Annotated in this window: 44 protein-coding genes (1 of these 44 only partly in view); 29 read left to right on the top strand and 15 right to left on the bottom strand. The window is 68.0% G+C overall.

Going from position 1 to position 57,671, the window contains the following annotated elements; genetic code table 11:
- The 4 genes from WKW82_RS22080 to WKW82_RS22065 form a co-directional block, all read right to left on the bottom strand.
- Positions 1-338: the beginning of a hypothetical protein gene (locus WKW82_RS22080; RefSeq protein WP_340344487.1), read on the bottom strand. Its footprint begins 451 nt before the window's first position; only the first 338 of its 789 coding nucleotides appear in the window; the start codon lies at positions 336-338; its stop codon lies off the left edge, out of view.
- Between the two features lie 2 nt (positions 339-340).
- The gene (locus WKW82_RS22075) at positions 341-2,308 is read right to left on the bottom strand and encodes an ATP-binding protein (protein WP_340344486.1); all 1,968 of its coding nucleotides are present in this window, start codon (positions 2,306-2,308) and stop codon (positions 341-343) included.
- The gene (locus tag WKW82_RS22070) at positions 2,305-3,291 is read right to left on the bottom strand and encodes an ABC transporter substrate-binding protein (protein WP_340344485.1); all 987 of its coding nucleotides are present in this window, start codon (positions 3,289-3,291) and stop codon (positions 2,305-2,307) included. Before WKW82_RS22070 ends, WKW82_RS22075 begins: the two co-directional genes overlap by 4 nt.
- Before the next feature lie 230 nt (positions 3,292-3,521).
- Positions 3,522-5,435, bottom strand: a complete 1,914-nt coding sequence (locus WKW82_RS22065) for an ATP-binding response regulator (protein WP_340344484.1) — start codon at positions 5,433-5,435, stop codon at positions 3,522-3,524.
- A gap of 96 nt (positions 5,436-5,531) precedes the next feature.
- Here WKW82_RS22065 and phnD point away from each other — a divergent pair, with 96 nt between their 5' ends.
- Entirely contained in the window at positions 5,532-6,605 is a 1,074-nt protein-coding gene (gene phnD / locus WKW82_RS22060) for a phosphate/phosphite/phosphonate ABC transporter substrate-binding protein (RefSeq protein ID WP_340344483.1), read from the top strand.
- Positions 6,606-7,031: 426 nt separating this feature from the next.
- Positions 7,032-7,958: a restriction endonuclease gene (locus tag WKW82_RS22055; RefSeq protein WP_422823543.1), complete on the top strand. Its 927-nt coding sequence runs from the start codon at positions 7,032-7,034 to the stop codon at positions 7,956-7,958.
- Positions 7,959-7,976: 18 nt separating this feature from the next.
- Here WKW82_RS22055 and WKW82_RS22050 read toward each other — a convergent pair whose 3' ends face one another.
- The 5 genes from WKW82_RS22050 to WKW82_RS22030 all read right to left on the bottom strand — a co-directional run bounded on the left by WKW82_RS22050 (position 7,977) and on the right by WKW82_RS22030 (position 13,234).
- Entirely contained in the window at positions 7,977-8,234 is a 258-nt protein-coding gene (locus tag WKW82_RS22050) for a DUF3297 family protein (protein ID WP_340344481.1), read from the bottom strand.
- 85 nt (positions 8,235-8,319) lie between these two features.
- Positions 8,320-8,949, bottom strand: coding sequence for an SOS response-associated peptidase family protein (locus WKW82_RS22045; protein ID WP_340344480.1), 630 nt, complete (start codon positions 8,947-8,949; stop codon positions 8,320-8,322).
- A gap of 155 nt (positions 8,950-9,104) precedes the next feature.
- The gene (locus WKW82_RS22040) at positions 9,105-10,358 is read right to left on the bottom strand and encodes an NAD(P)/FAD-dependent oxidoreductase (protein WP_340344479.1); all 1,254 of its coding nucleotides are present in this window, start codon (positions 10,356-10,358) and stop codon (positions 9,105-9,107) included.
- Positions 10,359-10,448: 90 nt separating this feature from the next.
- On the bottom strand, positions 10,449-11,954 hold the full coding sequence (amaB, locus tag WKW82_RS22035) for an L-piperidine-6-carboxylate dehydrogenase (protein WP_340344478.1): 1,506 nt from the start codon (positions 11,952-11,954) through the stop codon (positions 10,449-10,451).
- Between the two features lie 119 nt (positions 11,955-12,073).
- A complete protein-coding gene (locus tag WKW82_RS22030; RefSeq protein WP_340344477.1) occupies positions 12,074-13,234 on the bottom strand; it encodes a saccharopine dehydrogenase family protein in 1,161 nt (386 codons plus the stop codon).
- 53 nt (positions 13,235-13,287) lie between these two features.
- On the opposite strand from WKW82_RS22030, the gene WKW82_RS22025 reads away from it, so the two are divergent.
- Both WKW82_RS22025 and WKW82_RS22020 read left to right on the top strand, forming a co-directional pair.
- A complete protein-coding gene (locus WKW82_RS22025) occupies positions 13,288-13,473 on the top strand; it encodes a hypothetical protein (RefSeq protein WP_340344476.1) in 186 nt (61 codons plus the stop codon).
- Positions 13,454-13,906 carry an Lrp/AsnC family transcriptional regulator gene (locus WKW82_RS22020; protein WP_340344475.1) on the top strand — a complete coding sequence of 151 codons (453 nt, stop codon included), beginning with the start codon at positions 13,454-13,456 and terminating at the stop codon, positions 13,904-13,906. The genes WKW82_RS22025 and WKW82_RS22020 overlap by 20 nt, the downstream gene beginning before the upstream one ends.
- A 21-nt stretch (positions 13,907-13,927) precedes the next feature.
- Here WKW82_RS22020 and WKW82_RS22015 read toward each other — a convergent pair whose 3' ends face one another.
- The 4 genes from WKW82_RS22015 to WKW82_RS22000 form a co-directional block, all read right to left on the bottom strand.
- Positions 13,928-15,307: an AMP-binding protein gene (locus tag WKW82_RS22015; protein WP_340344474.1), complete on the bottom strand. Its 1,380-nt coding sequence runs from the start codon at positions 15,305-15,307 to the stop codon at positions 13,928-13,930.
- Positions 15,308-15,618: 311 nt separating this feature from the next.
- A complete protein-coding gene (locus WKW82_RS22010) occupies positions 15,619-19,140 on the bottom strand; it encodes a pyruvate carboxylase (RefSeq protein WP_340344473.1) in 3,522 nt (1,173 codons plus the stop codon).
- Positions 19,141-19,198: 58 nt separating this feature from the next.
- Positions 19,199-22,015, bottom strand: coding sequence for a TIR domain-containing protein (locus WKW82_RS22005; protein WP_340344472.1), 2,817 nt, complete (start codon positions 22,013-22,015; stop codon positions 19,199-19,201).
- 113 nt (positions 22,016-22,128) lie between these two features.
- The gene (locus WKW82_RS22000; RefSeq protein ID WP_340344471.1) at positions 22,129-22,317 is read right to left on the bottom strand and encodes a DUF2970 domain-containing protein; all 189 of its coding nucleotides are present in this window, start codon (positions 22,315-22,317) and stop codon (positions 22,129-22,131) included.
- Between the two features lie 72 nt (positions 22,318-22,389).
- On the opposite strand from WKW82_RS22000, the gene WKW82_RS21995 reads away from it, so the two are divergent.
- From WKW82_RS21995 to WKW82_RS21960, 8 genes are all read left to right on the top strand, one after another.
- A complete protein-coding gene (locus WKW82_RS21995) occupies positions 22,390-22,539 on the top strand; it encodes a hypothetical protein (protein ID WP_340344470.1) in 150 nt (49 codons plus the stop codon).
- 130 nt (positions 22,540-22,669) lie between these two features.
- Positions 22,670-23,341: a Crp/Fnr family transcriptional regulator gene (locus WKW82_RS21990; RefSeq protein WP_340344469.1), complete on the top strand. Its 672-nt coding sequence runs from the start codon at positions 22,670-22,672 to the stop codon at positions 23,339-23,341.
- Between the two features lie 98 nt (positions 23,342-23,439).
- Positions 23,440-26,631, top strand: a complete 3,192-nt coding sequence (locus WKW82_RS21985) for a bifunctional cytochrome P450/NADPH--P450 reductase (protein ID WP_340344468.1) — start codon at positions 23,440-23,442, stop codon at positions 26,629-26,631.
- A gap of 77 nt (positions 26,632-26,708) precedes the next feature.
- Positions 26,709-27,227, top strand: a complete 519-nt coding sequence (locus WKW82_RS21980) for a hypothetical protein (RefSeq protein WP_340344467.1) — start codon at positions 26,709-26,711, stop codon at positions 27,225-27,227.
- 697 nt (positions 27,228-27,924) lie between these two features.
- On the top strand, positions 27,925-28,050 hold the full coding sequence (locus tag WKW82_RS21975) for a hypothetical protein (RefSeq protein ID WP_340344466.1): 126 nt from the start codon (positions 27,925-27,927) through the stop codon (positions 28,048-28,050).
- 19 nt (positions 28,051-28,069) lie between these two features.
- Positions 28,070-28,864 (top strand): alpha/beta fold hydrolase, encoded by a 795-nt coding sequence (locus tag WKW82_RS21970; protein ID WP_340344464.1) that lies wholly within the window; start codon positions 28,070-28,072, stop codon positions 28,862-28,864.
- 319 nt (positions 28,865-29,183) lie between these two features.
- On the top strand, positions 29,184-29,453 hold the full coding sequence (locus WKW82_RS21965) for a hypothetical protein (protein WP_340344463.1): 270 nt from the start codon (positions 29,184-29,186) through the stop codon (positions 29,451-29,453).
- 344 nt (positions 29,454-29,797) lie between these two features.
- On the top strand, positions 29,798-30,172 hold the full coding sequence (locus WKW82_RS21960; RefSeq protein ID WP_340344462.1) for a hypothetical protein: 375 nt from the start codon (positions 29,798-29,800) through the stop codon (positions 30,170-30,172).
- A gap of 438 nt (positions 30,173-30,610) precedes the next feature.
- Here WKW82_RS21960 and WKW82_RS21955 read toward each other — a convergent pair whose 3' ends face one another.
- Together WKW82_RS21955 and WKW82_RS21950 are read right to left on the bottom strand one after the other, a co-directional pair.
- Positions 30,611-31,246 carry a dioxygenase family protein gene (locus WKW82_RS21955; protein ID WP_340344461.1) on the bottom strand — a complete coding sequence of 212 codons (636 nt, stop codon included), beginning with the start codon at positions 31,244-31,246 and terminating at the stop codon, positions 30,611-30,613.
- Between the two features lie 232 nt (positions 31,247-31,478).
- A complete protein-coding gene (locus WKW82_RS21950) occupies positions 31,479-31,928 on the bottom strand; it encodes a hypothetical protein (RefSeq protein WP_340344460.1) in 450 nt (149 codons plus the stop codon).
- A 231-nt stretch (positions 31,929-32,159) separates the two neighbouring features.
- Here WKW82_RS21950 and tssK point away from each other — a divergent pair, with 231 nt between their 5' ends.
- The 17 genes from tssK to WKW82_RS21865 all read left to right on the top strand — a co-directional run bounded on the left by tssK (position 32,160) and on the right by WKW82_RS21865 (position 57,663).
- Complete coding sequence (gene tssK / locus WKW82_RS21945) at positions 32,160-33,491, top strand: type VI secretion system baseplate subunit TssK (RefSeq protein WP_340344459.1); 1,332 nt, start codon at positions 32,160-32,162, stop codon at positions 33,489-33,491.
- Positions 33,492-33,696: 205 nt separating this feature from the next.
- The gene (locus WKW82_RS21940; protein WP_340344458.1) at positions 33,697-35,025 is read left to right on the top strand and encodes a DotU family type VI secretion system protein; all 1,329 of its coding nucleotides are present in this window, start codon (positions 33,697-33,699) and stop codon (positions 35,023-35,025) included.
- Positions 35,022-38,624 carry a type VI secretion system membrane subunit TssM gene (tssM, locus tag WKW82_RS21935; RefSeq protein ID WP_340344457.1) on the top strand — a complete coding sequence of 1,201 codons (3,603 nt, stop codon included), beginning with the start codon at positions 35,022-35,024 and terminating at the stop codon, positions 38,622-38,624. The genes WKW82_RS21940 and tssM overlap by 4 nt, the downstream gene beginning before the upstream one ends.
- 124 nt (positions 38,625-38,748) lie before the next feature.
- The gene (gene tagF, locus WKW82_RS21930) at positions 38,749-39,363 is read left to right on the top strand and encodes a type VI secretion system-associated protein TagF (RefSeq protein ID WP_340344628.1); all 615 of its coding nucleotides are present in this window, start codon (positions 38,749-38,751) and stop codon (positions 39,361-39,363) included.
- Positions 39,364-39,517: 154 nt separating this feature from the next.
- Positions 39,518-41,464, top strand: a complete 1,947-nt coding sequence (locus WKW82_RS21925) for a protein kinase domain-containing protein (protein ID WP_340344456.1) — start codon at positions 39,518-39,520, stop codon at positions 41,462-41,464.
- Between the two features lie 69 nt (positions 41,465-41,533).
- Positions 41,534-43,300 (top strand): murein transglycosylase A, encoded by a 1,767-nt coding sequence (mltA, locus tag WKW82_RS21920; RefSeq protein ID WP_340344455.1) that lies wholly within the window; start codon positions 41,534-41,536, stop codon positions 43,298-43,300.
- Positions 43,301-43,309: 9 nt separating this feature from the next.
- Positions 43,310-44,071: a hypothetical protein gene (locus WKW82_RS21915; protein ID WP_340344454.1), complete on the top strand. Its 762-nt coding sequence runs from the start codon at positions 43,310-43,312 to the stop codon at positions 44,069-44,071.
- Positions 44,072-44,099: 28 nt separating this feature from the next.
- Positions 44,100-45,254 carry a hypothetical protein gene (locus WKW82_RS21910; RefSeq protein ID WP_340344453.1) on the top strand — a complete coding sequence of 385 codons (1,155 nt, stop codon included), beginning with the start codon at positions 44,100-44,102 and terminating at the stop codon, positions 45,252-45,254.
- Complete coding sequence (locus WKW82_RS21905; RefSeq protein WP_340344452.1) at positions 45,251-47,221, top strand: caspase family protein; 1,971 nt, start codon at positions 45,251-45,253, stop codon at positions 47,219-47,221. The genes WKW82_RS21910 and WKW82_RS21905 overlap by 4 nt, the downstream gene beginning before the upstream one ends.
- 38 nt (positions 47,222-47,259) lie before the next feature.
- The gene (locus tag WKW82_RS21900; protein WP_340344451.1) at positions 47,260-47,817 is read left to right on the top strand and encodes a hypothetical protein; all 558 of its coding nucleotides are present in this window, start codon (positions 47,260-47,262) and stop codon (positions 47,815-47,817) included.
- Between the two features lie 20 nt (positions 47,818-47,837).
- On the top strand, positions 47,838-48,701 hold the full coding sequence (locus WKW82_RS21895; protein WP_340344450.1) for a type VI secretion system accessory protein TagJ: 864 nt from the start codon (positions 47,838-47,840) through the stop codon (positions 48,699-48,701).
- The gene (gene tssE, locus WKW82_RS21890) at positions 48,691-49,206 is read left to right on the top strand and encodes a type VI secretion system baseplate subunit TssE (protein ID WP_340344449.1); all 516 of its coding nucleotides are present in this window, start codon (positions 48,691-48,693) and stop codon (positions 49,204-49,206) included. The genes WKW82_RS21895 and tssE overlap by 11 nt, the downstream gene beginning before the upstream one ends.
- A gap of 80 nt (positions 49,207-49,286) precedes the next feature.
- The gene (gene tssF / locus WKW82_RS21885; protein ID WP_340344448.1) at positions 49,287-51,188 is read left to right on the top strand and encodes a type VI secretion system baseplate subunit TssF; all 1,902 of its coding nucleotides are present in this window, start codon (positions 49,287-49,289) and stop codon (positions 51,186-51,188) included.
- 29 nt (positions 51,189-51,217) lie between these two features.
- Positions 51,218-52,282 carry a type VI secretion system baseplate subunit TssG gene (gene tssG, locus WKW82_RS21880; protein WP_340344447.1) on the top strand — a complete coding sequence of 355 codons (1,065 nt, stop codon included), beginning with the start codon at positions 51,218-51,220 and terminating at the stop codon, positions 52,280-52,282.
- Positions 52,283-52,326: 44 nt separating this feature from the next.
- Complete coding sequence (gene tssH / locus WKW82_RS21875) at positions 52,327-55,080, top strand: type VI secretion system ATPase TssH (protein ID WP_340344446.1); 2,754 nt, start codon at positions 52,327-52,329, stop codon at positions 55,078-55,080.
- 53 nt (positions 55,081-55,133) lie between these two features.
- The gene (locus WKW82_RS21870) at positions 55,134-56,183 is read left to right on the top strand and encodes a hypothetical protein (protein ID WP_340344445.1); all 1,050 of its coding nucleotides are present in this window, start codon (positions 55,134-55,136) and stop codon (positions 56,181-56,183) included.
- A 25-nt stretch (positions 56,184-56,208) separates the two neighbouring features.
- Complete coding sequence (locus WKW82_RS21865; protein ID WP_340344444.1) at positions 56,209-57,663, top strand: tetratricopeptide repeat protein; 1,455 nt, start codon at positions 56,209-56,211, stop codon at positions 57,661-57,663.
- The last annotated feature ends 8 nt before the right edge of the window (positions 57,664-57,671 follow it).

Below are 57,671 nucleotides of genomic sequence, written 5' to 3'. Positions count from 1 at the left end.
GGCCAGCCATCGGTCTTGAAGGGATAGATGCCGGCCGCGACCTCCCGCCCGGCGAGCAGCAGGCGCAACGCGGCCTCGGGCTCGAAGCCGATGTCGGCATCGATCCAGAACAGGTGCGTCCAGCGCGGGTCGGCCATGAACTCGGCCACCAGCCGGTTGCGCGCCCGCGTGACCAGGCTGTCCCCATCCAGAAAGCGCGTCTGCATCGAGAAGCCGTGCGTCCACGCCAGATTCACCAACCCCAGCAGGCTGCGCACGTAGATCGAGCTGAGCATGCCGCCGTAGTTGGGCGTGGCGATGAAGGGACGGATGTCTCGCAGTGCTCCGGGGTCGCGCATGGTCAGGCCGACACCGCCACCCGCCGCGTGGACAGCAAGGCCCGCAGCTTCGCCGGCGCCACCGGCTTGGTCAGCAGCAGCACGCCTTCCTGCCGCAGGCGCTGCAGCACGTCCGGTCCGGTCGCGCCGGAGATCAGCACGGCCAGGGCGTCGGGCTGCAGCGTGCGGGCGTTGCGGATCACGGTCAAGCCGTCGTCGTTGCCGGCCAGTTGCAGGTCGCACAGGATGGCATCGAAGGCGTTCTCCGGGTTGGCCAGCAAGGCATGCGCCTCGGCTGCGGTGGCCGCGCAGTCGACGCGGCAGCCCCATTGCGACAGCAGCGTGCGGCTGCCGTCCAGGATCACCGGGTCGTCGTCCAGCACCAGGCAGCGCAGGCCGGCGAGTTGCGTCAGCGGCTTGGCCTCGGGCGCCCGCACCGACGCGGGCACGCCCTCGGCACGCGGCAGTTTCAGCGAGAAGGTGCTGCCCGCCTGCAGGGCGGAGCGCAGCGCGATGCGGGTGCCCAGCAGTGCCGCGATGCGCGCGCAGATCGCCAGCCCCAGCCCGAAGCCCTGGCGCCGGTCGCGCTCGATGTTGGCCACCTGGTAGAACTCCTCGAAGATGCGCGCCTGGTGGATCGGCGCGATGCCCACGCCGTTGTCGCGCACCTCGATGCCGACGTCTTCGCCGCGGCGTCGCGCGACCACCATCACGGTCCGCTCCGGCGCATGCCGGATCGCGTTCGACACCAGGTTGCCCAGCACGCGCTGCAGCAAAGCGGGGTCGCTGCGCACGGCCAGGCCATGTGGCTTCCAGATCAGCCGCACATTGGCCTCGGCCGCCTGCGCGGCATGCTGTGCCGCCAGCTGGTCGAACAGGCCCGCCAGCGGCACGGTGGTCATGCTCGGCGTCAGCACCTGCGCGTCGAGCCGCGAGATCTCCAGCAGGTCGTCCAGCAGCACGCCCATGAAGCCGGTGCTTTCCTGCAGACGTTGCACCGCCGGGCGTTGTGCGGCGGTGGCCGTGGGCACCAGGCCGTCGATGAACAGGCCCATGGCATGCAGCGGCTGGCGCAGGTCGTGGCTGGCGGCGGCCAGGAAGCGGGCGCGCGACAGCGCGGCCTGCTCGGCCTCGGCCATGCGTTCCAGTGCCACCGAGGTGGCCTCGCGCACGCGCTCCTCGCTGATCTGCTGGTTGCGCTGCAATCGTTCGGCCAGGCGGTTGATGTCGTGCGCCAGCCAGGCCAGTTCATGACCGCGCTTGGGCGATTCCTTGCTGCCGACGACTTCGCAGCGCGCGTCGAACTGCCCCGCTTCCAGTTGCGCCACGGTGCGCGAGATGCGGCGCAAGGGGCGTGTCACGGTGCGCGCCATGTGGCGCACCGCAGCCCAGGCCAGCAGCAGCGTGAGCAACGCGATGCCGATGCCCATCATGAGCCAGACGGTGCGCTGGCGCGTGTAGGTCGTGGTGTCCCGGAAGGCCTGCACCAGTCCGATGGGGGCCTGCCCGGCCGTGCTCGTTCCCTCGGGCGAAAAAGCCGTGGCGCGCGAGGCTTCGCGCAGGGTGACGGGCGCGGTGTACACCCGCAGCCGGTCCACCGGCGCCGTGTTGCGCCCGGCGTTGACGTAGACGCCGGCGCTGTTGCTGATCTCGATGCGCGTGACCTGCCCGCCGCGCAGCGCGGCATTGGCGACGTTCTGCAGCGCCGGCAAGTCGCCCGCGTACAGGCTCAGGTCCGACATCGCGGCCACCTGCAGCGCCACGGCCTGCCCCTCCGCATTGAAGGACGCGTCCAGCGCGCTGAGCCGGCTCTGCGTGAACCAGGTGGTGAGCGCCAGCGCCGCCACGGCGCAGGGCACCAGGCCCAGCCGCAGCAGGTCGTGCTGCAGGTTGCCGCGTACCACCAGCGGCGTGCGCTGTGGTTGCACCGAGGCGGATTCGGTGCTGCGCACCCCGTTGCGGACGGTCTGGCCGTTGCTGCGGGCCTTCATCGCACCGCCGTGACGCGTTCCGTCAGCTCGCGCTCGTCCGGCAGGCGCAGGCCCAGCGCCCGCGCGACGGTGACGTTGACCCGCACCGTCGCCGGCGTGGCCGTCTCGACCAGCGCGCCGCCGCTGCCGCCTCCGGCCATCACCTTGCGGCCCAGCACGCGCGCCTGCCGGGCGAGCAAGGCGGGGGTGGATACGGCCGCGGCCAGGCCGCCGGAGCGCACCAGCCCGTCGTTCGCGCCGAACACCGGCACGCCCGCGGTCGCGGCGGCGCGCAGCACCGCCAGCGTGGCGGCCTGGTCGTCGCCGATCAGGTCGGGCAACACCAGCAGCGCATCGCTCCTGGGCAGCAGCGACCTGAGCGCGCGGGCGAGCGAGCGCGGATCGGGCGCGTATTCGACCTGCAAGTCCCAGCCCGGCGCGGCGCGGCGCACCTCCTGCAGCAGCGGTTCCGATTCATCGGTGACGACCATGCCGAGCCGGCGCTTGTGCGGCAATACCGCGTCCACCAGCTCGACCGCGTCGGCCATGGCCGGATCGCGCAGCAGCACGCCGACCCGGCGATCGACCCGGCGCAGCCCGGCGTTGCCCTTGAGGCGTTCGTAGTCGAGGCGGCTCAGCATCGCGAGCAGCAGCGGCTCGGTGCCGGGCCGATCCAGCGCGGCCCGGGCGGCGTCGATACCGACCGCGATGGTGATCGAGGCCGGGAGGGCGCCGCTGCCGTAGCCGGTGGCCCGTCCACCGCGGGTGCGCACGCCGGCGACACGATCATCCTCGACACCCGTCACGTCGGCGTTCGCATTGGCGGCAGGCCCGGTGCCCCGCGGACCCACGCGCACCAGCATGAAATTTCCGCTCGGGTCTTGTGAATCCTTCAATTGCCGCACGAACTCGACATGCGCAGGCAGGTCATCGGCCTGGATCACCGTGATCCCCATCGCTCGTGCCGGGATCGCCAGCAGCAAGGCCAGCGCCAGGAATGGCACGAGCCATACCTTGCGACTGGGTGCGACAAGAGACGTAGGGAACATGAACAGCATGGCAGGGGGTAACTGATCCAATGTAAGGAGCGCACGGCCGTTGCGCGATAAGGCAGACGAGTTATGTCTGCAAGCCCCTGCTTGAGGATGCTCCGGCGGCATCGCGACAAGTCAGCCGATGGGCCTATGCCGAATGGATGAGCGGGTGAAAACCCGTGTTGCGCGGCCAGCGCGCCTTAGTGCTCGGCCGTGGTGGCCAAGGCGGCGAGTTGCGCCGCGATGGCCTGCCGCAGCACCCGCGGCGACACCGGCTTGTAGAGCACCGCGACGCCCGCGCTGGCCACTTCGCGCAGGCGGTCCGGCTTGGTCTCGCCGGTCACCAGCAGGCGCGCCGTGGCCGCGCCGATGCCGCGCGGATGCCGTTCCAGCGCGGCCAGGACGTCGAGCCCGTTGTCGCCTTCGCGCAGCAGCAGGTCGCTCACCACCGCGTCCGGCGGGCGGTCCCATTGGTCCGCCAGCGCCAGCGCTTCCTCGCGGCTTTGCGCCGCCATCACGTCGGCGCCCCAGTTCGTCAGCACCACCTGCAGGCCTTCGAGGATGGTGCGTTCGTCGTCGATCACCAGCACCCGCACGCCGACCAGGCTGGCTTCGCCTTCGGGGCCGGCACTGCCGCTTTGCAGCACCGGCGCCGAATCGGCGGGAATGGCGGAGCGGATCATCACGCGCACGACGGTGCCCCGCCTGGGCACCGAGCTGAGCTCGACCCGCGTGTTGAGCAGGCTCGCCAGCCGCTGCACGGTGGACAGGCCCAGGCCCATGCCGCGCGCGCCGGTGCTGCGCGCCGGACCGATCTGGAAGAACTCCTCGAACACCCGCTTCTGGTGTTGCTGCGCAATGCCGATGCCGGTGTCGCACACGTCGATGCGCACCCCCTTGCCGCGCCGCCGCGCCCCGATCAGCACGCCGCCTTCATGGGTGTGGCGCAGCGAGTTCGACACCAGGTTGTTGAGGATGCGCGACAGCATCACATAGTCGCAGCGCACCCAGAGGTCGGTCTTGCGCACCACCAGGCGCAGGTTCTGCTGCTCGGCCACGGCGCGGAAGTTGCGGCTGATCTCGTCGAACAGGCGGTCCAGCGGAAAGTCGATCCATTGCGGCTGCAGCACGCCGGCATCGAGTTGCGACAGGTTCAGCAACTCCGAGAACAGCCGGTCCAGCGAGTCCACGCACTCGCGGATGTGGCCGATGCGCTGCAGCTTCAGCGGGTCGGTCTCGCCGTTGGAGAGGCCATCGGAAAACAGGGTCAGCGCATGCAGGGGCTGGCGCAGGTCATGGCTGGCGGCGGCCAGCAGCCGGGTCTTGGCCTGGCTCGCGACCTCGAGTTGCTCGTTCTTGCTTTCCAGCTCGGCCGTGGCCTGGGCGATGCGGCTCTGCAGCAGGCGCTGGCTTTCGCCGAGGGCGCGCGCGGCCTGGTTGAAGCCGTGCTGCAGCCGGCGCACCTCGGTGGTGCCGGTGACCTGCACGCTGGCTTCCTTGCCGGCGCCCAGGCGGTCCACCGCTTCGCCCAACTCGCGGATCGGCGCGCTGATGCGCCGCGCCGCCCACCAGGCCGCCAGACCCACGCCGATCAGGCTGGCCGCCAGCACCCCGGCCACGTTGAGCCAGACGTTGTTCTTGGCCTTCTGCACCGCGTCGAGGCTGATCTCCACCATCACCTTGCCGATCGGGCTACCTTCGTCGCTGACGACTGCGGCCACCACCTGCAGCCCTTCCGCCTTGCCGGGCGCGGGGCTCTCCGCGTCGGCCACGATCTCGCCGTCGCTGGTCCAGATCTGCACGCGCTGCACCTGCGGCTGCGTGCTGCCCGACTGCGCGGCACGCAGCAGCGCACGCCGGTCCATGCGCGCCAGCGGCGTCTGTGCCATGGCGGCCACCTGCAGCGCCACGGTCTGGCCGTTGGCCTGCATCAGGTGTGTGACACTGCCCAGGTGCTGCCGGGTCAGCACCGCGATGGCGCCCAGCGTGGCCACGATGGCCGGCAGCAGGGCGAGCAGCACCAGTTGCTGCGCCAGCGAGAACTGAGTGAGCGATCGCAGCGCACGGGCCGGGAGGGCCGGCGAAGGGGTGGGAGCCGCGGCGTCAGGTGTCACAGCGTTGGGTGTCAAGTAGTCAAAAACGTCACAAGTTGGTATTTAATTGTGGTCCCCGTGCTTCACATTTGACTACCGGACCCGACCCGAAGATAGATGCAGCTTTCATTCGTTCGCCCCATCGGCCCGGCTGCCGCGCATCGTCGGGTCGATTGGATGCGTGTCCTCGTCGTCCATGCCTTGCTCCTCTGCCTCGGGTTGTTCGTGGCGGCGCGGCCTGCGTCGGCACAGGGCAACAGCAACCCGACGGCGGCGGTGCGGTTCGGCATTCTGCCCCTCGGCGGCGCTTTCGAGTCGCGCAATGACTGGGAACCGTTGCTGGCAGACATGAGCCGCGTGCTGGGGCGGCCGGTGGCGGTGCTCTCGGTCAGCTCGTATGAAGCGCTGGAGCGCGCCATCGAGCGCGACGAGGTCGACATGGCCTTCCTGTCCGGCAAGATGGCGCTGGACACCGTCACCCAGCGGCGCATGGTGGTCGTCGCGCAGGTCACGCGCCACGACGGCCTGCCGGGCTACCGCGCCACGCTGCTGACGCGCAAGACCGGTGCGCCGACCACGCTGAAGGAGATCCTCGACAACCCCGGGCGCTGGCGGCTGGCGCGCGGCGAGAGCCGGTCGGTGTCGGGCTTCATCGTGCCGCAACTGCAGTTGTTCCTGCCCCACCAGATCGCGATGGAGACGCGTTTCCGCAGCGAACTGATCGGCACGCACCAGGCCACCGCACTCGCGGTCGCCAACGGCGAGGCCGACGTCGCGACCAACAACACCGCCGACTTCGAGCGATTCACCCAGCAGTTCCCGGCCGAGGCGCAGCGCCTGCAGGCCGTGTGGCAGTCCGACCTGATCCCGCACGCGCAGATCGTGGTGCGGCGCGCCTACCCGCCGGAATTCCAGCGCAAGGTCCAGGCCTTCCTCGTCAACTACGGCCGGAGCAAGGGGCAGGCGGGCGACAGCGAGCGCATCACGCTGAAGTCACTGCACGACCTGGCCGGCTTCGTGGCGGCGGACAACGCGTCGCTGCTGCCGGCGGCCCGGCTGGCCTACCAATTGGCGAGGCAGACCGCGCTGACGGCGCAGTGGGTGAACGAGGCGGCGAAGCAGGCGCGGCTGCAGCGCATCGAGAGCGGGTATGCGGAGCAGGTGGGGGTGTTGAGGGATGCGGCGCCTTGATTCACTGAAGGCCGTGGCGGACTGCTCTCGCGCTTGAGTCGATGTGGCTTTGCCATCTCGACTCAATCCCCCGCGGGGGGCCGGCTGGGCGCAGCCCGGCTCTGGGGGCTCTTGAGGCACGCCCGGCATGCGGTGCGGTGTGGTCGACCCTGCTCCGCCGGCCCCTGCGGGGCTGCCCTGCGCTGCTCACGTTTCGCGGGGTCTTGCAGAACTCGCCTTCGGCTCAGACAGCTGCAAGCCCTTGTCCGCGAAACGCTGCGCTGCTCGGCGGCGCAGAAGGGTCGACCACACCGCACCGCATGCCGGGCTTTGGGGTGATCGACTGGCGCGTCCCTTCCCCGTAGGGCAATACGTCCACCGAGCCGGCTGCGGGGCGTAGGGGTCAGCCGGGTACAGTCAGCGACAACTTCAACCGCTCCACTTTCCATGCCCCGTCGCAAGAAATCCAGCACCGCTGGAGACTTCATCGACTTCATCGCGCTCTTGCCTTGGTACGTCGGGCTGGCTGTTGCGGTGGTCTGTTATGTCCTGCTGCATGGCGCGGCAACGCCAACCACGTTGGCAGTGACAAAGCCCGGGGACATGGCCGGCGCCATGGTCGGCGCCCTCTGGCCCATGTTCGCGAACATCGGGCAGTACCTGATTCCAACGCTGTGCGTGATTGGCGCTGCGGCTTCCGCATGGCGCCGCCATGCCCGCCGCGCGCTCGTCGAAAACGTCACGCGGTCCGAGGCAGCAGACAGCCTGGATGACATGAGCTGGCGCGAGTTCGAAATGCTCGTGGGGGAAGTCTTTCGCTTGCAGGGTTACAGCGTGCTGGAGAACGACGGCCCCGGCCCTGACGGCGGCATCGACCTGACCCTGCGCAAGGATGGCGAGAAGTACCTCGTGCAATGCAAGCAATGGCGTGCTTTCAAGGTGTCGGTGCCTGTCGTGCGCGAACTCTATGGCGTGATGGCCGCCAGCGGCGCCTCAGGCGGATTCGTCGTGACCTCTGGGCGGTTCACGGCAGAAGCGGAGGAATTCGCCAAGGGGCGCAATATCCAACTGATCGATGGACCCAGACTGCAGCAGATGCTGCGTCAAGCCAAGGCGTCCGGGCCGTTGGCCTCGGCGCCAGTGGCGCCACCGCAGGTCAAGCCGCGTCCACAACCCGCACCGATTCAAGCTGTCGCGACGCAGGCTGCCCCGATTCAGGCTCAGCCCGTTGCGACGCAGGCTGCCCCGATGCAAGCCCCCGCGTGCCCGAGATGCAGCCAGCCGATGCTGCGCAGGACCGCGAAGAAGGGCGCCAACGCCGGGAATGATTTCTGGGGATGCTCGACATACCCGCGTTGCAGGGGCACGGCATAGGAACCGCCCCGCGCGAACCTACTTGTAATAAACCTCCACCCGCCCCTTCAACTTGATCAGCAGCGGCTTGCCCTTGCGGTCGAGTGCGCGGCCGGCGGGGACCTTGATCCAGCCTTCGCTGACGCAGTATTCCTCGACATCGAGCCGGTCCTTGTCGTTGAAGCGCACGCCGATGTCGTGCTCGAACACGGCGGCCACATGGTGCGGGCTGCGCGGGTCGATGGAGAGGTGGTCGGGCAGCGGTGGCTTGGGAGCCTGGGTGGTTTCTTCGGTCATGGGGTCGGATTCGTTGAACGCGCCATTTTCGTTGCAGCGCGTACTGCTCCCCGAATCGGCAACGCGCATGCCATCCGAGGAGTGGCTATGGCGCGTCGCGCGGTGGACCGCTGTCCACGGGCGTGCGCAGCAGCTTGCCAAGGTCGTAGGGCCGCAGGCATGCGGCCGCCTCTTCCACCGGGCAGTGCAGCCAGTCGTCGAGCCAGCCTTCGCGCAGGAACACGGCCCGGCGTTCGCCCGGAAGTTCCTCCGAAGGCAGCGTGAGCAGCGCAAAGCTCTCCACGCATTGGCCGTCGGGCGCGCGCCAGCCGTTCCAGAGCCCGGCCAGGGCGAGCGGTTGGCCGTCGGCGCGCGTGACGCGCACCATGCGGTGGTCGTTCTCGCCGCGGCGATAGAGCGCATCGGCGAGCACGATGCAGCGATGGCCGCGCTTCCAGGGTTGCAGGAAATCGCGCTCGCCGGCCGCTGTTTCGCCGCGTGCCTCGAAGGTGGCGGGGTAGTCGGGCGTGCTGGAGAAGAGCGGGATCAGTCCCCACCGGCCCAGCGCCGCCTCGTAGCGCGAATCCGGCGACGCACCGCCGCGGTCGCCGCGCGGGCGGCGCACGAACAGGCCCCGTTCACCCGGCCGTACGAAAGGCGCGGGCGCGACGCAGGCCAGCTGGAACCGCTCCTGGTAGTGGTGCGTATCTCGGGCGGACTCGTAGACGATCGTCATGGGATGCGTGGGACGTTCCGGCTCGCTTGGGTGTGACAGTGTCGCGGGGCCGATTGTGTACCGATCGAAGAGCCTTCCGTGCGCAGGTTGATACGCAATATCCCGCTCTTTTCGATGTGAATGCTGACCATTTGGCGACATTCGAGAACCAAAGTTCACAAATGGAAGCGCGATGCGCGAAATGGCGCCGGATCGAAGTCGCAAGGCGCGCCGGCCATCATGGCGCCCAGCAGCGCCGCCGTGCCCGGGCCGGTGCTGAAGCCGATGTGCTGGTGGCCGAACGCGAGCCACAGGCCAGGATGTCTCGTGCACTCGCCGATGATCGGCCGGCTGTCCGGCAGGGTCGGCCGGCTGCCCATCCAGGCATCCGCCTCCAGCCGCTGATCGAGTGGAAAGGCCTCCCTTGCCGCACGTTCGGCCAGCTCCAGTTGAACCAGATTGCGCGGCGCATCGCGTGCCGTCAGTTGCACGCCGGTAGTCAGCCGCAGCCCCTGCGCCATCGGCGACAGCACATAGCCGCCGCCGGTGTCGTAGATCGGCCGGCCCAGCGATGCGCCGCCCGCGGCACCGTAGTGCATGTGATAGCCGCGCTCGAAGGCCATCGGCACGTGCAGGCCCAGCGTCTTCTTCGCGAACTCGCGCGTCCACGGGCCGAGCGCGAGCACCACGCGTGCGGCTTCATGCGTTGCGCCCCCTTTCTCGACGATGCGCCAGGCATCGGCTTGCGATCGCTCCACCTTGTCGACGAGGGCCTGGCGGATGCGACCGCCGCGTGCGACGAACAGGCGCGCATAGGCCTCGACCACCTTGCCCGGGCTGTCCACCGACGCCGCATCCTTGATCCAAAGCGCGCGCGGGAAGATCGGCTTCAGATTGGGCTCCAGTGCCGCCAGTTCGCGTGCATCGAGTGCCTGCGTGGCGACGCCGAACCTGTCGTACGTCTCGCGGGACAGGCGGCCCGCGGCGAACGCCTCTTCCGAGCGGTAGAGGAACACCCAGCCGGTCTCCCGCAAGCGATGTGCGACACCGGCCTCCGCCAGCAGTCGCCGGTGCGCCTGCCCCGAAAGGCGGATCAACGCGTCGAGCGCCGTCGCGGTCTCCTCGAAGGCGCTCGTGCGTGCCCGCGACAGGAAGCCCAGCGCCCAGGGCAGGTTGCTGGCGATGAAGGCCGGGTCGTAGCGAAAGCTGGCCGATGTGTTCTTCAGCAGCTTGGGCAATGAGGCCCAGAGCCCCGGGTTGTTGAAGGGAACGAGCGAACTGCGGGCGAGCACGCCGGCATTGCCATAGGAGGTCTCGCGGCCCGGCGCGCTGCGGTCGAGGAGGGTGACGTCAAAGCCACGCCGCTGCAGTTCGAGCGCGCAGGAGACGCCGACGATGCCGGCACCCAGGATGGCCACTGTGTTCTTCATGAGGGCGCCATTCTGCGTTGCAGGGAACGCGGCTCCCACGAGGCGCGCGAGAAGGCGCGAAGATTTCGCAGCAGAAATATGCGTGCCTTCTCATGAGAAATTGATGCCTTGCGCGAGCGGCAGCTCTTTCGAGAAGTTGATGGTGTTGGTGGTGCGACGCATGTACTGCTTCCATGCGTCGGAGCCGCTCTCGCGGTCGCCGCCGGTCTCCTTCTCGCCGCCAAAGGCGCCGCCGATCTCCGCGCCGCTGGGGCCGATGTTGACGTTGGCCATGCCGCAGTCGGAGCCGGCCGCCGAGAGGAAGGTCTCGACCTCGCGCAGGTCGTTCGAGAAGATGCACGACGAGAGACCTTGCGGCACATCGTTGTGGATCGCGATGGCTTCGTCGAAGGCGTCATAGGCGAGCACGTAGAGCAGCGGCCCGAAGGTTTCCTCGCGCACGATCGCGGTCTGCGCCGGCATCTCGACGATGGCGGGGCGCACATACCACGCGTTCGGGAATTCCTCTGCCAGCATCCGCTGGCCGCCAGCGAGCACCTTGCCGCCTTGCTGCTGCGCGGTGGCGATCGCGTGCTGCAGGGCATCGAAGGCCCGCTGGTCGATCAGGGGACCCACCAGCGTACCTGCGACCAGCGGATTGCCGATGCGCAAATCCGCATACGCCTTCAGCAGCTTTGCCAGCAGCGCCGCCTTCACCGAGCGATGCACGATCAGCCGGCGCAACGAAGTGCAGCGCTGGCCGGCCGTGCCCACCGCGCTGAAAAGGATCGCGCGCACCGCCATGTCGAGGTCGGCCGCGGGCGTGACGACCATCGCGTTGTTGCCGCCCAGTTCGAGGATCCGCTTGCCGAAGCGGCTGGCCACCTTCGGCCCGACGATGCGGCCCATGCGCGTGGAGCCGGTCGCCGAGACCAGCGGAATCGACGGGCTCTCGACGAGCATTTCGGCCAGCGGCGCACTGCCGATCACGATCTGCGCCAGGCCGTCCGGCGCCCTGTCGCCGAAGCGGGCGATGGCGCGCTCCAGCGCCCTGAAGGTCGCCAGCCCCGACAGCACCGCTTTCTCCGACGGCTTGAAGATCACCGGATCGCCGCACACCAGCGCCAGCGCGGCATTCCATGCGAACACCGCGCTCGGGAAGTTGAACGCCGTGATGATCGCCACCGGACCGAGCGGATGGTACTGCTCCATGATCCGGTGGCCCGGCCGTTCGGACACGATGGTCTTGCCATGCAACTGGCGTGACAAGCCCAACGCGAACTCGCAGATGTCGACGCCTTCCTGCACCTCGCCCAGGCCTTCCTCGATGATCTTGCCGGCCTCGATGGAGACGATCCAGCCGATGTCGCGCCTGGCCTCGCGCAGTTCCTCGCCCCACAGGCGCACCAGCTCGCCGCGCACCGGTGCGGGCACCATGCGCCACTTGAGGAAGGCGGCCGCGGACTTGGCGATCGAACCGTTCACTTCGTCTGGCGAGGTCTCGCGCAGGCGGGCCAGTTCGGCGCCGTCGACCGGCGAGCGCACGGCCAGTGCGCCGCCCTGGATCTCGCCGACGGCAATGCCGCAGCGCTGCAATACGGACAACAGTTCACTCATTTGCTTTTCCTCGATGCGTTGGCGTTGGCGTTGGCGTTGGCGTTGGGCGTGGGCGTGGGCGTGGGCGTTGGGCGTGGGCGTGGGCGTGGGCGTTGGCGTTCTGTGTCGTTGTCGTCGGTTCAGGCGTGCGCAGGTTCGGCCCGCACCTCGGCGCTCAGAGGTGATGCGCCCACGCCCTTGCCGCCCAGCCCCGCGTAATAGTGCCCGACCTTCGTCGCCAGGAACTGCGCGAGCGGCACCTGCTCCTGCCCCACGAAGCCCTTCGCCGGCAGCTTCCCCTGGAGCAGCAACTCGAACACGCCCACCACGCCCGCAGCCGTCGTCAGCTCGATGGCAGTCCGGTCCTTGCCGCGCAATGCCGAACCAAAGACGCGGCACACACGCGTCTCCTGCTCGAAGCGCCCCTCGCGCAGACCCGATGCCGACGCGAAAAGGATCACCACGTCCTCGCGACTGTGCGGCACCGCATGCTCCAGCACCTGCCGCAGCAGGTCGCGCCGCTCGATCAGGCGCAGGTCATGCAGCAGGAAGTCCATCGCATCGCGGTGGCCCGGATAGCGGATCGTCTTGTAGTCGAGGTTGCGCACCTTGCCCTTGAGCGTCTCGCACAACGTGCCGAGGCCGCCCGAGGTGTTGAAGGCCTCGAAGGCTTCCGCATCGAGCGTGAAGGTCTCGTGCCCTTCCATCGGCTGCACCGAGACGAGCTGGCCGTTGACGATGGCATCGCACGGGTTGCAGTACTCGTTGATGACGCCATCGATGCTCCAGGTGAAGTTGTAGCGCAGGCTGTTGGTGGCATTGCGCGTGAGCGCCCCGACGCGCAGGCGCAGGTCGTAGAGCTCGTCGAAGTGGCGTGCGAGTTCGCCGCCGAGCATGCCGATCACGCCGGGCGCCAGTCCGCACTGCGGCATCAGCAAGGACGTGGCCTCGGGCGAGAGGGCGCGGATCGCCCGGGTGGCCGCGACGTCCTCGGTCAGGTCGAAGTAGTGGACGCCGCATATCGCTGCCGCGGTGGCCACGCGCTGCGCGAGGTAGAAGGGCAGGCAGTTGATCACCACTTGATGCGCCGAAAGCTCCGCGCGCAGCGCTTCGTCGTTCTCCACGTCCAGTGCGATGCGGCGCACCAGCGCATCGTTGTCGTGGCCCGTGCCCGGCTTCACATCGGCCAGCGTCACGGGCAGGCGGTGGTGCTGCGCAATCATGTCGGCCACCGTGCCGCCGACCTTGCCTGCGCCGAGCACCAGGACTTTGTGGATGTCGTTGCGCTTCTTCGTTGTCATGTCGTTCTCCTTCATGCGGCTTGATTGCGAAGTCGTGTCAGGCACCGTGCCCGATGGAAGAATTGTGGAAACGGGTGCTGGCAGATGCCAGCGTGCAGAACGTCGAAAGCGCGCGTGGGTTCGTCGATTCGACGAGCGCTTTCGTCATGTCGATGGCGGTGGGTGTGGAAGCGATGCAGGCAACGCCACAATCGGACGCCAATGCTTCAGAGCCCACCCATGGATTCACGACTCGATGACCTCGACCATCACCTGCTGGCGCTGCTCCAGGCCAATGCGCGCGAGCCGGCCGCCAACCTTGCACGCAAGCTGAAGATCGCCCGCACCACGGTGGTCGCGCGCATCGCGCGGCTGGAGCGCGAGGGCATCGTCGCCGGCTACGGCGTGCGGCTCGGCCACCGGCTGGAGCAGGCGGTGGTGCGCGCCTTCTGCGGCTTGAGCGTCAATGCGAAGGGCGCATCCGCGGTGATGCGCGCGCTCGATCGCCTTCCTGAGGTCGAAGAAGTCTGGGCCGTCAGCGGCGAGTTCGACTACATGGTGCTGTTGCGCTGCGGCACGCCCGAACAACTCGACGCGTTGCTCGACCAGCTCGGCCAGATTGAAGGCGTGAAGCAGACGCAGACCTCGATCGTGCTCAGCCGCAAGATCGACCGGCGCGGCGCCGTCACATAGTCAGGCGAAGGCGGTGATGGATCAGGCGGGCACCGCAGCCGCGCAGCGCACCCATTGGCGGCCCACGTCTTCCTTGCGGCCGATGACCTTGAGGAAGCCGCGTTCGTCGAACTGGCCGATGTCGCCGGTGCGGAAGTAACCGTCCTCGGTGAACGCCGCGGCGTTGGCTGCAGGCTGTTGCCAGTAGCCGCGCATCACTTGCGGGCCCTTCGCGCAGATCTCGCCCGATTCGCCGACCGGCACTTCCACGCCCGCATCGTCCAGCAGCTTGATGTCGGTGGAAGGCAGGGGCAGGCCCGCGTGGCCGCTGAACGCCTCGATGGAGGGCGGGTTGATCGCCAGGGCGGGCGATGTTTCCGCCATGCCGTAGCCTTCGCGGAGGAAGCTGCCGGTGATCGCCTGCCAGCGATCCGACATCTCGGCGACGACCGACGCACCACCCGCCCCGGACAGGCGCAGGCGCGACCAGTCGACCTCGGCCAGGCCGGGATGCTGCAACAGCCCGACATACAACGGGTTGCCGCCGACGAAGACAGTGGGCCGTGCCAGCTTCAGCGTGCCGACCAGCGCGTCCATGTCGTGCGCGTTGCTCACCAGCCAGTTCTCCGCGCCGATCGAGAAGTAGCTGATGAAGTTCACCGTGCATCCGAAGATGTGATACAGCGGCAGCGCCGTGACCACGACCTCCTCGCAGTCGCGCGTGGCGTGCGGCAGGAAGGCCTTGAGCTGCTCGGTGTTGGCGACCAGGTTGCGGTGCGACAGCGCCGCGCCCTTGGACGGGCCGGTGGTGCCGCCGGCGTATTGCAGGAACAGCAGGTCGTCGCCGTCCAGTTCGACGGGCTGCCGCGGCAGCAGCGAGCCGATGCGCAGCGCATCGGGGAAGCCGACGGCGCCTTCGATGCGGTCGGGTGTGCCGGGCTTCCAGCCGAGCGCGTCGCCCATGGAAGGGCGATGGGCCACGATCACATGGCGCACCGGCGTGGTGGCGATGACTTCCGCCAGCATCGGCAAGGCCTCGGTGAGGAGCACGATGCACTTGCTGCCCGAGTCCTTGAGCTGATGCTGGAGTTCGTCCGGCGTGCTGAGCGGATTCAGGTTGACTTGCACCGCGCCGGCCCGCATGAGCCCCAGCAGGGCGATCGGAAAGGCCACGATGTTGGGCAGCATGACGGCCACGCGGTCCCCCTTGCGCACGCCCATGCTTTGCAGGTACGCGCAGAAGTTGCGCGAGATCGCGTCGATCTCGGTGTAGCTGTAGCGCTGGCCGTGGCTGACGAAGGCGGTCTTGCCGCCGTAGCGCGTCATCGCGGCCTCGACCAGTGCGGTGACCGAGGGGTGGATGTCCGGATCAATTCCGGTCGGGAGGCTCCCGTAGGAGTCGAGCCAGGGGCGTGAAGTCATTTTGCGTTGTCGTGGCCCGGGTCGAATCCGTTCCTTGGCGCAAGTGATTTGGCTTCAGGCGGAGGGGGACATCGGGCCTCTGTGGAGATGAAAGAACGCCGATGGTGCCGGTCGGCGGCGGGGAAGACTGTTCGTTTCTTATCAATTGAGGCGCGCGAAGGGAGCCCAGTCGCCCCTCTGTGCGAAATTTCTCAGGGCACGGACGACTTTTCCCACGTCGCTCGATCCACCCTACCGCCTCATGCGACTTTGCAATCAAGTAGGAACAAGTCGGAGCGCCGCAGGCGGGAAGGCAGGGCGAACGCGCGCAGTCATGGATTTGACGGCGAAGTCGTATCGGCCCTCCACTCCAGCAGCAGATCCTTCGCCTGCACCCGATCCCCCGGCTTCACCAGCACGCGCTCGATCACGCCGTCGCGCTCGGCCACGATGTGCGTTTCCATCTTCATCGCCTCCAATGAGACCAAGGTGGCGCCGGCCTGGATGGACTGGCCTGCCTGCACCGGCACGGTGACGATGGCGCCCGGCATCGGCGCGCCGACGTGGCGCGGATTGCCCGGCTGCGCCACCTCGCGCTTGAGCGCCGCCGTGGCGCCGGCCTTGGCCACCTGCACGGTGCGGGACTGGCCGTTGAGTTCGAACTGGACCTTGACAGCGCCCGCGGCCTCGTCGTCGTGGATGCCCTGCAAACTGACCAGCAGCGTCTTGCCGGGGTCGATCTCCAGCGCCACCTCGTCCTGCAGGCGCAGGCCGTAGAAGAAGGTCGGCGTCGGCAGCACAGAGGTGTCGCTGTGCGTGTTCAGGTGCTGGTGGAAGTCGCGCGCCACCTTCGGGTACATCAGCGCGCTGGCGAGTTGGCAGTCGTCGAGCGGCATGCCGGCATCGGCTTCGGCCTGCGCGCGCGCAGCTTCCAGGTCGACCGGCGGCAAGGCGTCACCGGGACGGTAGGCCGCGGGCGGCGCGACGCCATCGGCCAGCTTCAGCACCTTGCGCGACAACGCCGCTGGAAAGCCGTCCGGCGGAAAACCCAGCTCGCCCTTGAACAGCGACACCACTGATTCCGGGAACGAGATCTCGTGCGAAGGGTTCTCGACGTCGGCCGGCGTGAGGTCGTTGGCGACCATCATCAGCGCCATGTCGCCGACCACCTTCGACGTGGGCGTGACCTTCACGATGTCGCCGAACAGCCGGTTCACGTCGGCGTAGGCCTGCGACACCTCGGTCCAGCGGTGCTCCAGGCCGAGCGAGCGGGCCTGCTCGCGCAGGTTGGTGTACTGGCCGCCGGGCATCTCGTGGCGATACACGTCGGCGGTGCCAGCGCGGATGTCGCTCTCGAAGGGCGCGTAGAAGCGGCGCACGCCTTCGAAATAGGTGGACGCGGCATGCAGCGCATGCTGCGACAGGCCCGGGTCGCGCTCGCTGTGCATCAGCGCGGCGGCCATGCTCGACAGGTTGGGCTGCGAGGTGAGACCGCTCATCGCATCGAGCGCGCCGTCGACCGCATCGCAACCCGCTTCGACTGCGGCCAGCACCGAGGCTGACGCGATGCCGCTGGTGTCGTGCGTGTGGAAGTGCACCGGCAGGCCGGTCTCCTCCTTCAGCGCCCTGACCAGCGCCGTGATGGCGCGCGGTCGGCACACGCCGGCCATGTCCTTGATCGCCAGGATGTGCACGCCGGCCTTCTGCAACTCGCGTGCGATGCCGGTGTAGTAGGCCAGGTTGTACTTGGGCCGCGATGGGTCGAACAGGTCGCCGCTGTAGCAGATCGCGCCCTCGCACAGCGCGCCGGATTCCAGCACCGCATCGATCGACACGCGCATGTTCTCGACCCAGTTGAGCGCATCGAACACGCGGAACAGGTCGATGCCCGAGGCGGCCGCCTGCTTGACGAAGAAGCGCACCACGTTGTCGGCATAGCTGGTGTAGCCGACGCCGTTGGCACCGCGCAGCAGCATCTGGAAGAGGATGTTGGGCACCTGCTCGCGCAGTTGGGCCAGGCGCTGCCACGGGTCTTCCTTGAGGAAGCGCATGGCCACGTCGAAAGTCGCGCCGCCCCAGCATTCGAGCGACAGCAACTGCGGCAACTCGCGTGCGTAGAAGGGCGCGATCGGGAGCATGTCGGCGGTGCGCATGCGCGTGGCGAAGAGGGACTGGTGGGCGTCGCGCAAGGTGGTGTCGGTCATCAGCACGGGCTTGCTTTCCAGCATCCATTGCGCGAAGCCCTTGGCGCCAAGGGCGCGCAGCCGGTCGCGCGAGCCGGTCGGGATGGGCTTGGCCAGGTCGACCTTCGGAAGGAGCGGCTTGATGAAGGGCAGCTCGGGCAGCTTGCGCCCCTTCATCTCCGGATGGCCGTTGACCGTGACGTCTCCGATGAAGCCGAGCAGCCGGCTTGCGCGGTCACGCCGCTTCGTGAACTCCAGCAAGGCCGGCGTGGTGTCGATGAAGCGCGTGGTCACCGTGCCAGCGGCGAAGTCCGGATGGTTGATGACGTTCTCGAGGAACTGCAGATTAGACGCGACGCCGCGGATGCGAAACTCGCGCAGCGCGCGGTCCATGCGCTGGATGGTCTCCTTCGCGGTCGGCGCCCAGGCCGTCACCTTGACCAGCAGCGAGTCGTAGTAGGGCGTGATGACCGCGCCGCCATACGCCGTGCCGGCATCGAGCCGGATGCCGAAGCCGGCCGCGCTGCGGTACGCGCTCAGGCGGCCGTAGTCGGGCAGGAAGCCGTTCTCCGGGTCCTCGGTGGTGATGCGGCATTGCAGCGCATGGCCGTTGAGCTTGATCTCCGACTGCGGCGGCACGCCGGTGGCGCGTTGCGTCACGTCGATGCCGGCTTCATCCTCGCGCAGGCCGATGCGACCACCCTGGCTGATGCGGATCTGCGCCTTGACGATGTCGATACCCGTGATGAGCTCGGTCACCGTGTGCTCGACCTGGATGCGCGGATTGACCTCGATGAAATAGAACTTGCCGGTGTCGGCGTCCATCAGGAACTCGACGGTGCCGGCATGCGTGTAGTCGACGGCGCGCATCAGCTTCAGTGCGCTGTCGCAGAGACCCTGGCGTGTCGCCTCATCGAGGTAGGGTGCCGGCGCGCGCTCGACCACCTTCTGGTTGCGCCGCTGAACGGTGCAGTCGCGCTCGAAAAGGTGCACCACGTTGCCGTGCGTGTCGCCGAGGATCTGCACCTCGACGTGGCGGGCGCGCTGCACCAGCTTCTCGAAATAGACCTCGTCGTTGCCGAAGGCGGCCAGTGCCTCGCGCCGGGCCGCGGCCAGTGCGCCTTCCAGTTCGCCCTCGCCCTGGATCGCGCGCATGCCGCGACCGCCGCCGCCCCAGCTGGCCTTGAGCATCACCGGATAGCCGACCTCCGCCGCCATGCGCTTGCATTCGGCGATGTCCAGCGGCAGCGGCGCCGTGGCCGGCATCACCGGCACGCCCGCGGCCACGGCGGCATTGCGCGCGGCCACCTTGTTGCCGAGCGTGCGCATCACGTCCGGGCGTGGCCCGATCCATTCGATGCCGGCATCGAGCACCGCCTGCGCGAAGTCCGGGTTCTCCGACAGGAAGCCGTAGCCTGGATGGATCGCGTCGACCCGTGCCGCGCGTGCCACGCCCAGGATGTCGTCGATGTCCAGGTAGGCGGCCAGCGGCTTCTTGCCTTCACCCACCAGGTAGCTTTCATCGGCCTTGAAGCGGTGCAGCGCCAGCCGGTCCTCGCGCGAATAGATCGCGACGGTGCGCATGTTCATCTCGGACGCGGCACGCATCACGCGGATGGCGATCTCGGAGCGGTTGGCGATGAGGACGGAACCGATGGGTCTGGAGGACATGGGGTCTTTCGTGGACGGAGGCGGCAGCGCGGGGATGTCAGCACCAATCGTGCCTGTCTCATCCCTTTGACAAGGGCATATGGAAAAGCGACCGGCTCGCCGGTCCGGCGCATTGGGGTGCCGCGCCAGCGCCGGGCGTGTCGTCGGCCGGGACGGGCAATCCGGGGCATTGGCAGGTGTAGGCCAGCTCCGGCGAGATCCAGTCGCGCCATTCCTTCGGACTCATGTTGCGCGCGAGCTTGGCGCAGAGCTCGTCCGCCCAGGCCCTCGGGGCGGGCCAGAGGTGCACCGTCGATCCGGCGCCCACGACGAGGCGGCCATCGGGACTGAAGGCCATTTGCCCCGCGCCGCCCTGGCCTGCGCTGCCGAAGGGGACGCCGATCGGCTGGCCGGTCCGGGCATTCCACAACCAGGCGCCCCGGCTGTCGCCCGAGACGAGCCAGTCGCCATCGGCGGACCAGTCCAGTCCGGAGATCGAGGCTTCCAGGCTCACCAGCGGATCGCCGAGCGGGTCGCCGACCGGCTGCCGGCTGCGCACATCCAGAATGCGCAACATGCCGCCGATGCTGCCCGACGCAATGCGTGCGCCATCCGGGCTGAAGGCGACGGCGGTGACCCCGCTCTTGTGCCCGGTCTTCAGGGGCTCGCCCATCGCCTGCCCGGTCGCGCCATCCCAGAGCCGCAACTCGGTATCGTTCTGGGCGGACGTGACGACCACCTTGTAGCGCGGGCTGTACGCGAGGCCGTTGACCCAGCCCTGGTGGCCGTCGACCATCCCTCTCGGCCGTTCGTCGAGCGTGACGTCCCAGACGCGCACGCCGCTGTAGCTGCTGTAGATGACGTGCTGGTTGTCGATGCCGAAGCTCAGCGCGCTCGGCGTGTCGACGGTCTCGAGGGCCTTGCCGATCGGACGGCCGGATTCGGCGTCCCACAGCCGCAGGGTATGGTCACCCCCGCTCGACACGAGCCGGGTGCCGTCGCGGCTGTACGCGACGCTCGTCACAGGCCGCTCGTGCCCGGCCAGGGGCGGCTCGATGGGCTGGCGCGTCTGCAGGTTCCAGCGATGCACAAGCTTGTCCGCGCCGCCGGCCGCCAAGCTGCGGCCGTCCGGGCTGAACGCGATGCTCGTCACGCCATCCTTGGGCGTGGCCAGCGACGCGCCCAGCGGCTGGCCGTCCGCGGCATCCCACAAGCGGATGCTGTTGTCGCCGCCGACCGAGAGCAGCCGTGACCCATCGGCGCTGAAGGCCACGCCCAGCACCCCGAGCTGGTGGCCTTCGAGGGGTGGTGCGACAGTCTTCCAGGCCGAGGTATCCCACAGTTGGATGGTGTTGTCGCCACGGCCCAGCGCCGCGCGCGTGCCATCGACGTTGAGGGCGATGCTGTACATCCTCTTCGCCCCGGACGGGTGCGGATCGCCGAGCTTCTCGACGGTGTTCGCGTCCCACAACTGCAAGCTTCCTTCGCCGCCCGCCGAGACGATCCGTGTGCCATCCCGGCTGAAGGCGATGCCAATGACGTCCGCCGTATGCCCCTTGTGCGGCTCACCAATCTGCTCGCCGCTGGCCACCGACCACAGCCGCAGCATCCCGTCGGTCGATCCGGTGGCCATGCGGCGGCGGTCGGGGCTGATCGCGATCACTGTCGCGCGCGGGGATTGCCATTCGGCCGGCATGGCCACGGGTTGGCCGGTGCGCGGGTTCCAGGCCCGCAGGCTGCCGTCCGGCTGGTGGTGCGATATCGCGACGGTGCCATCCGCGTTGCACAGCACGCTGACGACCCATCCCTTGTTCGGCCCCTTCATCGGCGCCCCGATCGCCTTCCCGGTCGCGGTGTCCCAGGCCCGGATGCTCATGTCGGTGCTGCCCGACACGGCGGTCTGGCCGTCGCCGCACCAGGCCAGGCCGGTGATGCCGCCCTCGTGCTTGCCTTGGGTGGTGGCGGCCACCGCGAGCGTGCCCGGATCCCGGAACCGCACCATGCCGTCGGCACCGCCGGACGCCATGCGCTGGCCGTCGGGGCTGAAGGCCACCACCGTCTGCGGTGCCGGACTCATCACCAGCCGGATCAGGCCCGGGCGGCGCAACAGCCCCGCCTGCAAGCCGCCAAAGGTTGCGGCACTCGGCGCGATACGGTGTGCAGCGAGCAACTCCAGCAGTGCACGTTCGTCGCCACCAAGTTGCTGCTTTGCCAGCCGGGCCTGCGCCTGCGAGACCAGCCCCAGCGACAGCGCCCGACGCAGTTCCGCGCGTGCCCGCTCGGCACTCTCCGATGCGCTCCAGGTCGCAAAGCCGAGCAGGATGCTGAGCCCGGCCAGCAGGACGCCGACGCCGCGCACCACCCAGCGCCAGCCGACGTTCGCCTTGGTGTGGGTCGGCGCGGTGGCCAAGCGCTCGATCACCGCCTCGGTCGCCATGCCGCTCTCGACGGCATCGGCGCTTTCGTCGAGCCAGATGCGGTCCTGGAACTGCAACCACGCCTGCGCGTCCGTGGACAAGGCCGGGTCGAGCAGGGAACCGTCGACGCTGATCGGAATGATCGGCCGCGTGGGATGCCGGCTGCGAAACGCCTCGACTTCCTTGCGGACCCATCGCGGTGCCGCCAGCGTGCCGCGGTTGGCGATCACCACCAGGATCCGCGAGCGATGCAGGGCCGTGCGCAGGCTGCTGTCCAGCTCGCTGCCGGGCGGCGCCTCGTCCTCGCTGAAGAACACCGTGAAGTCGCGCTCGCGCAGCCGTCGGGCCAGGTCGGAGGCATAGCTCTGCGTTCCCCTGGGCGCCGGACCGAGCGCAAAGGAGATGAACACGTCGAAGCCGAAGACACGGGAGGCGAAGCTGCGCCTGGGCAAGCTGGCTTGCCGGGCGGGCGGCTTCATGGTCCGGGCCTCGAGGTGGGGTTCACAGTCCTCGCAGTACAGCGCAATCCCTGCGCGAGTTCAACCTGCGCAGGGGGCTTCCAATGTGCGCACCGGTGAGCGCTGTTGGAGCGCTACCCCGCTGCGACGAACCGCGCGAGCGCGACGAGGCCGCCCACCAGCAGCAGCACCAGCACCAGCGCGACGCCGACCAGCGTCAGGATGCCGACGTCCTCCGTGCGCGCATCAGCGTCGGCGCGACGGCCACCGAGCCCGATGAAGCTCCACAGGACGGCACGAACGGAACGGGGAAGGAATGACATGCATCTGAATATCGCGCGATTGCACACAAGAAAACAGATGCAGATCGCGGTGGATTCTGCGTATCAGTTGACATGGTGGCGCCCGTCCCCGCGACCGATCACCACGATTGGACTCCCTGCGACATCCCGGTCAGCACGCCAGCGCCATTCACCGCCACCATGAAGTCGGAGATCGCGATGCCAGCACGCATGATGACGGTCGCCGGGCTCGAAGTGCAGTAAGTCGTTGGTTCGCGGGCGCGCGCGGCGCTTGCGCGCCCGGCGGGAAGCGGCGGCTTTTTACAGCGATCCTTGCGGGCGCCGGGGGCGCGATGATGCAAACTCGGGCGGCGTCATTCCCGCGCCTTCCCCCATGAACGTCTTCGCCGAAAACCCGTGGTTCAAGGCCCTGCCCCCGGCCGAGGCCGAGGCGCTGCTGGCCGCTGCCACGCCGCGGCACCTGGCGGCGGGCGAATTCCTGTTCCAGCAGGGCGACCCGGTCGACTCGCCCACCGGCGGCTTCTTCGGGCTGGCCAGCGGCCTGCTCAAGCTGTGCATCCTCCACCCCGATGGCAACGAGGCGATCCTGACCATCATCGAGCCCGGCAACTGGATCGGCGAGCTGGCCGTGATCGAAGGCGCGCCGCGTGGCAACACGGCGATCGCAGTGCTGGACACGGACGTGCTGGTCGTCAGCCCGGACAAGTTCAACCTCTTGATGCAGCGCCCCGCCTTCAGCCATGCGGTCGCGGTGCTGTTGGCGGCGCGCCTGCGCCTGGCCTCCGGGCTGATGGGCGACTCGGGTCTGCAGAGCACGCACGAGCGAATCGTGCGTCGCCTGGTCCTGCTGGCGCGCGGCGACATGACCGAGAGCACCGAGCAGCGCAGCGTGATCAGCACCTCGCAGGACACCCTGGCCATGATGATCGGCATCAGCCGGCCCACGCTCAACAAGGAACTCCAGGTGCTGGTCAAGCAGGGCGCCATCGCCGTGCGATACGGGCGCATCGAGATACTGGACATGGAAATGCTGCAGGGGAGGTAGTCGCGCGTGTTGCTGTCACGCGCGCAGAGGCATCCTAAAATAGCCTTAGTCGTTCTTTTAATGCATTTGGTTTGCAAAATCCCTCTAGGAGACCTTCAATGAAAAACAAGCGCCCCGGCTCCACCGTCGTCCCGCAACCACCGATGAAGCTCCTGCTAGGGAACCTCGGCGAGCTCGATTCCAAGGCCCCCATCCAGAGCATGATGCGCCTGGCCCGCGAGTACGGACCGATCTACAAGCTCACGCTCGCCGGCAAGGACGTGCACGTCATCAGCTCGCAGGAGCTGGTCAATGAACTCTGCGATGAGTCGCGCTTCGTCAAGCGCATCAGCGGCCCGCTCAAGGAGATCCGTGCTTTCGCCGGGGACGGACTTTTCACCGCCTACAACAGCGAGGAGAACTGGGCCAAGGCGCACCGCCTGCTGATGCCCGCCTTCGGGCCGCTCGGCGTGCGCTCGATGTTCGACCGGATGGTGGACATCGCCGACCAGATGTTCGTCAAGTGGGAGCGCTTCGGCCCCTCGACGGCCATCGACGTGGTCGACAACATGACCCGCCTCACGCTGGACACCATCGCGCTGTGCGCCTTCGACATCCGTTTCAACAGCTTCTACCAGAACGAGATGCATCCCTTCGTGTCGGCGATGACCGGCGCGCTGGAAGAGGCGGGCATGCGCGGCCGGCGGCCGAACATGGTCTCGGGCCTGATGGTCGCGACCAAGCGCCGCTACGAGGCCGACCAGGCGTTGCTGGCCCAGGTGGCCGACCAGGTCATCGTCGAGCGTCGTGCCGACCCGAAGGGCCTGGAGAAGAAGGACCTGCTCAACGTCATGATGAACGGCGTCGACCCGGTCACCGGCGCGAAGCTGTCGGACGAGAACATCCGCTACCAGCTGGTCACCTTCCTGATCGCCGGCCATGAGACCACCAGCGGCCTGCTGTCCTTCGCCTGCCACCTGCTGCTGGCCAACCCGCATGTGATGCTGAAGGCGCAGGCCATCGTCGACGAGGTGCTGGGCAACAACCATCCGCGCGTGGAAGACCTGGCCAAGCTGCGCTACATCGAGCAGATCCTGCAGGAGTCGCTGCGCCTGTGGCCCACCGCGCCGGCCTTCTCGCTCAAGCCGATCAAGGACACGCAGCTGGGCGGCCAGTACGCGCTCAGCTCGCACGACACGGCCCTGGTGCTGGCGCCGATGCTGCACCGCGACCAGGCGGTGTGGGGCGACGATGCCGAGGAGTTCAAGCCCGAGCGCTTTGCGCCGGAGTCGGCAGAGAAGCTGCCGCCCAATGCCTGGAAGCCCTTCGGCAACGGCGTGCGCGCCTGCATCGGCCGGACCTTCGCGATGCAGGAAGCGCAGATCGTGCTGGCCATGATGCTGCAGCGCTTCGACATCGTGCAGAACGATCCGGGCTACCAGCTCGAGGTCGCCGAAACGCTGACCATCAAGCCGCACGGCCTGATGATGCGTGCGCGCGCCCGTGGTACCGGCCTCACGATGCGCAGCGCGCTGCCGTCCGTGACGCAAGGTGCGCGCAAGGACAAGGTCGAGGAAGTGCAATTGCAGGACGATGCGCCGCGACTGGTGGTGCTCTACGGCAGCAACACCGGTTCTTGCGAGATGTTCGCGCGGCGCATTGCCGCCGACGCGCCACGGCAAGGCTATGCCGCCACCGTGGCCGAGATGGACGACTTCGTCGGCACGCTGGCGGCGGACATGACGGTCATCGTCGTCACCGCCTCCTACGAAGGCCAGGCGCCGGACAACGGGAAGAAGTTCCTTTCCTGGGTGGAGTCGCGCAAGGCCGGCGAGCTGGCGGGCCTGCGCTATGCGGTGTTCGGCTGCGGCAACCGCCAATGGGCGCGCACCTACCAGGCCATCCCCAAGCGCATTGACGCGGCCTTCGCTGCGGCCGGCGGCAAGGAACTGCGCGAGCGTGGCGAGACCGATGCGGGCGGCGACTTCTTCGGCGCCTTCGATGCCTGGTACGACACGCTCTGGACCGACGTCGGCCAGGCCCTCGGCCGCACCGTGGCCGAGAAGGCAGCGGCGCCCACCTTCGACGTGGAGATCCTCGCCTCCGGCCGCGAGCGCGCCCTGCAACTGCACGAACTCGAACAGGGCGTGATCGTCGAGAACCGCGAACTGGTGAACATATCGCACCCCGGCGCGCGTTCCAAGCGCCACCTGCAGATCGCGCTGCCCGAGGGCATGCGCTACAAGGCCGGCGACTACCTGTCGGTGCTGCCGCGCAACCCCGAGGCCATCGTCGCGCGGGCGCTCAAGCGCTTCGGCCTGGCCAGCGACACGCAGATCGTCATCCACCGGCAAGCGGGCGCGGCCGCCACGCTGCCGGGTGACTACCCGGTGGCTGCATATGACGTGCTGTCGGGCTATGTGGAACTGGCACAGCCCGTCACCCGCGCGCAGGTCGCACAACTGGCCGAGGCCACGCCATGCCCACCCGAACGCAAGGAACTGGAACGGCTCGCGGCCGAGGACGTGTATGAAAGCGAAGTGCTGGGCAAGCGCGTGAGCCTGCTGGAACTGCTCGAACGCGCTCAGTCCTGCGACATCGGCTTTGCGCGCTTCCTCGGCATGCTGCCGACGCTGCGCCCGCGCCAATATTCGATCTCGTCGTCACCGCTGGCCAACGAGGCCGAGGCCAGCCTGACCGTCGCCTTGCTCGACGTGCCGGCCATGTCGGGCCAGGGCCGCTTCGAAGGCGTTGCGTCCTCGTACCTGGCGCGACTGCAGCCGGGCGACCGCCTCTCGGTGGCGGTGCGGCCCTCGCAGTCGGGCTTCCATCCGCCGGCGGACCCGCGCACGCCCGTGGTCATGGTCTGCGCCGGCACCGGCGTCGCGCCCTTCCGCGGATTCCTGCAGGAGCGTGCCGCGCAGAAGGCCGCCGGTCGCGAGGTGGGCCGGGCGCTGTTGTTCTTCGGCGTGGACGATCCGGATGTCGACTACCTCTACCGCGACCAGTTCGCCAAGTGGGAGGCCGCGGGCGTCGTGGAGATGCGGCCGGCCTTCTCGGCCAAGCCCGAGGGCGAGGTGATGTTCGTGCAGCACCGCGTGTGGCAGGACCGCATCGAGATCGGCAACCTGTTCATGGAAGGCGCGCAGTTCTATGTCTGCGGCGACGGCAAGCGCATGGCCCCTGCGGTGCGCGAGACCTTCCTGAAGATGTACCAGCGCGCGACCAAGAGCGACGACGCGACCGCCAACGAATGGGCCGATCGGATGGAGCATGAGCATGGGCGGTATGTTTCGGATGTGTTTGCGTAACGGACAAAAGGTCTGGATGGAGTCCTCGATGAGCCGCAACGTCCAGCACTCAGGAGGGATTGCAAGTGGGATTTCATGTGTCATGGCTCATCGTCCGCGGCAAGCGACCTGCCGAACTGCGGGCGCAGTTCGGCTTTTTTGAAACGGGCAAACGCGAGTTCGTTCCGGAATCGGATGTCACCGAGGCGCTTCTTCCTTCGGGATGGCACTTGATCTTCTTCAATGACGCCTCGCCGCCGGAGATCGGTGACGAAGCCTTGTGCCGGATCTCCAGGGGTGCCGAAGCCATGGCGTTTGTCGTCGAGGAGGCTTCCATGGTTTCCCTGGCGAGGGGGTACGCCGGGGGCAAGCGCATATGGGAAGTGCTCCACGACTCGAACGAGGGGTTGGAGCACCTTGCGGTCTCAGGAGAACCGCCAAAGTCTTTCCCGGCGATCCGGGATCGATTGCTCAACGAGCTGAGGGCAGACCAGGACCCTTGCGACTACTTGTTCGATGTGCCCGCCGACCTGAGCAAAGCCGAGGCCGGTTTCCGTCACGATGAAGACATCGAAGGAGTTGAAGGCGACGCTTTCGCGATCCTGGAGCGGTCGTAGCGAGCAAAGGAGCCGTTCGCGGTGAAGGCTGACGATGTCATCGTTCAACAGGGCGAGAGTGGTTGGTCAACCATCGGGATTCTTGCCATCGATTCCTGATCTGACGGAACGGCAACGGCCATGGCCTGACGTACGAATCGGTTCCCGACAAGCCAACCATCGAATCCCACCGGCGGGCACCTGTCCTGGCTTGGCATGCGCCAATCAGCCTAGAAAAAGCAGTTGGATGCGCCCGAGTGCGCCGCGATCGGCGTGCCAGGCAAGGCGCGAGAACGCGGCGGGCTCGTGCCCGCAAGGCCGAGCAACGCCGCATGGCGCGTCGAGCGCGGTGCAATCGGGTGCATAGCGCTCTCACCTCGGCGGCGAACGTGATCGAAGGCGGAAGTTTCAGGCTCCATGCTGCTTTTCCAAAGGTTGAGCGCGGTCAACTGCTTTTTCTAGGATCAATGCAGGCAGCTTCAGCCACGGCTGGGAGCGGATCGGAAGCGAGCCGGCGTCCAGGGAGTCGGGAGGTTCCTGGGGCAAGTTCGCGTGCTTCGGAGAAAGCGCTGATTTGCTGCTGGAATGGACGGGCCGCTTTCGTTCATCGCGGATACCTTGCTGTTGCCGCGCACGCTTTCCGAAGCGGAGTGACGCGAGGAAGCATGCAGTTGGTGAATACTTGGCACCACATGAAACCAGCGGAGGAAGACTCGAGATGCACACCCTGAATGCACAACTGAACAACACCACGGAACGCGAACGACCGCGTCCGCAGCCCGGCTCGCCGATGGATGCGACACGCGGCGGCACGCCGGTCCGCGCCCTTCACATCAATCCCTGAGCGCACGGAGGACCGCCACATGTCACTCATCGTCCAAGGCGTCGACGTCTTCGTCAGCGACACCGGCCAGGGGGAGCCCATCCTGTTCCTCCACGGCAACCCCGACAGCGCGGAAGTCTGGAGCGGCGTGATCGCGCGGCTCCAGGATCGCTTCCGTTGCATCGCCATCGATCTCCCCGGCTTCGGGCGCAGCAAGGCCCCGGACGACTTCGACTATTCCGTCGAGAATCTCGGTCGATTCGTCAACGGCGTGCTGGAAGGCCTCGGCATCGACGGACCCATCCACCTTGTCGCCCACGACTTCGGCGGAGCGTTCGCAACGTCCTTCGCGATTGCGCATCCGGACAGGATCCGCCGGCTGGTCGTCATCAACCACATGTTCTACATTGCCGACTACAAGTGGCACTTCTGGGCGCGGATCTGGCGCACGCCGCTCATCGGCGAGCTGAGCATGCGGACCATGACCTGGCCGACCTTCCGCTGGTCGCTCAGGCTGGGCTCCAAACGTCTTTCGGATGAGCAGATCCGGCATGCCTGGGGCTTCTTCACGCCGACGGTCAGGCGCAACGTATTGAAGCTCTATCGGGCTGTCGGCCCGGCGGAGTTCAAGGCGTGGGAGCCCCGCATGCGTGTGGCGACGGCGAAGATTCCGACGCTGGTGATGTGGGGGCTGCACGACCCCTATATCCCGGCCTGGATCGCGCAACGGTTCGGAACGACCCAGGTGGCGTCCTTCCAGGAGTCGGGGCATTGGGCGCCGGCGGAGGTGCCGGAATTGGTGTCAGCCGAGCTGTTGAAATTCCTGCGGCCGTGAACGTCGTTCCGCCGGTGCTTCCGACAGGTGCATCAGTCCGCTGTGCGGGCGACGGAAGGCCGGTGGTTGTCGGCTCGTTGAATGTCATGGTTTCTTCCCACTAAATCGGCCGGCAGTTGGCGGTGCTGTCGCGCACGAATGCCCGGATCCTGGTCAGCTCGCGGTTCATCATCGCAACCCAGTCGCCGATCGTGCAAAGCTCCGCGCTGCGCGCAGGGCCGAGCGCGCTCGCGGCGGGTACATTGCAGGGCCCATCAACATCAAGGAAGGATCGTCGGCAGTGTCAATGACGGTATCGCAACGTCCCCGGAGACGCGAAGTGACGGCCAGCCGTTACCGCGGATTCGCCTTCGCCGGATGCGTCGTGCTCGGCGCATTTGCTGCACGGGCCATGTCGCACGAATGGCTTCCCTGGGCCTTCCTGCTGGGCGTGCTCGTCGCGCTCTTGCTCGGCGCCATGGCGGTCGTTCGCGAGAGAACCCGACCGGCCGCCGTGGCCCGGCCCAGCATGCTCTGGTGGTGGTTCCTGCTGGTCTCCGCGTGCTTCATCGGCTTGGGCGTCGGCATGCTCTGGCTGGCCTCCACGTAGCGGTCGCGCGACGCGTGAGCTTTCCTGGAGTGAGGCGCGGATCGGCTTCCGAGTGGCTTCTGCCTGACAAGCATGGCAATTTGAGCGATCCCAAGCAGCCCCGCGTGCGGATCTCGACCTCGCGCCAGATGTCGAGAACAACCCGGGCGGCGGCAGCCGGATCGTGGTGCCTGAAGGCGTCAAGGGGCGCGCGTTCCTGCTCGACTTGATCTGGTGGGCGCCGTTCGACAGGACGTGGATCGGCCTGCTGGAGGTGCCCCGGGCGTAGCTCGACCGGCCGGTCAAGATCGTGCGCCGAGGCCGTTGCAGAATGACTGCCCAACCATCAAAAAAGGGATGCAGACATGAGCACAGCGCAAAGGGTTCTTCTCATCGGTTTCGATCCGTCCGTCGTGGACTACAGCAAGTGGCCGGGCTTGACGCCGGAGAAGCTGTACGCCGCCTTCGATGCGGATGCGGCGAGTTTCAGGGAGGCCGGTTTCGAGTCGCAGGTCTGTCTGGTGGACCTGGGGGCGATGGCGGAGGAATCGGTGCGCAAGGTGCTCGCTGCGCAGACCTTCGACGTGGTGCTGATCGGTGCGGGTGTGCGGACTTCGGTGGATCACTTCCTGCTCTTCGAGAAGCTGGTGAATGCGGTGCACCAGCATGCCGGCAAGGCGCGCATCTGCTTCAACACCGGGCCGACGGATTCGGTGGCTGCGGTCCAGCGTTGGGTTTGAGCGCGGGTCGGTGGCTGCCTAGGTCGTGCCCCGCTTGCCGCGACCTGGGCACGGTCCTTGACCCTCATGCGACTTCGCCTTCAACCGCATAACTGCGTTGGCTCGCCTTGCCGTGCTACAGCACTGTCTGCGGCTCTCCGCCTTGTTCTGCGATTGAATGCAAAGCCGTCACGAGGTGCCGCGCCGGCGACCCGCTACGCCTGCGCGGGCATGAAGCAGTCGAGATGCCATTCCCCCGGGCACACCCTTCAACCGAGAAAAAGCAGTTGACCGCGCTGAATCACTAGACACGCAGCATGGACTTTGACGCTTCTGACTTCGATCACGTTCACCGCCGAGGTGAAAGCGCCATGCACCCGATTGCGCTGCGCTCGACGCGTGCAAGGTGCAAGTGCACTCGCCTCGTTTGAGATCCGACGCCGGTCATGGCAAGTGGGTTCAAGCTGCCACGGAGATCGGAAAGTTCGCCTTCCACCCGTCCGCCGCTCGGTCGAAGGGCACGGTGATGGCCGCGCGGGCCTCCTCGGACAGGCTGCGCCAGAGGAAGTCGCGCGCATTGCCCGGCGCGCCGGCAACGTAAAGCTGCGTGGTCAGCAGTTCGCGCGTGCCGAGCTTGACCTTGACATGGATGTGCGGCGAGCGGCCCGAATAGGCCACCGGGCGGATCGTGCGAAACCGGTAGCGGCCCTGCGCATCGACGGCGACCTTGCCGAAGCCCTGGAACGCGCGGTCGGCGCGGTCGCCATCGCCGGGGTGGTGGTAATGGCCCTGCGCGTCACATTGCCAGATCTCCACCAGCGCGCCGGCGAGCGGTCGGCCGTCCAGGTCGGTGACGGTGCCATCGACCCAGGTCGGTTCGGCGGCGGCATAGGTCAGCGTGCCATTGCGCAGCAGGTCGTTGTCAGCGTCGGCCGGCAAGGTCAGCGGGTAGAACGGGCCTTCGGTCTGCGCGGGTGTCGCGCGCCGCGCGGCCGGGGCTTGGGCGCGGGCGCCGAGCCACAGGGCGGGCAGGGCGACGAGCGCGGCGGAAACGGCGCGCCGTGGCAGGCCGCGGGGGTGGTGCGTGGGGTTCATCGTGCTGAGAGTCGATGGCGTGGTGTCGCGTTCCTTGCGTGGGTCCTTCCGGTGTGTTCGGGCGGCGGCTGGGGTCAATTCAGGTTTCCATGCCGCTGGCGCGTCTTCCGGGACGCATGAACCCAAGGCCGGCAATGCCTGTTCGTGGGCACCCGCGGAACCGGCTTTGCCGGGCCGCTGGGTGCGCCCCCTTGAGGGGGTGCGCCGCAGGCGCTGCGGGGGTGGGTTCATTTCAGCCCGCATCCTTGCCCGGCGCAGGGTCGATGGCAAGCCCGTTTTCTTCACCCCATGCGCGCAAGGCCTTCTCGGTCTCCGCGGCTTCGAAGTCGTACCAGGCTTGCAGCAAGCCCTTGCGCTCGAGCAGGTCCTTGAACCTTCCGTAGGCGCCGCGCCTGCGGAAGAAGTCGTGGACGATGTGCGCCGATGCGCCGAGATGTTCATCGACGAACGCGAACACAAGCTGTTGCCCGAGACCGAGTTCACGCTTGTCCGGAACGGCGATGTAGACGCTGCCGTCTTCGATGTCCTCGGGCAACGGGTCGAAATCGGCCGCACTGGACCACAGGTGCACAGCGCCTGTCTCCCGCGAAACGTAGGCCGCTTCATCGCCGGCCACGTCCATGCTGGTGCACAGGAGCGCATCCAGCAGATCGTCAAGGTTGACGGTAACGCCTGGTTTCATGGCTTGATCGGCTCCGGAGGGGTGTAGCGAAACGTGGAGAAATTTTCGGGTTTGCCGCGCCGGATGAAAAGGCCCGCACACCATCCCTCCAAGCCCATGAAGCGGGTTCTCCCGCTAGTGCCTTCGCACTAGTCCCCCTCCGCCCCGCTAAGCCGTTAGCCAGATTTGCCGCCCCGCCCAAGCGTCGGACACTGCGGACTTCTGGCAACCCCTGCCGGTGACGGAGCGCGGATGAGTTGGCGAACAAAAGTGGTTTGGAGCGAGGGGATGCTGTTGCAGCCCCAGCACCTTCAGCAGAGCGAGCGCCACGCAGACCATGCCCGGCACCTGCTGCTGCGCACCACCACGCCCTATGCCTGGGGGTTCGCTGAACTGGAAATCGATGCGGCTGCGCTCACGCTCGGCAAGCTCGCGCTCGTGCGCGCGGTGGGCGTGTTCGGCGACGGCACCGTGTTCGACATGCCGGCCATCGACCCGCTGCCCGAACCCATCGACATCCCGCCGACGATGCGCGAGGAGGCCGTGGTGCTGGCCCTGCCGCTGCGCCGCGCGGGCGCGCGCGAGGCCGATGCCGAAGGCTACGAGGACCTGGTGCGGCACCGCGTGCTGGAGGTGGACGTGCCCGACTCCAACACCTCCGGCGACCGCACCGCCACCGTGCAACTCGGCGCGCTGCACACGCGCCTCATGCGCGCGAGCGACACCACCGATGCCTGGACCACGATCAACGTCGCCCGTGTGACGGAGCGTCGCGTGGACAACCAGGTGCAGCTCGACCGCGCGCTGATCCCGCCGCTGCTCGACGTGGCGGGCCATGCGGTGGTGCGCTCGTGGCTCGATGAATTGCTGGGCCTGTTGCGCCAGCGCGGCGAGGCGCTGGCGGGGCGCATGTCGCAGGGCGGCACGGGTGGCGTGTCGGAGATCGCGGACTTCCTGCTGCTGCAGACGGTGAATCGCAACGAGCCGCTGTTCGCGCACCTGGCGCGCAGCGCGATGCTGCACCCCCAGCACTTCTTCGAGCAGGCGCTGGCGCTGGCCGGCGACCTGGCGACCTTCCGCGATTCGCGCCGCGTGGCGCGCTTCGGGCCGTACATCCATGACGACCTGGCGGTGAGCTTCCGGCCGGTGATGGACGACCTGCGGCGCAGCCTGTCGATGGTGCTGGAGCAGTCGGCCATCCGCATCGACCTGCACGACCGCGGGCGCGGCGTGCAGGTGGCGATGATCCCGGACGTGGAACTGCAGCGCAACGCGACCTTCGTGCTGGCGGTGCTGTCGAACATGCCGAGCGAGGCGCTGCGCGCGCGCTTCCCGCTGCAGGTGAAGATCGGCCCGGTCGAGCGCATCCGCGACCTGGTCACGCTGGCGCTGCCTGGCGTGGCGCTGCTGCCGATGCCGGTGGCGCCGCGGCAGATTCCGTTCCACACGGGTGCCAACTATTTCGAGCTGGAGACGCGCAACAGCGACCTGTGGCGGCAGCTCGAGAAGTCGGGTGGCGTCGCGATGCACATCGCGGGCGACTTCCCCGGCCTGGACATGGCGTTCTGGGCCATCCGGTCATGACGCGCTCCCCGGCTCTGCGGCACCTCGTGTCGCTCCTCCCATCGCCTGCCGGGGGCCACACCAACGGTCCGGCCAGGCCGTTGCTCGCCTCCGGGCGCTGCGCACGGCGTGCGCCATTCCACCCCCTGCATCGGGGGCAACACCTGTGGCCCGGAAAAGCCGGTTCCGAGGTGTTCCATGAACAGACACATCGGCGCTGAACATCATGTCCACTCCTGATCCGTTCGCCGCGTTCGAATCGGAGCGCACGGTCATCAAGCCGAAGCCACGCTTGCCGGGGCAGATGCCTTCGTCACCGTCGGGCGGTGGTGGTGGAGGTGGCGGTGGCGGCGATGCGCCGGCGGGCGACATCGGCGAGCTCGCGCTGCTCAACCCGCTGGTCTCCGCCGCCGGCAAGCTGCTGGCACTGATGTCGCGGCTGCGCACGCTGGTGCACGCGCCCAACGTGCCGGCGCTGCGGGCTTCGACGGCAGAGGCGGTCAACCAGTTCGATGCGTCGGCGCGGCGCGCGGGCGTGTCGAACGAAGCGGTGCTGGCCTCGCGCTACGTCCTCTGCACCGCGTTGGACGAAGCCGTGGCCAACACGCCCTGGGGCGCGCAGGCCGGCTGGAACAAGCAGGGCCTCTTGATCCAGTTCCACAACGAGGCGGTCGGTGGCGAGAAGGTGTTCCAGCTGCTGGCCAAGCTGGCGCAGGACGTGCCCAAGCACCGCCAGTTGCTGGAACTCATCTACTGCGTGCTGGGACTCGGCTTCGAGGGCCGCTACCGCATCGTCGAGAACGGTCGCGCGCAGCTCGACACCGTGCGTGCGCGGCTGGCCGAGCTCATCAAGAAGGACCGGCCGCCGCTGGAAGCCAACCTGTCGCCGCATTGGCGCGGGCAGGGCGGGGGCACGACGAAGTTGCGGCATGCCTTGCCGCTATGGGTGTTCGGGGCGGCGTTTGCGCTGCTGCTGGCACTGGTCTGGTTCGGCCTGCGCATCTCGCTCAACAACCGCTCGGACAGCACCTATGCCGCCGTCTCCGCGCTGCGCGTGCCCAATGTGCAGATCGCACCGCCGGCCATCCTGGCGAAGGCGCCACGGCTCGCCAAGTTCCTGGAGCCGGAGGTGAAGCAGGGGCTGGTCACGGTCACCGACGAGGCCGATCGCAGCACGGTGCGATTGCGCGGCGATTCCTTCTTCGGCTCCGGCAGCGCCGACCCGATGCCGCAGTCGCTGCCGGTACTCAAACGCATCGGCGATGCGCTGGCCGAGGTCAAGGGCGAGGTGCTGATCACCGGCCATTCCGACAACCAGCCGATCCGCTCGCTGCGCTTCCCGAGCAACTGGCACCTGTCAGCCGCGCGTGCCGATGCGGTGAAGGCCGCGCTGGCGGCGCAGGTCGATCCGGCCCGCATGCGCTCCGACGGCAAGGCCGATCAGGAACCCGTCGCACCCAATGACACGCCCGCCAACCGCGCCCGCAACCGGCGCGTGGAGATCGTGCTGCTCACCCCCAACCCCGGCACGGTGAAGGCGGAGGTGAAGCCATGAAGAAGATCTTCGGCTGGATCTTCAATCCAGTGCTGCTCACGATCCTGGCGCTCATCATCGTCGGCGTGCTGATCTGGTGGGTGGGGCCGTTGGTGCGCATCGGTTCGCTGGCACCGCTGGAGCCGGAGCGGTGGCGCTGGGTGACCATCGGCGTCATCGTCTTCATCGTGCTGTTGCGCGCGGTGCTGCGGCGCTGGCGCGCGCGGAAGGCGAGCGCGGCGCTGACCCAGGGCCTGATGCAGGCGCCCGCCGCGGCCGCGGCCGAGCCCGGCAGCGCCGAGCAGAAGATCCTCGACACCCGCTTCAGCGATGCGGTGGCCACGCTCAAGCAGATGCGCCTGCATGCGGCCGGCAAGAAGCCGGGGCTGCGCGACTGGCTGTCGATCTCGGGCGGCAGCTATCTCTACGACCTGCCCTGGTACGTGTTCATCGGCGCGCCGGGTGCGGGCAAGACGACGGCGCTGGTCAATTCCGGGCTGTCCTTTCCGCTGGCCGACAAGTTCGGGCCGGGCGCGATCAAGGGCGTGGGCGGCACGCGCAACTGCGACTGGTGGTTCACCGACGAGGCCGTGCTCATCGACACGGCTGGCCGCTACACCACGCAGGACAGCCACCAGTCCGAGGACAAGGGTGCATGGGAAGGCTTCCTCGGCCTGCTGAAGAAGGTGCGTCCCCGCAGGCCATTGAACGGCGTGTTCCTCACCGTGAGTGTGCAGGACCTGCTGAGCCAGGACACCGAGGCGCGCAGCACGCTGGCCGCATCGATCCGTGCCCGCCTGCTGGAACTCGACGGCAAGCTCACGACGCGCCTGCCGGTGTATGTGCTGGTGACGAAGAGCGACCTGCTCTACGGCTTCACCGAATACTTCGCCGACCTGGGCAAGGAGCAGCGCGCGCAGGTGTTCGGCTTCACGCTGCCGCCCGATGAAGGCGGGCAGCTCGCGGAACACGGCGTGGGCCTCGCGTTCCAGCGCGAGTTCGGCCTGCTGCACGACCGCATCAACAACGGCCTCATCGACCGCATGCAGCAGGAGTCCGATGGCACCAAGCGTGCGGCGATCTTCGGCTTCCCGGCGCAGTTCGCATCGGTCGGCCCGCTGCTGCAGGATTTGCTCGACCAGGTCTTCACCGGCTCGCGATTCGCGCAGCCGCCCTGGGTGCGTGGCGTGTACTTCACCAGCGGCACGCAGGAGGGCAGCCCGATCGATCGCGTCATGGGCAGCCTGGCTCGCAACTTCGGGCTGGAGCGCGCGATGCTGCCGCCGCAGAAGAGCAGCGGGCGCAGCTACTTCCTCACCACCCTGCTGAAGGAGGTGGTGTTCCCCGAACAGCGCCTGGCCGGTGCCGACGTGAAGCTGGAGCGCCGCCGCAACACGCTGCGACTGGCGGCGGTCTCGGCCATGACGCTGGTCACGTTGGGCCTGCTGGCGGCATGGGGCTACAGCACCTGGCGGAACGTCGAATACCTGAAGTCCGTGGATGCGCGCATCGACCCCGCGAAAAAGACCCTGGCCGCGGTGCCCTCGCGCGTGCAGAACCTCATCGAGGTGGCGCCGGTGCTGCAGGGCCTGCGCAACATCTGGGAGACGCAGGAGAACAACAACGGCAATGCGCCGCTGTCGATGGGACTCGGTCTCTACCAGGGCGACAAGCTCGATGCGGCCGCCAACCTCGCGCACCAGCGCGCGCTCAACGAGGTCTTCCTGCCGCAACTGGCCAAGCGCATCGAGGACCAGCTTCGCACCGCGCAGAAGGACAACCTCGAGTTCACCTACGAGGCGCTCAAGACCTACCTCATGCTGCACCAGCCCGATCGCTTCGATGCCGATGCGCTCAAGGCCTGGATTACGCTGGACTGGAGCCGCAACATCGACCGCGGCGTGGCGGAGGACCAGCGCAAGTTGCTGGAAGACCAACTCGACGTGCTCATCGCCCAAGGCCCGCCGCGCTCGCCGCTCAAGATGGACGAGAACCTGGTGCGCAACGTGCGCGCCTTGCTGGCGAGCTATCCGCTGGAGCAGCGCGTGTTCAGCCGGCTCAAGCGCAAGCGCATCGGCAAGGACATCCCGGACTTCAGCCCGGCCAATGCCGCCGGCCCCTCGGGCCCGCTGGTGCTGGAGCGCGTCAGCGGCAAGCCATTGACCGAAGGCGTGCCGGGCATGTTCACCTACGACGGCTATCACAAGCGCTTCCAGTCCGAGGTCACGGTGCAGACCGCGCTGCTCGCGAGCGAAGACCCGTGGGTGCTGGGCCTGAACCGCAGCGCGGCCGACGTCGCGCGCGACACGGCCGGGCTCGGCGCGCTGACCGACCGCGTGCGCCGTCTCTACCTGGAGGAATACAACAAGGTCTGGGACGCGCTGGTGGCCGATGTGCGCGTGGTGCGCGGCAGTGGGCTCGACAAGAACATCGAGACCTCGCGCATCCTGTCGAACAAGCCTTCGCCGCTGGTGCTGTTCCTCACTGCGGTGGTCAAGGAGACCACGCTGATCCCGCCCGAGGCCAGCAAGGACGTCCTCACCAAGGCGACCGACACCGTGCGCAACACGCGCAAGGGACTGGAAGACCTGTTCGGCGGCGGTGACCCCAAGCAGCAGCAAGTGGCGGCGGGCAAGCGCATCGAGAGCATCGTCGACGACCACTTCGAGCCGCTGCGCAAGTTCGTGCTGCCGGCCACGCCCGGCGGCCCGGCGCCCATCGATGACGCGGTGAAGATGTTCGGCGACGTCAACACCTACCTCACCGCCGTGGATGCCGCGGTCAAGAACCGCACCGCGCCGCCGTCCGGTGATGCGGTGGCCGCCATCAAGGCGCCGGCTGCGCGCCTGCCGGAGCCGGTGCGATCGATGGTCGAGAACCTGAGCCAGTCGGGCGCCGTGCAGGCCCGCGCCGCGGAGATCGGCAACCTCGCGCTGGACCTCAAGCCCGTCACCGACTTCTGCGTGCGTGCCATCGCCGGGCGCTACCCCTTCGTGCAGGCCAGCAAGCGCGATGTGCTGCCCGATGACTTCGGCACCTTCTTCGGACCGGGCGGGCTGATGGACGACTTCTTCCAGAAGCGTCTGCTGGCCATCGTCGACACCAGCACCAAGCCCTGGCGCTACAAGCCGGTGGCCGAGCGTCCGGCGGTGAGTGCGGCCTCGCTGGCGCAGTTCGAGCGGGCCGCGCGCATCCGCGACATCTTCTTCCGCGCCGGCGGCAAGGGTCCGTCGATGCGGCTGGATTTCAAGCCGGTGGAAATGGACGCGAGCATCACGCAGTTCACGCTCGATGTGGATGGGCAACTCGTCAAGTACGCGCACGGTCCGGTGGTGCCGATGGCGATCCAGTGGCCGGGGCCCAAGGGCAGCAACACGGTGCGCATCGAGGTCAGCCCGCCCTCGGCCAGCGGTCCGTCCGGCATGGCGGTCGATGGACCATGGGCGCTGTTCCGTGCGCTCGACGACGGCCAGCTTGCCGCGGGCGATGCGCCGGAGAAATTCTTCATCACCTTCCAGATCGGCGCACGCACTGCGCGCTTCGAGGTGACGACCAACAGCGTGCAGCATCCGATCCGCTTGAAGGAGCTGCGCGAGTTCCAATGCCCGGAGGGCCTGTAGTCATGACGCTCCCCCTCAGGATCCGCGCATTTCGTGTCGCTCCTCCAACCCCCTGCCGGGGGCAACACCAACGGCCCGGCGAAGCCGGTTCCGCGGTGTTTCCCGAAGGGGAGACCCAGTGAGCATGGCGATGGCTGCGACAAGTCCTCCGGGCTGGTTCGGCAAGTTGCCGGGCATCGGCGACTTCGCGCACCGGCGCTGGCCTGATGACTTTCTCGCGCAGTGGGACGACTGGCTGCAGCAGGGCTTGATGCACCTGCGCGAGCGGCATGAGGCGGATTGGGTCGAGCGATACCTCGAAGGGCCGCTGTGGTTCTTCCTGCTGGGCGAGGGCATTGCCAGCGAGAAGGCGTGGATCGGGGTGCTGATGCCGTCGGTCGACAGTGTCGGCCGGTACTTCCCCTTCACGATCGCGGCGGAACTCGACACGCCGGGCGGCCTGTCCGAGGACGAGGCCAGCGTGCGGATGCGCAAGTGGTGGTCACTTGCTGCACAGGCTGCGCTGGAAGGTCTTGAGAAGGACCTTGACGCGACGGGCTTCGATGCTGCGTTGACGCGCCTCTTCGGCACCGAGGTGCCGGTGCCGGAAACGGCCCAGCCGGTGCGCGTGCCACGCTCGGGCCAGTCGAGCTGGTGCTGTGACCCGGATGCCTACGACGTGTTGCCGATGATCGTGCACGAGCTGCCGCAGGGCGACAGGTTCGATGTGCTGTTCGGCTTCGAGGCGGAGGCCGCCTGAATGAAACCCACCCCCGCAGCGCCTGCGGCGCACCCCCTCAAGGGGGCGCACCCAGCGGCCCGGCAAAGCCGGTTCCGCGGGTGCTCACGAACGGGCATTGCGCGCCCGGATGTCATGCGGCGCGGGTCACGCGCCAGCGTCATGGAAAACTGACATGAGCGACGAGACGGTACGCCCCGGCGACGATGCGGATGACCGCACGCAGGTCGTGACCGGCCCGAAGCTGAGCAACCCCAGCGCTCCGCAAGACCCCACCATCGTCGTGCCGCCCGCCGGATCGGCACCGATCGACAAGGACATCACCACCATCCCACCTGTCGACCGCGCCCACGCGCCGCCGGCCACGCAAGATGCCGGCGTGCTCTCGGCCGGCGCGCGCATTGCCGACTTCGAGGTGAAGCGCCTCATCGGCCAGGGCGGTTTCGGCGCGGTCTACGAGGTGTGGGACCACAAGCTCGAACGCGTCGCCGCCATCAAGGAATACCTGCCGATGCAACTGTCCACGCGGCAACTGGACGGCAGCGTGGCGCCGCAGTCGGAACGGCAGCGCGAGACCTTCGACGAGGGCATGAGCAAGTTCCTGGAAGAAGCCCGGCTGCTGGCCAAGTTCGACCATCCGTCGCTGCTCAAGGTCATCGACTACCTGCGTGACCGCGGCACCGCCTACATGGTCATGCCGCTCTATCGCGGCGACACGTTGCGCCAGGCGCTGCGCGACACGCCGGGCGGCGTCGACGAGGCCTGGCTGCTGCGCATCCTCGACGGCGTGACGCAGGCGCTGGCCGTGATGCACAACGCGCAGTGCTTCCATCGCGACATCGCGCCGGACAACATCATGCTGCTCGAAGGCTCGGGCCGGCCAGTGGTGCTGGACTTCGGCGCCGCGCGCCGCGTCATCAGCGACATGACGCATGCCATCACCGTGATCCTGAAGCCGGGTTACGCGCCGATCGAGCAGTACGCCGACATGCCCGACATGACGCAGGGCGCGTGGACCGACGTGTATGCGCTGGCCGGCGTGATGCATGTCGCGGTCACCGGCCGCGCACCGCCGCCCTCGGTGGCACGGCTGCTGTCCGACAGCTACGTGCCGCTGGTCGACAACGAGCAGCTGCGCCAGCGCTACAGCGTGCAGTTGCTGTCGACCATCGATGCCGGCCTGGCCGTGCGGCCAGAACAACGGCCGCAGTCGATGGCGGAGTTGCGCGCGATGTTGGGGCTGGATGGTGCGCAGACGGTGATGCCGGCGGCCGGCTGGCAGTCGCCGACGCCATCGACGCCGCCTTCGCCCCCCAGCCGGCCGGTGCCGCCGGGCACCACGCCCGCGCCGATGCCCGCGTCGGCGGTGCCCGCGCCCTCGGGCGGCAGCGGCAAGGCGATCGCGGTCGCATCGGTGCTGGGGCTCGCCGTGCTGGGTGGCGGTGGCTGGTGGTGGTGGTCGCAACAAAGTGCGAGCGGCAAGGCAGGCGACGTCACGACCGCAGCGGCCCCTCCACCGGGCGGCACCAGCGCCACGCCGGAACCCGCGCCGCCGCCACCTCCACCACCGCCCCCGCCGCCGCCTCCGCCTCCGCCGCCACCCCCACCGGTCACGCCGCTGGAGTCCCTGCGATCGATGGCCGCCGGCGCCGCGCCCGGCTTCGACGTGACGGCCACGCCGAAGAATGCCGTTGTGCTGATCGGCAAGGACAAGCTGTCCTTCGACGTGCGCAGCAGGCGCGACGGCTATGCCTACGTCTTCCTGCTGTCCACCGACGGCGGCATGTACCAGTTGTTCCCCAACCTGCTCGACAAGTACAACAAGGTCTCGGCCGGCACCCCCATCACCTTGCCGCGCGCGTCGTGGCCGATGGATGCGGGCGGGCCGGCCGGGACCGACCATTTCGCGGTGCTGGTGAGCCAGTACGAGCGTGAGTTCAGCGGCACCGGCATCCAGACCGACGGTGTGTTTCCCAAGTTCCCGTTGCCGGTGCTCGCCGCGCTGGAAGCGGCTCGCGGCAGCGGACCGCCACCCCTGCTCGGCCACCCGATCTGTCCGCCGCCGAGCACCACCTGCAACGACGTCTATGGCGTCGGGCTTTTCCAAATCACCGAGAAGTAATCGTCTGCAGAGTGTCGGCCCGTGGTCAGGAACCCGGGCCGCCTTTCTTACAGCAGCAAGGAGGTTTCCATGAATGACCTGTCATCACCGAACCCCGAGGGCCAGGCTCTCCCCGGCCGGTCGCCCAAGGGGGGGCCAGCCGAGATGGCAAAGCCACGTCGAGTGGCGGCCCGGCCCTTCGCGCGCTGGGCTGCCCTGGGTGCCGTTGCTGCCGCAGCGGCCTGGCTTGTGGGCTGTGCCTCCGCGCCGCCCGCCACGGGCACGACGACGACATCGACCGCCACGCCGGCCGGCAGCAAGCCGGCCAGCAGCACGCCGGCCACGGGCAGCACCTTCAACATCGGCCCCGCCCCGTCGACGGCAACCACGACTCCGGGAACGACGGATGCAGCCACGCGCCCGACCACTTCCGGCGCGGCCTCGGGCGCCAGCGTCGCGGGCCAGGCGCGCACCTTCTCCACCCAGTTGGCCACCTACACGTCGGTCGGCTACGACGCGCTGCCGGGCTGGGGCCGCGATGATTTCTCCGAAGGCTGGCCGGCCTTCCTCGGCAGCTGCAAGGTGCTGACCGGTCGCGGCGCGCAGTGGAAGGACATCTGCGGCCGCACCGCCTCGGTCGACCCGAAGAACAGCGCCGCCATCCGCGGCTTCTACGAACGCGAGTTCTCCGTCTACCAGATCCGCGACGACGACCGCCGCCCCGACGGTGTGGTCACCGGCTACTTCGAGCCCGAGATCTCCGGCAGCCGCAACTATTCGCCACCCAACATCTACCCCGTGTACGGCACGCCCGAGGACATGTTGTTCGTCGATGCGCGCAAGCTGCCGTCCGGCAACGCCACGGTCGCAGCGCGTGTGCAGGGCCGGGAAGTGGTGCTCCAGACCGGCGCCCTCAACACGCGCGACCTCGCCGCCGGCCTCTATTCGCTCGACCTGTCGACCCTCACCCGCGACACGCTCGACCGCAAGGTTCGGCTGCGCGCACAGGGCAGGCAACTGTTGCCGTACTTCACGCGCGAGGAGATCGAGACGCGCGGCGCGCCCAACGCCAAGGTGCTCGCTTTCGTGAGCAGCGCCACCGCCCTGTACGAGATGCAGATCCAGGGCTCCGGCCGCATCCGCCTGCCCAACGGCGAGATCATCCGAGTGGCCTATGCGGAGCAGAACGGCCAGCCCTTCCGGCCCACGCTGGCGCAGAACAAGAATGGCCAGCCGGCGAGCAAGGTGCGCACGCGCGGTGGCGCCATCGAGCTGGAACTCGACAACGACGACGATGACGACATCGGCGTCGACAACACGGCCGGCATCCGCGTGCGCGGCTTCACGCTGGCGCGGCCGGAGCAGAGCGGCGCGGTGATCGTGCCAGGGCGCGCTGCGGCGGGCCCGGTGATCGGCTCCGGCATCAAGGACCCGAGCTACGTGTTCTTCAAGGAATCGGCCAGCGGCGCGAGCGGGCCGGTGGGCGCCTTCGGCGTGCCCTTGCAGGCCGGCCGCTCCATCGCGGTCGATCCGCGCAGCACGCCGTTGGGCTATCCGGTGTTCGTGTCGACACGCACGCCGGGCACCGGCGAGCCGATGCAACGCCTGACGATTGCGCAGGACACCGGCGGCGCGATCCGCGGTGCGGTACGGGCCGACTATTTCTTCGGCAACGGCACCCAGGCCGCGACAAATGCGCGCCGCATGAAGGAGCGCGGCCAGCTCTGGATCCTGCTGCCGCGCGGCCAGGCCGTGGCGGCGGCTGCCAGCACGACCATCCGCACGCGCGGCGGTGCGGCGGGCGCGGACCTGCCGCAGTGCCTGGTGCCTGAAGAAGGCCTGTGCGTGGATGACTGACCGGTCGACATGCAAGAAACCCTCTCTTCCGAGCAAAGCGTCGAACTGGTGCGCCTGTGGCGCCGCCGGCATGCGCTCGGCCCGCAGGAGATCGGCCGCATGTACGGCATCGTCGGCGGGGCGCTTGCGGGCTGCAATCCGCCCGAGCTGAATGCGCTCGGCGAAGGCCGGCAGGAACTGGTGGCGCAATTCATCTATGTCAAGGTGCTGCGCCTGGATGCCGACCCTGACGAGGCCGAGGACAACGGCAACGCCGGCGACAACCACAGCGCACCGTCGAGCGCCTTCGCGCTGTGCGCCTACTTCCGCCGCTACCTCATCGACTGCACGCGTGCCAGCAGCTTCCGGCGCAAGCTGTCGATCGGCGACCAGGTGACGGAGGCGCAGCTCGAAGAACAGCTCGGCGGCCACAGCGATGCGAGCGGCTTCGAAGTGCTCGCCGAGCATGGCCTGAGCGGCCCGGCTGTGCAGGCCGCGGCGCGCGCCTTCATCGCGTCGCTGCCGCCGCCGGAGCGCATCCTGCTGTGCGAGGGCTTCGGCCGGGAGAACCCGCTGTCGGGCGTCGCGTCGCGCCATTCGATCGCCTCCTACCACTACCGCGCGGGTCGGCTGGGCCTGGTGCACAAGCGCGAAGGGCTGCCGGCGGACTACGCCAAGACCACGCTCGGCCAATGGCTCACGCAGACCCTGGGCATCGCCATCGCGCCCGACAACATGGGCGTCATCCTGCGGGTCTTCGAAATCCTCGGTGCTGAAGCGTCTTATGCCTGAAGACATACCCAATTCAGGACACCACCCCGTGACGTACACCGAACTCTGGCCCCCGCTCAGCCTCATCCGCGGCGCCTTCGAGCGCGACGTAGCGCAGCAGGCCGGCGATGCAGGGCAGGCCATCGCACCGCCATCCGGAACGCATGCGGCCACTGCAGCGCAACCCGCGCCGCCGCGCATCGCCGAAGACCTGCTGCTGCCGCTCACCGAACTGGCGCAACGCCGCGAAGCCGTGGCCCAGCGCGCCTTCCCGGCCCGCTGGGCGCCGGGACGTTTGCTGAGCATCGTGCACGAGGGGCGCTTGCTCGGCGTGCTGCTGGACAAGTGCATCGGCGGCGATCGCTGGCAGGGCTGGATCGCGGCCGGCGAGACCGATTGGGCGTCTGCATTAGACGTGCTGCTGGAGCCCGGCGACGAGCCCTTCGAGCCCTCGTTCGGCATGGTGCAGGCATGGAACCCGGTGACCCTGGATGCCGCGCCGCAGCTCTGCGCGCGCGTGCAGGGCGAACTGTCGGCGACGCGCCTGGCCGCGATCCGCGCGGTGCATGACGAATGGGCGACGCAGCAGGCGCCGGCCGTCGACGCCGCGCCGGGCCGCATCGCGCTACGCACCGTTGCGGGCGTGTTCTCGGTGCTCTCCGGCACGCCGCTCGGCGACAACGATCCGCGCAGCGAATACCAGGCGGTATACCGCGACGCCGCCGGGAAGCTGGGCGCGGCCGTACTGCTCACGCCGCCGCCGGCTGCGACCACGCCGGCCGGGCCCGCACCGCCCTCGACGCCGCAGGCCGACGACACCGGATGGGGCGCGCGGCTGCGCCAATGGTTCGGCGCCGATCGATGGGTCCGCCCGGCATTCGCCGTGCTCGCGCTGGCCTTCGTGGCGCAGAACATGGGGCTGTTCAACACGCCCGTCGAAGATGAGGAAGTGCGCTTCCGTTCGGTCGCGACGGAGCCTGCCGCGCTGTCCACGGCCAACCTGGTCGTGCTGTGGAAGGCCGGCGTCACGCTCGATGAAGCCGGCCGTGCATTGCGCGCTGCCTCGGTCGAGGTGGTCGGCGGCCCGGACGTGACGGGCGCATGGCAGTTGCATGCGACCGACCCGGTCGGCGCACTCGCCGCCTTGGAGGGGTCGCCACTCGTGCAGTCGGTGCGCGTGGCCGAGGGGCAGGGCGCGAGATGACCCTGTCGCGCGTTTCACGCTGGTTCATGGGGGCGCTGCTGATCGCGGCGGCCACGTCGGCGTGGAGCGTGCAACGGGCCTTGCTGGTGGGCGTCTCCGAACTCGTGAACCAGCCGCAGGCCCTGTGGCTGCAGGCGCCACGCAACGACGTCGCGCTGATGCGCGAGGTGTTGTTGAAGCAAGGCTTCGCCGCGCCCGACATCACGGTGCTGGCCGATGGCATCGAGGGCGCAGGACTGCCCGATGCACAGCGCATCCATGAGGCATTGGGCCGCCTGCTGGAACGCTCGCGCAGCGGTGATTTCGTGCTGCTCTATTTCTCCGGCCATGGCACGCGCCTGCGCGACGCGACCAAGGCCTACCAGGAGCCTGATGGCCTGGCCGAGAACTTCCTCGCGCGCGACGTGCGTGGCCAGGTCGGCGTCGACAGGGCCTTGCCAGGCGGTGTGCGGGACGTGGACTTCGATGCCTGGATCGGCGCCTTCCTCGCGCGCAACGTGTTCGTGTGGTCGGTGTTCGACACCTGTTCGGCGGCGTCGCTGACGCGCAGCGCGAAGGCCGTGAAAGTCGAGCAGCCGGCCGATGATGAAGTGCGCTTCCGCGGCATCGTGGCCGACCGGCTGGTGCGTGGCGATGCGGGTCCGACGCCATCGTCCGCGGTGCCGCCCGTGAACCACATCGCCCGTGCGCGCTACGTCGCCTTCTTCGCCTCGGAGAGCCACCAGGTCACGCCCGAACTGCGCCTGCCGCGCAAGGACCGCACCGGCCGTCCGCAAGGCCTGCTGACCTGGGCCGTGGCCGAGGCCTTGCAGCGCAAGCCTGCGACCTGGCGCGACCTCTACAACGGCGTGCTGGCGCTCTATCCGCCGGTCATCGAGGAACTGGAGGCACGCTTTCCGGAGCGCGAATTGCCGTCCCCCGTGGCCGAGGGCAACCTCGACCTGCCGCTGTTCGCCAACAGCCTGCAACCTTTGTCGACGCGGCCGATGTGGAGCGCGCAGCGCGTGGGCGACAAGCTCACGTTGGCCGTCGGCCGGCTCGACGGCCTGGACCCACGCCAGCCGGTGCGCGTGCTGGCCACGCTGGCGGACGGCACCGTGCGCGGCGCGCCATCGGAGTTGGCGGAGATCACGCTGGGCAGCGCTCGCCTGGAGGTGCCGCCCACGATGGCCGCATTGACCGGCACGACCTTCTGGGCCATCACGCCGATGGACCCGCCGGAGTCCGTTGCGTTGCGCGTGCGTGCCGACAAGCCCCTGCCCGCCGGGATGTCCTTGTCGTGGCCGGCCGCGCTGCACACCGTGCGCGAGGGCGATGCCGATGTGCGCTGGACCGATCTCGGCGCCGCAGGCCAGCGCCTGGAGTTGCTTTCGCCCACGCTCGCCAGCGCCTTCACGACCCCGAACGACACGCTGCCCGATGCGACGGCACTGCGGCAACGCCTGCAAGCGCTGGCGCAACTCAAGTGGCTGCTGCAACTCAACACGCTGGCCGGTGACGGGCAGCTCGATGGCTTCGATGCACAACTCGAAATCCGCGAGGGCGAGCGCCTCGTGCGCAGCGCCCCCGCGCGCGAGGCCGAGGCGAAGTTGCAGCCCCCCGCCGGCACTGAACGCGCGGCGCTGGCGGTGCGCAACACCAGCGGCCAGTCGCTCGACCTGGTGATCGTCGCGCTCGATGCGCGCGGCGCCACGCAAACCGTCTTCCCCGAGGAAAGCAGCGAGACCAACCGCTTCGAGCGCGGCACGCCGCAGGCCCCGGCCGCCAAGCGCTTCGACCTGCCGCCGCTCGACGCTGGCGCGCGCCTGCTGGTGCTGGCCAGCCCGGCTGCGCCGTGGAGCGCGCCGCGCATGTTCGGCCTGCGCGGACAGGAGGCGGAAGCGGCCGTGCCCGAGGTGCGTGTGCGCGGTTTGCCGCAAGCGCAGAAGGAACGACAGGTCTACGCGGCGATGGTTCGCTGGCCCTAGCAACACACACGAAACACACCCGAAACCAGGAGATCGAAATGAGCTTCAACATGGACGGAAAACTCGACCCCGAGGAGGCGCTGCGGTTGCTCGAGACGATGGCCGGCAATACCGAGACCGACTACCACATGCTGCTCGAAAGCAAGGGCGCGGTGATCGAGGGAGACGGGGCGCGCAAGTTCGAGGACGGCAAGCATCGCCTGCCCATCGGCGGCTACTACGCCTATGCCCACGTCGTCACGCCGCCGGGTTCGAGCAAGGGCCAGGTGCGCGCCAGCATGTTCATCGTGACCCGCGATTGCGACGCGGCCACGGCCTCCATCGCCAGCCTGCTGAAGAACCAGGCCACCGACATCACCGCGACCATCTCGGTGTTCAAGGCCAGCGGCGACGGCTCGATCGAGCTGCAGCCGACGCTGGAGTTCGTGCTCAGCGAGGCGCGCATCGACACGCAGGCCTTCATCACCGGCGGCACGCCCCGGGCGCCCCGCGAAATCATCTACTTCAACTACCGCAAGCTGGAGATCCGCTCCGCCCCGCAAGGCAAGACCGGCCTGCGCGGCGCGGTCCGCACCTGCGTGCTCACCAACTCCTGAAATCCATCGAAAGGAATGACATGACTCGCTCCGCGGAACTCCTCCTGGCCAACGACCCGGCCGGCGCGCTCAAGGCCCTCACCGACGAGATCAAGGCCAAGCCGGCCGACAGCAAGCTGCGCGTCTTCATGGCCCAGTTGCTGTGCGTGCTCGGCAAGTGGGAACGTGCGCTCAACCAGCTCACCGTGGCCGCCGAACTCGATGCATTGGCGATACCGATGAAGCAGGTCTACAGCGACGCGATCCGATGCGAAGGCTTGCGCGCCAACGTCTTCGCGGGCAAGAAGACGCCGATGGTGTTCGGCCAGCCCGATGAATGGCTCGCGCTGCTGATCGAGTCGCTGCTGCGTCGTGGCACGGGCGAGCTGGAACTGTCCGGGCAGCTGCGCGAACGTGCCTTCGATGCCGCGCCCGCGGTCGGCGGCAGCATCGACGGCACGCCCTTCGAATGGCTGGCCGATGCGGACATGCGCATCGGCCCGGTGCTCGAAGCCTTCGTCAACGGCAAGTACTATTGGGTGCCCTTCGCGCGCTTGTCTGCCGTGCGCATCGAGGAACCCGTGGACCTGCGCGACTGCGTCTGGATGCCGGCCAACCTGCTGTTCGAGAACGGCGGCGAATCGCTGGCGCTGATCCCCACGCGCTACCAGGGCACGGAGACAGGCACCGACGGCGAACTGCTGCTGGCGCGCAAGACCGAGTGGAGCGAGTTGCAGCCCGAGGTGTGGGCCGGGCTGGGGCAGCGCATGCTGAGCAGCGATGCCGGCGACCATGCCTTGATGGACGTGCGCGAGATCACGTTCGGCGAAGAGCTCGCCACGGAGGCGACCGACGTATCCGGCGCGATATCGCCGCAGGGCCCGGGAGACGGCGGTGGTCACTGAGCAGCAGATCGCGCAGGAGCGCCTGCAGCCCTCGCTGCTCGATCGCCTCATCGACGACGCACCCACCGAGAAGCGCGAGAGCGACGACAAGCGCACCCTCACGCGGCAGGCGCTGCGCCAGGCCGTGCTGCGCGACCTGTCGTGGCTGTTCAATGCCACCGCCCTCGGCCTCGCCTACGACGACAAGCGCTATCCCAACGCTGCGCGCTCGGTGCTGAATTACGGATTGCCTATGCTGTCCGGCCAGTTCACCTCCTCTGTGCAGCGTGTCAGCATGGAACAGGCTTTGAAGAATGCGATCCTGCAGTTCGAGCCGCGCATCCTGCCCCGAACACTCGAAGTGGAACTCGTCATGGAAGGCTCGGTCCCCGAATCGCACAACCGCATCGGACTCAAGATCCGCGGCATGCTCTGGGCGCAGCCCGTGCCGCTGGAGTTCCTGATGCGAAGCCGGATCGACCTGGAGGAAGGTCGCTTCGAGATCGAGGACATCGCGGCACCATGAGCCGCCGGGCCGCTCCCAAGGCGATTGCCGCAGCGCGTCAGCGCGGAGGTTTCGTCATGAACTTTTCCAGGGCGTAAGCAATGGACCCGCGGCTGCTGAGCCTGTACGAGCAGGAGCTTCGCTACTTCCGCGAAAGCTCCGCCGAGTTCGCACAGGCCTTTCCCAAGATTGCGCGCCGGCTCGGCTTCGACGGGCAGGAAGTCGCGGACCCCTACGTCGAGCGGCTCATCGAGGCCACCGCCTTTCTCTCCGCCCGCGTGGGCCTCAAGCTCGATGCCGAATACCCGCGCTTCACCGGACACCTGCTCGACATCGTCTATCCCCAGTTCATGGCGCCGACGCCTTCGATGGTGGTGGTGCAGATGGCGGTCGATCCCGATGAAGCCACGCTGGCCGTGGGCCCCACCTTGCCGCGCGGCAGTGGCTTGCGCGCACGGCTGTCGGCAGGGCAGAACACGCATTGCGAATTCCGCACCGCGCGTGCGCTGCGTGTGTGGCCCATCGAGGTCAAGCGCGCGCAGTACTTCACCTATGCCCCTGACCTGCCGCTGGCCCAGCATCCGCAATCGCGCGACATCCGCGGCGGCTTGCGCATCGCGCTGCATGCCACGGCGGCCCTCAACTTCAACCAGATCCCGCTCGACGAATTGCTGATCCACCTGGGTGGTGCGGAAGACGTGGCCTGGCAACTGCACGAGTGCCTGCTCGGCAAGCCGGCGGGCGTGCTGGTGCAGCCGCTCGGTTCCAACGGCCTGCCCACCGGTGCGGCGGCCAGCGCCATCCGCAGGCTGCCGGGCAGCGTGGTGGAGCCGGTCGGCTTTGGCGATGACGAGGCGCTGTTGCCCGTCACCGCCACCGGCTTCTCCGGCCATCGGCTGGTGCAGGAATACTTCGCGTTTCCGCAGCGCTTCCAGTTCGTGCGCTTCACCGGCCTGCGCGAGGTGCTGGCGACCATCACGGTGCCCGATGTCGAGATCGTGGTGCTGTTCACGCGTGGCGATGCGGCGCTGGAGCGGCTGGTGAGCGCGGACAACGTGCAACTGCATTGCGTGCCGGCAGTGAATCTCTTCAGCAAGCGGCTCGACCGCGTCGCGGTGAACGAGGGCGTAAGCCAGTTCCACCTGCTGCCCGATCGCACGCGGCCGCAGGACTTCGAGGTGCACACCGTGACCGATGTGGTCGGCCACGGCACACCCGGCGCGGACGAGGCGCCGGAGCAGCCCTTCAAGCCTTTCTACGCCGCCTTCCACGGCGCGCGCCAGGCGCATCCGGCCTACTACACGACCACGCGCGAGCCGCGCATGCAGTCGGTGCGGCAGCGTGCCGAAGGCCATCGCAGCAGCCACATCGGCTCCGAGGTCTACATGCAGATCGTCGATCCGCAGCAGGCGCCGTTTGCCAACACGATGCGGCAACTGGCGGTGACCGCGCTGGTCACCAATCGCGACCTGCCGCTCCTGATGCCGCTCGGCCGCGACAACGACTTCGACTGCGTCGACTCCTTCCCGGTGCAGCGCGTGCGCATCGTGCGCGGCCCGTCGCGGCCGGTGTCGCCGGTGGTGAGCCAGGGGCTGGGGTGGCGCGTGATCGACCATCTCGCGCTCAACTACCTGTCGCTGTCCGACAGCACGCCGCAGCAAGGCGCGGCGGCCCTGCGCGAGATGCTGATGCTCTACGCGGTGCATGCCGACGACGTGCGCCAGGGCCAGGTGCGCGGGTTGCTCTCGATACGCTCCAGGCCGGTGGCGCGCCGCCTGCCGCTGGCCGGGCCGATCGCTTTCGGCCGCGGGCTGGAGGTCACGCTCGAAGTGGACCGCGCGGCCTTCCACGGCCACAGCGCCTTCCTGTTCGGCGCGGTGCTGTCGCACTTCCTCGCGCGGCATGTGGAGGTCAACCATTTCGTCGAGACGGTGCTGAGCGTGCAGGGGCGCGGCGAGACCATGCGGTGGAGGCCGATGTGCGGAACACGCCAGATCCTCTAGCGCCGTCGACACCAACGACGCAGCCGCCGGTGACGCAGCCGCCGACGCCGCATCGCGAGACCGTGGGTGAGCGCCTGCATGCGATGTCGCCCCAGCCATGGGCTTATGACTTCTTCGCGGTGATGCGGCGCCTGGAGGCATTGGCCGCACCCAAGCCGCGTTGGGGTCATGCGCTGCTGCCCAGTGCCGAGGCGGTACGTGTGGGGCAGGAGCCCTCGCTGTCTTTCGCGCCCGCCAGCCTGAGCCGCTTCGAGCCCGCCAGCGCCCATCAGCCACCGCGCGTGCGCCAGCAATTCTTCGGCTATCTCGGCCCCAACGGACCGCTGCCGGTGCACCTGAGCGACTTCATCCGCGAGCGCACCAACAACCATGGGGACAGGACCTGGCTGGCCTTCCTCGACACCTTCCTGCATCGCTTCTCGCTCTACTTCTACCGGGCCTGGGCCGAGTCGCGGCCGGCGGTCTGGCTGGACCGGCCGGGCGAGGACAAGTTCCGCCAGCGCGTGGGCGCATTGGTCGGCATCGGCACCGCCACGCGGCAGGACCGTGACGAGATCCCTGACGACGCACGCCTGCATTTCGCGGGCTGGCTGACGCGCAAGGTACACAGTGCCGAGGGCGTGGAGCGGGTGCTGTGCAGCTACTTCGGCGTGCCGATCCGGCTGGAGCCGTGGGTCGGCCACTGGATGCGCCTGCCTGCCGAGGAACTGACGCGGCTCGGGCGTGGCGGCATCTCGTGCGCGATGGGCATGGGCGCGATGCTCGGCCGGCGCGCATGGGACCGGCAGCATCGCGTGCGCCTGCATGTGGGGCCGCTGTCGCTGGAGCGCTATCGCGGTTTCCTGCCCGGTGGCGCGGCGCGGCCCGAGCTGCTGCGCTGGATGCAACAGTTGCTTGGCAACGAGCTGTACTGGGACGCGCAGCTGGTCCTGAAGAAAGATGAAGTGCCCGCCACGCGGCTGGGCCGACACAAGGGCAATGCACCGCGACTGGGCTGGGTCTCGTGGCTCGGGCAATCGCCGCGTGACAGCGATGCGGCCGACGTGCGCATCGACGGCGATGCGCTGACCACTCGCGCGGTCGTTCTTCAATAACCCATGACCTCATTCGTCATGACTCGACACGGAGCACATCAACCATGAGTGAAATCAGCCGCACCGCCTTGTTCGGCAAGCTCAACTCGCTGGCCTACAAGGCCATCGAGGGCGCGACGGTGTTCTGCAAGATGCGGGGCAATCCGTACGTCGAACTGGAGCACTGGTTCGCGCAACTGTTGCAAGCGCAGGACTCCGACCTGCACCGAGTCATCCAGCACTACGCGCTGGACATCTCGGCCATCTCCAAGGACATGACGGCCGCGCTGGACCGATTGCCGCGCGGCGCCACGGCGATCAGCGACTTCTCGCCGCACATCGAGAACGCGATCGAGCGCGCATGGACCTATGCCACGCTGCAGTTCGGCGAGGCGCAGGTGCGCACCGGCTACCTGCTGGTCGGCATGCTCAAGACGCAGAGCCTGCGCAATCCGCTGTTCGGTTTGTCGAAGCAGTTCGAGAAGGTCAAGGTGGAAGACCTGGCCGACAACTTCGTGAAGATCTGCGACCCCTCGCCCGAATCGAAGATGCGCGCGCAGGATGGCACCGGCATGGGCAGCGGCGCCCCCGGCGAAGACACTGGCGCGATGGCCCCGGCCGCGATGGGCAAGGGCGATGCGCTGAAGAAGTTTGCTGTCGACCTCACGGAGAAAGCGAAGAAGGGAGAGATGGATCCGGTGACCGGGCGGGACGAGGAAATCCGCCAGATCGTCGACATCCTCATGCGACGCCGCCAGAACAACCCGCTGCTGACGGGTGAGGCGGGCGTTGGCAAGACTGCGGTGGTGGAAGGCTTCGCCCAGCGGCTGGCCCGCGGCGATGTGCCGCCGCAGTTGAAGGACGTGAAGCTGCTGACGCTGGACATCGGGCTGCTGCAAGCCGGGGCCAGCATGAAGGGCGAGTTCGAGCAACGCCTGCGCCAGGTGATCGACGAGGTGCAGGCATCGCCGACGCCGATCATCCTGTTCATCGACGAGATCCACACGCTCGTCGGCGCAGGCGGCGCGGCGGGCACGGGCGATGCGGCCAACCTGCTGAAGCCTGCATTGGCACGCGGCAACCTGCGCACCATCGGCGCGACGACCTGGGCCGAGTACAAGAAGTACATCGAGAAGGACCCGGCGCTGACGCGGCGCTTCCAGGTGGTGCAGGTGCCGGAACCCGATGAGATCAAGGCGATCCTGATGCTGCGCGGCGTGGCCAGCGTGCTGGAGAAGCACCATCGCGTGCAACTGCTCGACGAGGCGATCGAGGCGGCGGTGAAGCTGTCGCATCGCTACATCCCGGCACGGCAGTTGCCGGACAAGGCGGTGAGCTTGCTGGACACGGCGTGCGCACGCGTGGCGGTCAGCCAGCATGCGATGCCGCCGGAGGTGGAGGACTGCACGCGGCGCATCGAGGCGCTGACGGTGGAGAGCGAGATCATTTCGCGCGAGGAAGCGATCGGCATCGATGTGAGCAAGCGGTCGGCCTCTGCGCAGAGCCTGTTGGCGGAGGCCAAGGGGGAACTCGAGAAGCTCAACGCGCGATGGAAGGAAGAGAAGGACCTGGTCGACAAGCTGCTGGACCTGCGCGGCAAATTGCGTGCGGGGAACAAGCCGGTGGACACGCCGGTGGAGACTCCCTCCGCAACTACGGCCAACGCACCCGCGGCATCGCCCGCGGCGGCTCCCGCGCCTGCGGATGCCGCAGCCTCCCCCGCGGCACCCGACCGCGCCGTGCTGCTCGCCGAGTTGCATGAGCTGCAAGGAAAGATCGCGGCCGTTCAAGGCGAGACCCCGCTGATCCTGCCTTCCGTCGACGCCCAGGCCGTGTCATCGGTGGTCGCCGACTGGACCGGCATCCCCGTCGGCCGCATGCAGCGCAACGAGCTCGAAACCGTCCTCAAGCTGCCCCAGTTGCTGGCCCAGCGCGTCATCGGCCAGGACCATGCGATGGAGATGATCTCCAAGCGCATCCAGACCTCGCGCGCCGGCCTCGACAACCCGAGCAAGCCCATCGGCGTGTTCATGCTTGCGGGCACCTCCGGCGTCGGCAAGACCGAGACCGCCATCGCGCTCGCCGAGTCGCTCTACGGCGGCGAGCAGAACATGATCGTCATCAACATGAGCGAGTACCAGGAGGCGCACACCGTCAGTTCGCTCAAGGGCGCGCCACCCGGCTATGTCGGCTACGGCGAAGGCGGTGTGTTGACCGAGGCCGTGCGCCGCCGCCCTTACAGCGTGGTGCTGCTCGACGAAGTGGAGAAGGCGCACTCCGACGTGCACGAGCTCTTCTTCCAGGTCTTCGACAAGGGCTTCATGGAAGACGGCGAAGGCCGCAGCATCGACTTCAAGAACACGCTCATCATCCTCACCACCAACGCCGGCACCGACCTCATCGCCAGCATGTGCAAGGATCCCGAGCTGATGCCCGACCCCGATGGCATGGCCAAGGCATTGCGCGACCCGCTGCTCAAGATCTTCCCGCCCGCGCTGCTGGGCCGGCTGGTGACCATCCCCTACTACCCGCTCAGCGACGAGATGCTCGGCAAGATCGTCGAGCTCCAACTCAAGCGCATCAAGAAGCGGGTGGAAGCGCGCTACCAGATCCCCTTTGAGTATGGCGACGACGTCGTCAAGCTCGTCGTGAGCCGCTGCACCGAAAGCGAATCGGGCGGCCGGATGATCGACGCCATCCTCACCAACACCATGCTGCCCGACATCAGCCGCGAGTTCCTGAACCGGATGATGGAAGGCAAAGCCATCGAGCGGGTGACGGTCAGCGAGAAGGATGGCGCATTCGCGTACAGCTTCTAGCCCGTTCCGCATTCACCGAGTCCTGCCCCGAATTTTCATGGAGGAAATAAGTCATGGCTCTTGATCTCTCCAAGCTGCTCGCGTCCGGAGCGAGCACCAGCAAGAACAGCTACTACAGCGGCCTCCTGGAGGAGGCCAGGGCGTACAACGCCATCGTTTCGCCCATCAACAAGAAGCCGAAGGGCGATCAGCTCACCAGGGTGTGCCAGGTGGGTGGCTGGTATCTCACCAGCAAGCCGCCACAGCCCGGCAAGATCAAGAACGACGCGCGATGGCGTGCCGTCAAGGACTTGATGGAGCAGTGCGGCGCGGAGGCTACCAATCTCGGACTGCGCCTTCTTTCAGGGCCCAAGGATTTCAAGGCGATCTCGGGCGCCCATGCCAATCACAGCTACTGGCTCGAAATGCTCGATCCGCAGCACCGGGTGGGCTACGTCCTGTCGCCCCAGTTTGCCAGTTGGATCAGCAACCCTGCCGCGATTTTGAACAAGCAGTCGTTCTGGGATTTCATCGGGACCAACTTCAATCCCTCGGAGGTTCAGGTCCTGGTGAAGTACTACCCGGAGTCCTCCGTCTACTCCGACCTCGACTACCTGCTTCACTTCGACGCAGGGCTCCTGCTGGATGCACACGATCAACCCTATGACACGCGCACGAAGACCACGGCGTTTTCAGGCACCGGCTGGGGCATCTTCGTGGTCAGCCCAGACGGAAAGATCTTCTCGGGCTCGCACAACGTGGGCGTTCATCACCATTCCAGCTTCCTGGGCGGCGGTGCCGTGATGGCGGCCGGCGAACTGGTCGTGGACACGGGGGTCATCCGCTTTCTCACCGGCAAGAGCGGCCACTACAAGCCCGCACCCGAGAACCTCCTGGGCTGGGTGAGGAAATGCGGCGACATTCCGGGCGATGCGTTGATCAATCCGGCCTTCGGGCCGCCGAAGTTCTACACGGTGGCCGATTTCAGGGCCCGTGGCCTGGCGGCGACCGAACTGAAGCGGCAGGCGATCACGAACCAGCTGAATCGCTCTGTCTGGTCCGCATCGCGCCTGTCGATGGGAGGACGGGGGTTCTACGACGTGTGGCTGCAGGTTCCGATATGAGCGGGAGGCAAAGGGCAGGCATCTCATGAAGACCCGGAACAAACACATCGGCCGCCGCCCGGTCACGCAGGCCCAGCAGCTTCCGCCGGGCTTCACGCCCGCGAAGCAGGTCAGCCTTGACGATGCGCTGAAGCTGGCCATCGCCATGCACCGCGCCCACGGGCTCGACGATGCCGAGAAGGTCTACGCGCGCATCCTCGCGGTGGCGCCGGACCATGCGGACACCTTGCACTTCATGGGCGTGCTGCAGCACCAGCGCGGTCGCAGCGAACAGGCGCTGGCCCTGATCCGCCGCTCGCTCGCGTTGAACGGCAGCCTGCCGGACTGGCACAACAACCTCGGCAACGTGCTGCTCGAGACCGGCCACCTCGACGAAGCGGCGGCGGCCTACGAGGAGGCCGTGCGGCTCGGGCCGGACCGTGCCGACATCTACAACAACCTCGGCGTGCTGCGGCGCGAACAAGGTCGTCCCGAAGCCTCCGAGGCCGCGTATCGACGCGCCATCGAACTCGACCCCAAGTACATCGACGCGCACACCAACCTCGGCGTCCTGCTGCAAAACCTGCTGCGCAGCCAGGAGGCGCTGGATGCGCTCAGCAAGGCGCTGGAACTGAAGCCGCGTTACGGCAGGACGCGGCAGGCGCTGGGAATGGCCTACTACATGCTTGGCCGTTTCGACGATGCGGCGCAGGTGTACCGTGACTGGCTCCAGGAGGAGCCCGACAACGAGGAAGCCAGGCATCACCTGGCCGCTTGTTCCGGCCTGGCGGTGCCGGAGCGCGCCACCGACGCCTATGTGGAGCACGTGTTCGACGGCTTCGCCGACACCTTCGATGCCAAGCTGGCCAAGCTCAGCTACCGCGCGCCGCAACTCATCGCGCAGGCCTTGCCGTCCTTGCTCGGCGAGCCGAACGGCACGCTGGACGTGCTGGACGCCGGTTGCGGCACCGGCCTGTGCGGCCCGTTGATCGCGGCGTATGCGCGGCGCATGGTCGGGGTCGATCTCTCGGCCCGCATGCTGGCAAGGGCCGAGCCGCGACAGGTCTACGACGCGCTGCACAAGGCCGAGCTCACCGCCTTCATCGAGGGCGAGGACGCCGAGTCCTTGGACCTCATCGTTTCCGCCGACACGCTCTGCTACTTCGGCGACCTGGGCGCCGTGACGCGAGCCGCCGCGCGCGCGTTGCGTTCCGGCGGCTGGCTGGTCTTCACCGTCGAATCGATCCCCGATGACGGCGCCGAAGCACCCGACTTCCGCCTCAACCCGCACGGCCGCTATGCCCATCGCGCAGGCTACCTGCACGAGGTGCTGGGTGCGGCCGGCCTGACCGCCACCGACGTGCAGCCGGCGCACCTGCGCCTGGAGGCGGACAAGCCGGTGGAAGGCTTCGTGGTCTCGGCGCGCAAGGCACTGCAACCCAGCCAACCTGAGCAGCACAAACACACATCATGCGAAACCGCGCCGGCCCGTTCGTCCTGATGGCACAC

Source organism: Variovorax rhizosphaerae, from assembly GCF_037889975.1.
GTDB classification, from domain to species: domain Bacteria; phylum Pseudomonadota; class Gammaproteobacteria; order Burkholderiales; family Burkholderiaceae_C; genus Variovorax; species Variovorax rhizosphaerae.
The sequence above is the reverse complement of the archived record's forward strand: the minus strand, read 5'-3'. Positions and strand labels throughout refer to the sequence as shown.

Coding starts and splice junctions, on each gene's coding strand:
- WKW82_RS21915 (WP_340344454.1), top strand. CDS start 43,310: ATGCAAGAAACCCTCTCTTCCGAGCAAAGCGTCGAACTGGTGCGCCTG.
- WKW82_RS22015 (WP_340344474.1), bottom strand. CDS start 15,307: ATGACTTCACGCCCCTGGCTCGACTCCTACGGGAGCCTCCCGACCGGA.
- WKW82_RS21940 (WP_340344458.1), top strand. CDS start 33,697: ATGTCCACTCCTGATCCGTTCGCCGCGTTCGAATCGGAGCGCACGGTC.
- WKW82_RS21985 (WP_340344468.1), top strand. CDS start 23,440: ATGAAAAACAAGCGCCCCGGCTCCACCGTCGTCCCGCAACCACCGATG.
- WKW82_RS22030 (WP_340344477.1), bottom strand. CDS start 13,234: ATGACAACGAAGAAGCGCAACGACATCCACAAAGTCCTGGTGCTCGGC.
- WKW82_RS21970 (WP_340344464.1), top strand. CDS start 28,070: ATGTCACTCATCGTCCAAGGCGTCGACGTCTTCGTCAGCGACACCGGC.
- WKW82_RS22055 (WP_422823543.1), top strand. CDS start 7,032: ATGCCCCGTCGCAAGAAATCCAGCACCGCTGGAGACTTCATCGACTTC.
- WKW82_RS22020 (WP_340344475.1), top strand. CDS start 13,454: ATGGATTCACGACTCGATGACCTCGACCATCACCTGCTGGCGCTGCTC.
- WKW82_RS22040 (WP_340344479.1), bottom strand. CDS start 10,358: ATGAAGAACACAGTGGCCATCCTGGGTGCCGGCATCGTCGGCGTCTCC.
- WKW82_RS22075 (WP_340344486.1), bottom strand. CDS start 2,308: ATGAAGGCCCGCAGCAACGGCCAGACCGTCCGCAACGGGGTGCGCAGC.
- WKW82_RS21975 (WP_340344466.1), top strand. CDS start 27,925: ATGCACACCCTGAATGCACAACTGAACAACACCACGGAACGCGAACGA.
- WKW82_RS22005 (WP_340344472.1), bottom strand. CDS start 22,015: ATGAAGCCGCCCGCCCGGCAAGCCAGCTTGCCCAGGCGCAGCTTCGCC.
- WKW82_RS21865 (WP_340344444.1), top strand. CDS start 56,209: ATGAAGACCCGGAACAAACACATCGGCCGCCGCCCGGTCACGCAGGCC.
- tssM (WP_340344457.1), top strand. CDS start 35,022: ATGAAGAAGATCTTCGGCTGGATCTTCAATCCAGTGCTGCTCACGATC.
- phnD (WP_340344483.1), top strand. CDS start 5,532: ATGCAGCTTTCATTCGTTCGCCCCATCGGCCCGGCTGCCGCGCATCGT.
- tssK (WP_340344459.1), top strand. CDS start 32,160: ATGAGTTGGCGAACAAAAGTGGTTTGGAGCGAGGGGATGCTGTTGCAG.
- WKW82_RS22010 (WP_340344473.1), bottom strand. CDS start 19,140: ATGTCCTCCAGACCCATCGGTTCCGTCCTCATCGCCAACCGCTCCGAG.
- WKW82_RS21905 (WP_340344452.1), top strand. CDS start 45,251: ATGACCCTGTCGCGCGTTTCACGCTGGTTCATGGGGGCGCTGCTGATC.
- WKW82_RS21870 (WP_340344445.1), top strand. CDS start 55,134: ATGGCTCTTGATCTCTCCAAGCTGCTCGCGTCCGGAGCGAGCACCAGC.
- WKW82_RS21995 (WP_340344470.1), top strand. CDS start 22,390: ATGGTGGCGCCCGTCCCCGCGACCGATCACCACGATTGGACTCCCTGC.
- WKW82_RS22045 (WP_340344480.1), bottom strand. CDS start 8,949: ATGACGATCGTCTACGAGTCCGCCCGAGATACGCACCACTACCAGGAG.
- mltA (WP_340344455.1), top strand. CDS start 41,534: ATGAATGACCTGTCATCACCGAACCCCGAGGGCCAGGCTCTCCCCGGC.
- WKW82_RS21990 (WP_340344469.1), top strand. CDS start 22,670: ATGAACGTCTTCGCCGAAAACCCGTGGTTCAAGGCCCTGCCCCCGGCC.
- WKW82_RS22025 (WP_340344476.1), top strand. CDS start 13,288: ATGGAAGAATTGTGGAAACGGGTGCTGGCAGATGCCAGCGTGCAGAAC.
- WKW82_RS21960 (WP_340344462.1), top strand. CDS start 29,798: ATGAGCACAGCGCAAAGGGTTCTTCTCATCGGTTTCGATCCGTCCGTC.
- WKW82_RS22050 (WP_340344481.1), bottom strand. CDS start 8,234: ATGACCGAAGAAACCACCCAGGCTCCCAAGCCACCGCTGCCCGACCAC.
- tagF (WP_340344628.1), top strand. CDS start 38,749: ATGGCGATGGCTGCGACAAGTCCTCCGGGCTGGTTCGGCAAGTTGCCG.
- WKW82_RS22000 (WP_340344471.1), bottom strand. CDS start 22,317: ATGTCATTCCTTCCCCGTTCCGTTCGTGCCGTCCTGTGGAGCTTCATC.
- tssF (WP_340344448.1), top strand. CDS start 49,287: ATGGACCCGCGGCTGCTGAGCCTGTACGAGCAGGAGCTTCGCTACTTC.
- tssH (WP_340344446.1), top strand. CDS start 52,327: ATGAGTGAAATCAGCCGCACCGCCTTGTTCGGCAAGCTCAACTCGCTG.
- WKW82_RS21925 (WP_340344456.1), top strand. CDS start 39,518: ATGAGCGACGAGACGGTACGCCCCGGCGACGATGCGGATGACCGCACG.
- WKW82_RS21955 (WP_340344461.1), bottom strand. CDS start 31,246: ATGAACCCCACGCACCACCCCCGCGGCCTGCCACGGCGCGCCGTTTCC.
- WKW82_RS21900 (WP_340344451.1), top strand. CDS start 47,260: ATGAGCTTCAACATGGACGGAAAACTCGACCCCGAGGAGGCGCTGCGG.
- WKW82_RS21895 (WP_340344450.1), top strand. CDS start 47,838: ATGACTCGCTCCGCGGAACTCCTCCTGGCCAACGACCCGGCCGGCGCG.
- WKW82_RS21950 (WP_340344460.1), bottom strand. CDS start 31,928: ATGAAACCAGGCGTTACCGTCAACCTTGACGATCTGCTGGATGCGCTC.
- amaB (WP_340344478.1), bottom strand. CDS start 11,954: ATGAGTGAACTGTTGTCCGTATTGCAGCGCTGCGGCATTGCCGTCGGC.